This window comes from Streptomyces sp. NPDC093598 (assembly GCF_044764825.1).
Taxonomy (GTDB): domain Bacteria; phylum Actinomycetota; class Actinomycetes; order Streptomycetales; family Streptomycetaceae; genus Streptomyces.
In genome coordinates this window covers 57672-106616 of sequence record NZ_JBIWIV010000022.1, presented here as the reverse complement: position 1 = coordinate 106616, position 48945 = coordinate 57672, and the positions used below count along the sequence as shown (strand labels likewise).

The window sequence follows — 48945 nt, the reverse complement described above, 5'->3', positions numbered from 1 at the left end:
AAGCCCACCCCGAAGTCGTCCAGGTGCCGTGCGATGGCCAGCTTGTCGGCGACGGTGAGGTTGATGCCCTCCCGCTGGGCGCCGTCGCGCAGGGTGGTGTCGAAGACGTGGAACGAATCGTCGAGCTCGCTGCTAGCGGTCATGGTTTCAAGGCTCCTGAGGATGGGATCTCGGTCGTACCGGAATGACCGGCTCCACCGCCCTCACATACTCCCTCGCGCTCTCGCCTCCGGCTGTGGGTGGGCCAGAAATGCGAAAAACCTCTCGCGGGTGCGAGAGGTCTGCGCGCGGGTCGAGGACGACGGTGTCCGCCCGTACCTGGTCGTACGTGGCGGTCACTGCGGACCGGCGCGCCTGCTGCCAATAATCATGGCGAACGAGAGCACGGGGGCAGTCTGGCACAACCCCCGCGCTTCGCTCACCGCCGTCTCAGGATGCGGGCGTTCACCTCAGGTGGCGGACGTAGACATGCGAGGTGTCGTACGTGTCGCCGGGCACGAGGTCGGGTGAGGAGCTGCTGAAGGCGACCGTGCGGCCGTTGCGGTCGATCACCGGCGCGGACACGCTCTGGTCGTTCGGGCCGCCCTGGGCGTCCGGGCCGGCGAGGGTCGTACGGCCGGTGCGCAGGTCGCGGACGTACGCGCGCGTCGTGTGGTTCGGGTCGCCCGGGTCGGCCGAGGTGAAGGCCAGGTGGCGGTTGTCGGCGCTGAGCCTCGGACGGGCGGTGAAGGCGGCCGGGTCGGCGGCGTCGATCCGGCGCACCTGGCCCGTCCTCAGGTCGCGGAGGAAGACGTTGTGCCCCTGGTTGGTGTCGCCCGGGCTGAGCTGCGAGTCGAGCGAGTTGAAGACGGCGTACCGGCCGTCGGCGCTGACCTGCGGGAACTCGCTCTGACCGTCGGACTTCCGGCCGTCCGGGGCCCGGTCGGCCTGGATCAGTTCGCCGCTCGGGACGTCACGGACGTAGGCGTCGCTCCAGTCGCCGGAGGCGGGGTGCGGGACGAAGAACTGGAAGCCGACCCGTGTGCCGTCGGCGCTGATGGTCGGGTTGGTTGCGGCGGTCCTGCGGTCGCCCGCGGCGGGCACCTGGCTGATGCGGACGGCCTTGCCGCTGGTGCGTTCGACGCGGTAGACGCGGCCCCAGCGGTCCTCGCCCTCCCCGAGGCCGGACCGCTGGGCGACGAAGGCCACGTAGCGGCCGTCAGCGCTGATGGCGGGCTGCCGGCCGGTGTCGTAGCCCGTGTCGACGGTGTCCTCGATGCGCTGCACGGCGCCGGTCTTGAGGTCCTCGACCCAGATGTGGCTCAGGCCGTCGCCCGGATCGGTGGCGCTGAGAGCCAGGTACCGGCCGTTGCCGCTCAGTGCGACGCCGTCGACGGAGCCGACCACCGAGCCTCCGGCCATCCTGGTCGTGCCGGTCCTCAGGTCGCGGACGAAGGCGTCGGCGGTGCCGTCGGTGTCGCCGGCGACGAGGTTGTCGGCGCTGGAGACGAAGGCCAGACGGCGGCCGTCGGCGCTCAGGCTCGGCCCGCCGGAGGGGCCGTTGCCGTCGGTGCCGTCCGGGGCGATGCTCGCCTTCTCGGTCCGCGGTGCCGTGGGCGCGGCGGTCGCGGGCAGCGCGGCGGCGGCGCCGAGCGTGACGGCCAGGGCCACGCCGAGCGCGACGGACGTGGCCCTCCTGGTGCTGGTCATGTGCTGTTCCCCCTGTGTTCCCGTGTCCCCGTGTCCCCGTGTCCCCGTGTCCCCGTGTCCCCGTGGACGCTTCTCCCCCGGCCCCGCGCCGAAGGGCTCACCCGAGCCAACATCACCCGGGCCAGAGGGTCAATCCGTCGTATTGAGTACAACCCGGGCGTGCGTTCACGCGTCCGCGAGGAGGCTGTCGGCGAGGAAGTCGTGCACGTGTCCGAGCACTTGGGCCCGGTCGGTGCCGCGCAGGCCGATGGCGACGTGGATGGAGAACCCGTCCAGCAGTGCCCGCAGGCGGGCGGCGAAGCGGTCCGGGTCGACGCGGCGGAACTCGCCGCGCGAGATGCCCTCGGCGAGCAGGGCGACCAGGTCGCGGTGCCAGGCGCCCTCGATGGCGGCCTGCCGGTCGCGGGCGACCGCGTCGACGGCAGCGCTCTGCGAGCGGTTCCAGACCTCCAGCCACAGCGTCCAGTGCGGGTCGCGGTGGCCTTCGGGGACGTACAGGTCGACGTAGGCGTCGAGGCGCTCGCGGGCGGGCGCGGTCCGGGTCAGCAGGCGACCCCGCTCGCTGCCGAGCCGGCCCTCGCTCCACTCCAGGGTGCGCAGCAGCAACTCGTCCTTGGAGCCGAAGTAGTAGAGCAGATGGCCGCTGCTCATGCCGACCTCGCGGCCGAGCGCCGCCATGGTGAGCTTCTCCAGACCGCGCTCGGCGATCATCTCCATGGCGGCGGCTAGGACGTCCTCACGGGGCGGGGCCTGCCTTCGCCCACCGGCCATGTGCGCTCCTGGATCCTCGGTTGCTGCTGCGTGATGCAGTGGATGCCTCCACCACCCGCGAAGATCGTACGGGCGTCCACCAGCGTCACGGTCCGCTCGGGGAAGAGCCGGCGGAAGATGCCGGCCGCGATCTCGTCGCGCGGGTCGTCGAAGCCGCACAGCACGACGCCGCCGTTGCAGAGGTAGTGGTTGATGTAGGAGTAGTCGGCCCAGTGGCCGTCGGCCTCCAGGACGGTCGGGGCGGGGACCTCCACCACCTCCAGGCGCCGTCCGCGCGCGTCGGTCCGGGACCTCAGCAGGCCGATGACCTCCTGGGTGATCTCGTGGTCGGGATGCGCCGGGTCGGGTTGCGCGTGCGCCACGACGACGCCCGGGCGGGCGAAGGCCGCGACGATGTCGACGTGGCCGAGGGTGCCGAAGCCGTGGGGAGGGTAGTCGCCGGTCAGGCCGCGCGGCAGCCAGATGGCCTTGCGGGTGCCGAGCTGGGCGTGGATCTCGGCCTCGACCTGCTCGCGGGACCAGCCCGGGTTGCGCTCCGGGCCGAGCTGGACGGTCTCGGTCAGCAGGACCGTACCCTCGCCGTCGACATGGATCGCCCCGCCCTCGTTGACGAGCTTCGAGGCGTACGTCCGTGCCCCGGCGAGGTCGGCGACATGCGCGGCGATCTTCGCGTCATGCTCCCAGCGGGCCCACTCCTGGGCGCCCCAGCCGTTGAACGTCCAGTCTACGGCGGCCAGTTCACCGCGCGCACCGGTCAGAAAGGTCGGGCCGATGTCGCGCATCCAGGCGTCGTCGAGGTCCCGCTCGACGGTCTCGATGCCCTCGCCCAGCAGCGCACGGGCCTCGCCCGACTGTCCCCGCCCGCACACCACCGTCACCGGTTCGAAGCGGCGCACGGCCCGGGCGACTGCGGCCCAGGCGACCCGCGCGGCGGCCAACTGCCCGGGGTCGTCGAAGGTCTGGTTCGGGCCCGGCCAGGCCATCCAGGTGCGCTCGTGCGGAACCCATTCGGCGGGCATGCGGAAGCCGTCGGCGGCTGCGGACATCGGTGATCCTCAGAGGAAGTAGAGACGGTTGAGGGAGACGGACTCGGCGGGTTCGGAGCGCAGCGGCTCGCCGTCGAGGGTGACGAGGCCGGTGCGCTGGTCGACGTCGACGGCTCCGGTACGGGAGTTGAGGTGCAGGTCGGCCGGACCGATACCGCGGGTGCCGCGCACGGCGACCCTGCGGCGCCGGGTCGGCATGGTGTCGTGCCCCTGGTCGAGCGCGGCCCGCGCGACGAACGCCACCGAGATCTCGGCCGGTGTCGCCCCGTGCGCGCCGAACTGCGGCCCGAGCACGAGGGGTTCGCAGGTGTCGGTCGCCGCGTTCGGGTCGCCGACCACCCCGTACGCCGGGAAGCCGGCCTTCAGCACCAGTTGCGGCTTGGCGCCGAAGTACTCGGGCCGCCACAGCACGATGTCGGCGAGCTTGCCGGTCTCGATCGACCCGACCTCGTGCGCGAGGCCGTGGGCGAGGGCCGGGTTGATGGTCAGCTTGGCCATGTAGCGCAGGACGCGCTCGTTGTCGTGCTCGTCCGGGGCACCGAACTCGGCCTTCATCTTCCCGGCCATGGCGAATGTACGGCGGACCGTCTCGCCCGCGCGTCCCATGCCCTGCGCGTCCGAGGAGGTGATGCCGATCGCGCCCAGGTCGTGCAGGACGTCCTCGGCGCCCATGGTTCCGGCCCGGATGCGGTCCCGGGCCATGGCGGAGTCGCCGGGCAGGTCGGTCTTGAGGTCGTGGACCGAGACGATCATGCCGTAGTGCTCGGCGACGGCGTCCCGGCCGAAGGGCAGGGTCGGGTTGGTCGAGGAGCCGATGACGTTCGGCACGCCCGCCATCTTCAGGACGTTGGGGACGTGCCCGCCGCCGCAGCCCTCGATGTGGAAGGCGTGGATGGTCCGGCCCTCCAGCACGCGCAGGGTGTCCTCCACCGACAGACACTCGTTCAACCCGTCGCTGTGCAGGGCGACTTGGACGTCGTGCTCCTCGGCCACCCGCAGGGCGGTGTCCAGGGCGCGGGTGTGGGCGCCCATGTCCTCGTGCACCTTGAAGCCACTCGCGCCGCCCTCGGCCAGGGCCTCGACGAGGGGTGCCGCGTGGGAGGACGAACCCCGGCCCAGGAAGCCGATGTTGACCGGCCAGGCGTCGAACGCGTCGAAGGCGTGCCGCAGCGCCCAGGGCGAGTTGACGCCGACGCCCCACACCGGGCCGAACTCCTGCCCGATGATCGTGGTCACGCCGGAGGCGAGCGAGGCCTCCATGATGCGCGGTGACAGCAGGTGGACGTGGGTGTCCACGGCTCCGGCGGTGGCGATGAGGCCCTCGCCGGAGACAATCGAGGTGCCCGTGCCGACGACGACGTCGACGCCGTCGAGGGTGTCGGGGTTGCCGGCCCGCCCGATGGAGCAGATCCGGCCCTCGCGGATGCCGATGGACACCTTCCTGATGCCCTGCACGGCGTCGATCACCACGACGTTGCTGACCACGACGTCACAGGTCTCGCGGACCGCGGCGGCCTTGAGGTGCAGTCCGTCGCGGGCGGTCTTGCCGAACCCGGCGAGGAACTCGTCGCCGTACCGCTGGGAGTCGGACTCGACGCGGACGGTCAGCCCCGAGTCACCGAGGCGGACGCGGTCGCCGGCGCGGGGGCCGTGGGTGGCGGCGTACTCGTGGGGGGTGAGGCGGCGGGCCTCGGCGGGGTGGCCCCCTGGGCGGCTCATCGCTCGGCCTCCTGCTCGGGTGTGTCCGGTACGCCGAGGTAGCCGCAGGCGGCGGCCCGCCGCAGCGCCTCCTCCTTCGCACCCGGCGCGTCCAGCGGCCCGTCGACGAGCCCGGCGAACCCGATCGCGATCCGCTCGCCCCCGATCGGCACCAGCCCGACCTCGGCGCTCTCGCCCGGCCCGAACCGCACGGACGATCCCGCCGGCACGGCGAGCCGCATGCCGTAGGCCCGTCCGCGGTCAAAGTCGAGTCGCGGGTTGGCTTCGCAGAAGTGGAAGTGGGAGGTCACGGAGACCGGCACGGCCGCGGTGTTCGTGACCGTCAGCCGCTCCGCGGGCTCGGGCTCGGCATGCTCCGGCCCGGGCAGCAGCGCGCCCGGGGCGTCCGGCCCCGAACCGCCGGCGATGGGGTCGGAGACGACCGCGAGCCGCGACCCGTCGTCGAAGACGGCCTCGACATGCACCTCGGTGACGACGTCGGCGACACCGGGCAGCACGTCGTCCGGCCCGAGCACCGCGCGCGCCCGCTCGATCGCCTCGACGAGCCGGGCGCCGTCCCGGGCGGCCTCGCACACGGTGTCCGCGACCAGGGCGGTGGCCTCGGGCACGTTCAGCCGCACACCGCGCGCCTTGCGGGCCCGGGCCAGCTCGGCGGCCGAGAAGAGCAGCAGCCGGTCACGTTCCGTGGGAGTCAGTCTCACGTCTCGGCACCTCCTTGCCATCCACGAGTTAGAGCATCACTCTAAACCTGGGTTTTCTGCAACCCACCCGTTGACGCCACACGGTCGCCCAGGTCACATTGAGCGTCGCTCTAAAAGTACGGCAGCGTCGAAGGAGACCAGCCCATGCCGATCGAACAGCGCGGAGTCGACACCATCCCCGAGGAGGAGCGCACCAGCGGGCCGCGCGACCTCGTGTCGATCCTGCTCGGCTCCAACCTCTGCCTGGGCGTGATCGTCTTCGGGTGGCTACCGCCGTCCTTCGGCCTGGACTGGTGGTCGTCGGTCGGCGCGGTGCTCGCGGGCACGGCGGTGGGGGTGCTGTTCACTGCCCCGCTGGCGCTGGTCTCGCTGCGCACCGGCACCAACCTGTCGACCTCCTCCGGCGCCCAGTTCGGCGTCCGCGGGCGGCTGGTCGGCTCGGTGGTGGGGCTGCTGCTGGCCCTCGGCTACACGGCGCTGACGGTGTGGATCGGCGGGGACGTCATGGTGAGCGTGCTGGGCCGGCTCGCCGGGCTGCCGCAGGGCGGGGTGTCGTACGGCATCGTCTACGGACTGCTCGCCGCGGCCACCGTCGCCGGCGCGGTGTACGGCTACCGGGTGCTGCTCGCGATGTCGCGGGTGCTGGCGTTCGGCATGACGGCCCTGCTGGCGCTGGGCGTGATCGCCTACGCCCCCGGCTTCTCCACCGCCGCGCTGCCGGAGGCCGGCGGCTATCTGCTGGGCGGATTCTGGCCGACCTGGCTGCTCGCGGCCGTCGCCGCCGGGCTGTCCGGCCCCGTCGCCTTCATCACGCTCCTCGGCGACTACACCCGCTACATCTCCCCGGCCCGCCACTCCTCCCGCCGGGTGCTGCACGCGACCTGGCTGGGGCTGACGCTGGGCCTGCTGGTGCCGCAGCTGTTCGGCACGTTCACGGCCTACGCGGCCGGGGCGGCCCTCGACTACGCGGGTCCGCTGGTCGACGCGGCCCCGTCCTGGTACCTCGTCCCGCTGCTCCTCGCGGCCTCGGCCGGCTCGGTCGGCAACGCGGGGCTGATGCTGTACTCGATGGGCCTCGACCTGGACGCCATCCTGCCGCGCGCCTCCCGGGCCCGGGCGACCTACGTGGTCGCGGCCGTCGCCACCGCCTGTGTCTTCGCCCGGGCACTACTACTCGACCGCACAGGACGTGATGACGTCCTTCGTGCTGCTCCTGACCGCCATCGGCACGCCCTGGGCGGTCATCACCCTGATCGGCTTCGCCCGCTGCGGCGGGGTCTACGACGCGGACGCCCTCCAGGTCTTCAACCGCCGTGCCCGGGGCGGCGTCTACTGGTACCGCGCCGGCTGGAACGTCCCGGCGACCCTCTCCTGGGCGGCCGGTGCGACCGTCGGAGTCCTGGCGGTGTCCCTGCCGTCGTACGAGGGCCCGCTGCTGTCCCTGACGGGCGGGGTGGACTGCAGCTTCCTGCTGTCGGGGGTGGTGGGCGGTGGGGCTTATGCGCTGTCGGCCCCGGGCGCGGTTTCAGTGGAGCCCGGGGCCGATGAGGCGACCAGCACTTCCAGCCCGACTGCTTCGGGCGGTGGGTGGGCATAGGTCCGGGGGCCCGGGGACGGAGCCCCGGGTGCCGGAGCGGGCTCAGCCCAGCCGGTGCATCCAACCGTGGGCGTCCGAGGCCGTACCCCGCTGAATGTCCAGCAGTGCCTGGCGCAGCCGCAGCGTGACCTCGCCCGGCTCTCCCCCGCTCTGCTTCCACTCCGCCCCGGCCCGCTTCACCGTACCGACCGGAGTGATCACCGCGGCCGTACCGCAGGCGAAGACCTCGGTCAGCGACCCGTTCTCCGAGTCCCGCTGCCACTGGTCGGCCGAGACCCGGCCCTCCTCCGCCTCGTACCCGAGGTCACGGGCGACGGCGAGCAGGGAGTCCCGGGTGACGCCCTCCAGGATCGACCCGGTGAGCGACGGCGTGATGATCTTGTCGCCGTACACGAAGTACAGGTTCATGCCGCCCAGCTCCTCGACCCACGTGTGCTCCACGGCGTCGAGGTAGCAGACCTGGTCGCAGCCCTTCGTGGCGGCCTCGGCCTGGGCGAGCAGGGACGCCGCGTAGTTGCCGCCCGTCTTCGCGTCCCCCATGCCGCCGGGGACGGCACGCACGCGGTCCTCGGAGACCCAGATGGACACCGGCTTCACACCACCGGGGAAATACGCCCCGGCCGGGGAGGCGATCACCAGGAACAGGTATTCGTTGGCCGGCTTCACACCCAGCCCGACCTCGGTGGCGATCATGAACGGGCGCAGGTAGAGGGACTCCTCGCCGCCGTGCGCCGGCACCCATGCCTTGTCCTGCTGCACCAGGGCGTCGCACGCCTCGATGAACGTCTCGACGGGCAGCTCGGGCATCGCGAGCCGGCGGGCGGAGCGCTGGAAGCGCTCGGCGTTCTTCTCGGGGCGGAAGGTGGCGACGGACCCGTCGGGCTGGCGGTAGGCCTTCAGCCCCTCGAAGATCTCCTGCGCGTAGTGCAGGACCGTGGTGGCGGGGTCCAGGGAGATCGGCGCGTACGGCACGAGCTGACCGTCGTGCCAGCCGCGGCCCTCCGTCCACTTGATCGTCACCATGTGATCGGTGAAGTGGCGGCCGAACCCGGGGTCGGCCAGGATCGCCTCGCGTTCTGCGGCGGAGAGCGGGTGGGCGGAGGGCTTGAGCTCGATCGTGGGCGTCGTCATGGGTTGATGTCCTTCACCGGTTGTAGTGACGGGCCGCGCTCGGTACTGCTCTGATGGTGACCAGTGCTAGGACGTCCGAGCATTCCCTCGTTCCGCGGCCTCGCGTTCGATTATCGCCCGGGGGCGTCGGCGGAAGGAACGGGGTGAATGCGGCCCGGTGGTCGATGGTGGCACCCGGCGGGAACATGCGAAAGCCGCCGGGCGCGGTGGCGACCCGGCGGCCTGCGGTGTGCAGCGGCGGGTCAGCCGGCTACGCGTACGGCGAGGGCGTCGCCGATCTCCGAGGTGGAGCGGGCGGGCTTGCCGGTGCGCTCGGCGAGGTCGGCGGCGACCGCCTCGTCGATGCGGGCGGCCTCGGCCTCGTAGCCGAGGTGGCGCAGGAGCAGGGCGACGGACAGCACGGTGGCGGTCGGGTCGGCCTTGCCCTGGCCGGCGATGTCCGGGGCCGAGCCGTGCACGGGCTCGAACATCGAGGGGAACTCACCGGACGGGTTGATGTTGCCGGAGGCCGCGACGCCGATGCCGCCGGAGACGGCCGCGGCGAGGTCGGTGACGATGTCGCCGAAGAGGTTGTCGGTGACGATCACGTCGAAGCGCTCGGGCTGCGTGACGAGGTAGATCGTCGCCGCGTCCACGTGCATGTACTCGGTGGTGACCTCGGGGAACTCCGCGGCCACCTTGTTGAAGACGTTCGTCCACAGGTGACCCGCGAAGGTCAGCACATTGTTCTTGTGGATCAGCGCCAGCTTCTTGCGGGGGCGGGCCTGGGCACGCGCGAAGGCGTCACGAACCACGCGCTCGACACCGAAGGCCGTGTTCACGGAGACCTCGGTGGCGACCTCGTGCTCGGTGCCCTTGCGGATCGTGCCGCCGTTGCCGGTGTACGGGCCCTCGGTGCCCTCGCGGACCACGACGAAGTCGATCTGCGGCTCGCCCGCGAGCGGGGTGGCGACACCCGGCAGGAGCTTCGACGGGCGCAGGTTGACGTGGTGGTCGAAGGCGAAGCGGAGCTTGAGCAGGAAGCCGCGCTCCAGGACGCCGGACGGCACGGACGGGTCGCCGATCGCGCCGAGCAGGATGGCGTCGTGCCGCTTCAGGGCGTCGAGGTCGGCGTCGGTGAGGGTCTCACCGGTGGCGTGGTAGCGCCGGGCGCCGAAGTCGTACTCCTCGGTCTCCAGCTTCACATCCTGCGGAAGGACGGCGGAGAGGACCTTCAGGCCTTCGGCCACGACCTCCTGGCCGATGCCGTCACCGGGGATCACTGCGAGATTGATGCTGCGAGACATGCGGGCACCCTACTCCTCGTCCCATGGGATGACACTCGGTGTCCGTGATGCGGACAGGCGGGAGGCGCCCGACCGGGGGACGGCACGCGTCCGTCGGATGCCGTTCACCCGCAGGTGGTGCGGCCGTTGGCCGCTGCTGGGAAGTTCACTGGCCATGGAGATCCCCCACTTCGGCATCCCGCCCGAGCTCGCCGGCCGGATGAGCATGGCGGAGCAGCACGAGTACCTGCGGACGCGACTGTCGCGGCGGCGCACTCTGGTGACCGCGGGCGCGGTGGCGAGCGGGCTGCTGACCGGCTGCTCCGGCGCCGGCTCCCCTTCCGGGCAGGGCGGCGCCACGGCGGCCGGAAGCCCGTCGCCCGGCACGTCGCAGGCGCCCGGCTCCTTCATCACGCCCTTCGGCCGCCATCTCGCCTTCGGCGCCGACCCGAAGACGCAGATGCGGATCTCCTGGCAGGTGCCGCTCGCGGTGCGGAAGCCGTACGTCCGGGTGGGCCTGCGCCCCGACGACCTCGGCCGCAGGATCGAGGCGGAGCTGCGCGACCTGCACACCCCGGAACTGAAGGGGGTACGGGCGGCCGTCGACCAGTACTACCTGCACGCCGCGCTGGACGGTCTGCGCCCGGGCACGACCTACTACTACGGCGTCGGCCACGAGGGCTTCGACCCCGCCTCCCCGCGGCACCGCTCGACCGTCACGTCCTTCCGCACGGCACCCGCGAGCCCGCCGGAGCGGTTCGTGTTCACCGCGTTCGGCGACCAGGGCGTGGGCGAGGAGGCGGCCCTCAACGACCGTACGCTGCTGCGCCGGAAGCCCGCGTTCCATCTGCACGCCGGCGACATCTGCTACGCCGACCCGACCGGCAAGGGCAAGGAGTCGGACGTGTTCGACGCCGGGCAGTGGGACCGGTTCCTGAAGCAGACGGAGCCGGTGGCCAGGTCGGTGCCCTGGATGGTGACGACCGGCAATCACGACATGGAGGCCTGGTACTCGCCGGACGGCTACGGCGGCCAACTCGCCCGGTTCTCCCTGCCGGACAACGGTTTCGACGCCCGCACGGCACCGGGCGTGTACGCCTTCACGTACGGCAACGTCGGCGTGGTCGCGCTGGACGCGAACGACGTGTCGTACGAGATCCCCGCCAACTTCGGTTACACGGAGGGCAGGCAGACCAGGTGGCTGGAGAAGAAGCTCGGCGAACTGAGGTCCTCCGCGGACGTCGACTTCATCGTCGTCTTCTTCCACCACTGCGCGTACTCGACGTCCACGCACGCCTCCGACGGCGGGGTACGCGCCGAGTGGCTGCCGCTGTTCGCCCGGCACGAGGTGGACCTGGTGATCAACGGGCACAACCACGTCTACGAGCGGACCGACGCCATCCGGGGCGGCGAGGTGGGCAGGCCGGTGCCGGTCGGCGGGACGACGGATCCGCGGCGGGACGGGACCGTGTACGTCACCGCGGGCGGCGGCGGCAAGGAGCTGTACGGATTCCCCGACGGCGTGAAGGAGAGCTACGAGGGCAACCTCGCCGATACCGAGTCGGTCGCCACGTTCCGGTGGACCAAGTCCCGGGACACCAAGGCGGAGTCGGTGCAGTGGTCGCGGGTGCGCTACCGCGGCTTCTCGTTCCTCTCGGTGGAGGCGGAGAGCGGCGCCAGGCCGGCGTTGAGGGTGTCGGCGCTGGCGTCGAGCGGTGAGCGGATCGACCACTTCGAGGTGCGGCGCGGGGCGTGAGGCCCCGCACCGCGCCTCGTCGGGCGGCTCCCGGTCCTGCTGCGGCTCAGTGGCCGCTGGATCCGCCGTTGTCCCTGCGGTCGAGGGCGCGCTGGAGCGCTGCGGCGGCGTTCTTGCGGTCGGACTCGGTCGAACGGGAGACGTGACGGACTCGGCGGCGGACGGTCGTCTCGGCCATGGGAAATCGACTCCTTCGGACAGCACGGAGTGCGGAGTAAGGGGTTACGAGACGCCGGAAGAGGCGGGGAGCACCGGCCGCAGGGGTTGCCTGCACAGGGCCCGGCTCACGACCGCCATTCGCTTGGTCGAGCGAGACGTTCGGCTCCTACAAAGCTAAGGGAGGCCGGAGCGTCTGTCTCCACAATTACTCGGACTTCCTACTATCTGAGACGGTGGATTGAGTCACACCGTGCTGACCTGCGGTGATCTCTAGAGCACGTCGCCGTCGCGCCAGTCGAAGAGCAGCGCGTGCGCGGGGTCGAGGGGACCGGCCAGGGCGGTGCGTACGTAGGTGCTCCCCTCCTCGTCCGGCAGGCGGACGTCGCCGTCCCGGGGGCTGAGGGCGTGCACCTCCCCGGTCCACGGCTGCCAGCCGCGGGAGGTGTAGAGCCGGGCCCCGTCGTCGCTGGCGGAGAGGGCGCCGAGGTCGTAGGCGCGCTCGACGACGCGTTCCAGTTCCGCCATGACCTGCCCGCCGAGGCCGGTGCGGCGGACGTCGGCGCGGACGGCGACGTTCTCGACGTACCCGGCGCGCAGCCACCGGCCGCGGTGCCGCACCCGGCGCATCACGACCGCTCCGTGCGCGGCGAGCCCCGAGTCGTCGTGGACGAGGGCGTGCACGCCGCCGAGGCCGTGGTCCCAGTCCTCGTCGCCGAAGTCGCCCTCGAAGGCGGCTTCCAGGAGGCCGCGCACGGCGTCCAGTTCGGCGGGGGTGAGGTCGGCGGTGTGGGCGGTGCGCGCTCGGGTGGTCATCGGACCAGTATGCGAACGGGCCGGGTGGCTCTCGACCCGTTGTCCGCGCACGATGGAAGGGTCCGGCTCCGGGAGGGAGACCCGATGACCACGGCAGCGCCCCGCACCCAGGTGGTCACCCAGCACCGCTTCGGCGGCCCGGACGTCCTGGAGATCGAAGAGCGCCCGCGGCCCGACCCCGGCCCCGGCGAGCTCCTGCTCCGGGTGCACGCGGCCGCGGTCGACCCGGCGGACCGGACGGCCCGGTCCGGGACCGTGCCGCTGTACGGGGATCCGCCGTTCACGCTCGGGCACGACGTGTCCGGGGAGGTCGAGGAGGTGGGGGCCGGGGTCACCCGGTTCCGGCCCGGCGACGAGGTGTTCGGCCGGATCGACGGCGGCGGCCACGCCACGCACGTCACCGCGCCGGCCGGCCACTTCGCGGCGCGACCCGCCGGGCTGGACCACGCCCACGCGGCCGCCGCCCCGACGGCGGTGCTCACCGCCTGGCACGCCCTGATCGACATCGCCCGGATCGGCCCGGGCAGCCGCGTCCTGGTCCGCGCTGCGGCGGGCGGAGCCGGGCACGTGGCGGTGCAACTGGCCAAGGCGGAGGGCGCGTACGTCATCGGCGTCGCCGCCGCCGAGGACCACGGCTTCCTGCGCGACCTGGGCGCCGACGAACTCGTCGACGACACCGCCGGCGACTTGGCGGAGTCCGTCCACGACATCGACGCAGCCCTCGACCTGGTCGGCGGCGACGACGCCCTGCGCACCCTCGACACCCTGCACCCGAACGGCATCCTGCTCTGCACCGTCCCGGCCGACCTGGGCCTGGCCCCCGAGGACGCGGAGGCCCGGGGCCTGCGCTTCGCCCTCGTCCGCGCCGATCCGTCGGGCGCTCTGCTGTCCCGGATCGCCCCGCTCCTGGCCGATCGCCGCATCCGCGTCCACGTGGCGACGACCCTGCCCCTCACGAAGGCCGCCCAGGCCCACGAACGGGCCGAGGAGGGCCGCAGCAGGGGCGGGATCGTCCTGGTCCCGCATCCGTGAGCTGACGGGCCGCATCGCCCGTCGCGTCCGACGACCGGCACGCCGACGGGCCGGGTCGCACGACCCGGCCCGTCGGTTCCTTCAGGGGCTCAGCCCATGTGCGGGTACGTGTAGTCCGTCGGCGGGACCAGCGTCTCCTTGATGGCGCGGGTCAGCGTCCAGCGCATCAGGTTCTGCGGGGCGCCCGCCTTGTCGTTGGTGCCGGAGGCGCGGCCGCCGCCGAAGGGCTGCTGGCCGACGACGGCGCCGGTGGACTTGTCGTTGATGTAGAAGTTGCCGGCCGCGTAGCGGAGCCTGTCCGCCGTGTGGGCGGCGGCCGCGCGGTCGCCCGCGATGACCGAGCCGGTGAGGGCGTAGTCGGAGACCGACTCCATCTGAGTCAGCATCTCCTCGTACTTGTCGTCCTCGTAGACGTGCACGGCGAGGATCGGGCCGAAGTACTCGGTGCGGAAGACCTCGTTCTCCGGGTCGTCGCACTCGATGACGGTCGGGCGGACGAAGTACCCCTCGGAGTCGTCGTAGGTGCCGCCCGCGACGATCGTGCAGGAGGCGTCGTCCTTGGCGCGGTCGATGGCGGCCTTGTTCTTGGCGAAGGCACGCTCGTCGATGACGGCGCCGATGAAGTTCGACAGGTCGGTGACGTCACCCATCTTGATGCCGTCGACCTCGGCGGCGAACTCCTCCTTGAAGCCGGAGTTCCAGATCGAGGCGGGGACGTACGCCCGGGACGTGGCGCTGCACTTCTGGCCCTGGTACTCGAAGGCACCGCGGGTGAGCGCCGTCTTCAGGATCGCCGGGTCGGCCGACGGGTGGGCGACGAGGAAGTCCTTGCCGCCGGTCTCGCCGACGAGGCGCGGGTAGGTGCGGTACTTCTCGATGTTGTTGCCGACCGTCTTCCACAGGTACTGGAAGGTCTTGGTCGAGCCGGTGAAGTGGATGCCGGCGAGGTCCCGGTGCTCCAGGGCGACCTTCGAGACCTCGATGCCGTCGCCGGTGACGAGGTTGATGACGCCCTTGGGCAGACCGGCCTCCTCCAGCAGCTGCATGAGCAGCACGGCGGCGTGGGTCTGGGTCGGGGACGGCTTCCAGACGACGACGTTGCCCATCAGGGCGGGGGCCGTCGGCAGGTTGCCCGCGATGGCGGTGAAGTTGAAGGGCGTGATCGCGTAGACGAAGCCCTCCAGCGGGCGGTGGTCCAGCCGGTTCCACACGCCCGGGGCGTTGGCCGGCGGCTGCTCGGCCAGCAGGTTGCGGGCGTAGGAGACGTTGAAGCGCCAGAAGTCGATCAGCTCGCAGGGCGTGTCGATCTCGGCCTGCTGGGCGGTCTTCGACTGGCCGAGCATGGTCGAGGCGGCGAGCGTCTCGCGCCAGGGGCCCGACAGCAGTTCGGCGGCGCGCAGGATGATCGCCGCTCGGTCGTCGAAGGACAGGGCGCGCCAGGCGGGCGCGGCGGCCAGGGCCGCGTCGATGGCGTCCTGGGCGTCCGCCTGCGTGGCGTTGCGGTACGTGCCGAGCACGGCCTGGTGGTTGTGCGGCTGGACGACCTGGAAGGCCTCGCCGCCGCCCATCCGCTTCTCGCCGCCGATGGTGCAGGGCAGGTCGACGGGGTTGTCGGCCAGCTCCTTCAGCCGGGCCTCCAGCCGGGCCCGCTCGGGGGAGCCGGGGGCGTAGCCGTGCACCGGCTCGTTGACGGGGGTGGGGACCTGGGTCACAGCGTCCATGTTTTCCGTAACTCCTTAGTGAGCGGTGTTTCGGTCTCAGCCCTTGAAGAGCGTCAGCCCTTGGTGAGCATCGAACGGGCGAAGAAGCGCAGGTTGGCCGGCTTCTCCGCGAGGCGGCGCATGAAGTAGCCGTACCAGTCGGTGCCGTAGGCGGTGTACACGCGCATCCGGTGGCCCTCGGCGGCCAGCCGCAGGTGCTCCTCGCCGCGGATGCCGTAGAGCATCTGGAACTCGTACTCGTCGAGCTTGCGCCCGGCCTGGTGGGCGAGTTCCTGGCCGATCGCGATCAGGCGCGGGTCGTGGGACCCGATCATCGGGTACCCCTCCCCCTCCATCAACGTCCTCAGAATCCGAACGTATGCCCGGTCGATCTCGTGTTTGTCCTGGTACGCGACCGAGGCCGGCTCCTTGTACGCGCCCTTGACCAGGCGGACCCGGCTGCCGTTCGCGGCGAGGCGGCGGGCGTCGGCCTCGGTGCGGAAGAGGTAGGCCTGGATGACGCAGCCGGTCTGCGGAAAGTCCTTCCGCAGTTCCTCGTGGATGGCGAACATCGAGTCGAGGGTGGTGTGGTCCTCGGCGTCGAGCGTGACCGTGGTGCCGATCTCGGCGGCGGCCTCGACGACCGGGCGGACGTTCTTCAGGGCCAGCTCGTGGCCGCCCTGGAGCGCCTGCCCGAACATCGACAGCTTCACCGACATCTCGGCGCGGGTACCGAGCTCCAGCGGCTTGAGGCGGTCGACGAGCTCCAGGTAGGCGTCCCGGGCCGCGGCGGCCTGCGCGGGGTTGGTGATGTCCTCGCCGACGACGTCCATCGTCAGCTCCAGGCCCTGACCGGCCAGCTCCCGGACGACGGGGACGATGCCGTCGACGTCCTCGCCCGGGATGAAGCGGTCGACGACCTGCTTGGTCACCGGGGCCGCCGAGATCAGGCGTCGCATCCGGTCGCTGCGTGACGCGGCGAGAATCACGGGACCCAGCACGGGGCACCTCCAGAGCACAAGCAACGTGAAGGCCGGACCCCTCGCGGATGACGCGTCGGGTGCGGCACGGAGAACCACCGTGAAACCTAAGGATCCCTCCGATCGTCTGCCATCGACAGCTGTCACGCATCCGTGCCGCAGATCTCAGACAGATGTATGAAGGGGTCCGCGGAGTGCGGGACAATGCCCGGGTGACGTCGGAACACAGGGGCGACTACGAGGAGCTGGTCGACGAGATCTCGGAGCTGCTCGGCGCGCCCGCGACCTTGGAGAACCGGGACTTCGAGCTGCTCGCCTTCGGGGCGTACGACAGTGAGGGCGACCTCGATCCGTCGGCCCTGGACCCGGTGCGCACCCGCTCGATCCTCACCCGCCGCTCGACGGCCGCGGTCCGGGCGTGGTTCGAGGGCTTCGGCATCACGCGCGCGACGGGCCCGGTCCGCATCCCCCCGACGCCGGAGGCCGGGGTCTACCGGGGCCGGATCTGCCTCCCCGTGCGCCACAGGGGCGTGGTCCACGGCTACGTCTGGCTCCTGGACGACGATCCCGGCCCGAGCGAACCCCAGCTCGCCGCCGCCATGCGGGTCACAGCCCGGATCGGCGCCCTGCTCGCGGACGAGGCCCAGCACGGCGCCGACCTCAGCCGCGAGCTGAGGGCCGTCCTCACCGCCGAGCGCGGCTGGCAGAGCGACATGGCCATCGCCGAGCTCCGCACGGCCCTCGGCCCCCGAGCCGACGGCCTCCACGCCTTGATGTGCATCGCCCCCTGGCCCTCGGAGGACCCGGACGACGCCCCGTCGGTCCGCGCGGTCCCGGGCGCGACGGCCCTGTGCGCCCTGCCGTGGGGGGTGACGGCCCAGTGCCTGGCCGTCTTGATCCGCCTGCGCGCCCCCGACGTCCTGACACCGGCGACGACGGCGGCGGGGCGGTTGCTGGACCGGGCGCGCGGGGGGACCGGCCCGTCGAGCGCCACAGTGCAGGGGTCGGGCGCCAGGGGCTCGGGCGGATCCACCACCGGCGCCACGGACGGCGCCCCCGCGGGCCCGACGAGCAGAGGGGCCTCACGCTCAGCCGAAGCCCACCCGACAGGCTCCCGCGGAGCGGCCGGCGCCACCCCGCTCGACCGTCCCGGAGGCGCCTCCCGCGGAGCCGACAACGCTGCCGCCGGTGTCGCCACCCCCCGCTCCGGCCTCGCCGACCTGGCGGCCGCCTGGTGGGAGGCGTCGTCGGCCGCCCGGGCGGCGCTGGCGGAGGCGCGGCTGGGGCCGGTCGCGCGGTGGGCGTCGATCGGGCCGTTCCGGCTGCTCACCGCCCTGCCCCCGGAGATCGCCCACGACCCCGTCGCCCGCACCCTGCTCGCCCCGGTCCACCACGAACTGGCCCGGACCGCCGAGGTCTACCTCGACTGCGCCGGCCAGGCCGCCCGGGCCGCCGCCGAGCTGGGCATCCACCGCCAGACCCTCTACTACCGCCTGTCCCGGATCGAGAAGCTCACCGGACTCGACCTGGACGACGGAGAGGACCGTCTGCTGCTGCACATGGCCCTGAAGGCACACCGACTGTGAGGAGCGCCCCGACGGTGCCCCTGCTGCTGCTCGACCTGGACAACACCCTGGTCGACCGGGACGCCGCGTTCCGGGCGGCCGTCGCGGACTTCCTGGCCGAGCACGCCCTGCCCGCGCACGACGCCGAGTGGCTGATGACCGTCGACGCCGGCGGCTACACGCCCCGCGCCGAGGTGGCCCGGGCCGTGCACGCGCGGTACGGCGAGAGGGCACCCGGCCCGGCCGTCCGCTCCCTGCTCGACCGGGGCGCGGCCGACCGCGTGGTCCTGTCCGGCCCCGTCCGCACCGCCCTCGCCCGAGCGGCCACCGCCGGCTGGACCCTGGTCATCGTCACCAACGGCCGTACCGCACAGCAGGAGGCGAAGATCCGCACCGCCGGCCTCGACACGCTGACCCACGGCTGGGTCGTCTCCGAGGCCGTCGGCCACAAGAAGCCCGCGCCGGAGATCTTCCACGCCGCTGCCGCCACCGTCGGCGCCGGCCTCGACGGCGCCTGGGTGATCGGCGACTCCCCGCACGCCGACATCGCCGGCGCGGCCGCCGCCGGTGCCCGCAGCGTGTGGGTGTCGGCCGGGCGCCCCTGGACCGAGACGGCCCACACCCCCACCCGGACCGCCCCCGACACCGCGTCCGCCATCGACTCGGTCGTCCGCGCCCCCGGGTGATCGGGACGCGTCACTTTCCTTCGGCGGCCTCGATCACCCGGCGGAGCCCCGCGGCGAGCTGTGCGGCCTCCGGAGCGCTCTTCGGGTCGAAGGTCCACTGCGCCATGAGGCCCATCATCAGGGTCAGGTAGAAGTACCCGAGGGTGTCCACCTGCTCGTCCGTCACGTCGTCCTCGAGCCCGCCGTGGAAGAGCGTCACGATGCCGCGCGCCCCCTCCCGCTGGGCCCGCGCGAGATGCTCCCGCACCTCCGGCAGCTGGTCCCCCATGGCCACGATCTCCATGCTGAGCCGCCACATGGACCCGGGGTCGCGCATGGTCCCGATGATGTTCGCCCACACCCCGGTGAACCGCTCCAACGACCCCGGCTCGCCCCGCAGTTCGCCGCCCCCCTCGAAGGCGTCGGACATGCCCTCCACCATCTCGACGTACGCCTGCGCCAGCAGCGCGTCCTTCGAGCCGTAGTGGTAGCCGATCGACGCCAGGTTGGTCCCCGACTCCTTGACGATGTCGCGCGCTGTCGTGCGCAGGAAGCCCTTCGCCAGCAGGCAGCGCTTGGCGCCCTCGAGCAGATCCTCACGGTGTCCCATGGCTCGCCACCCTACTCCCCGATCCAGACGCTCGTATTACACAGTCGTACTAGACAAGCGTTTAATACGCTCGTACAGTCCAGTCCATGACGACGAACCCGCCGCCTCCCGCCCTCGCCGGCCGCCGCGAATGGACGGCCCTGGGCGTGCTGATGCTCCCGCTGCTGCTGGTCTCCATGGACGTCTCCGTCCTGTACTTCGCGGTCCCCGCGATCAGCGCCGACCTGGAACCGAGCGCCACCCAGCAGCTGTGGATCTTCGACATCTACGGCTTCGTGCTGGCCGGCCTGCTGATGACGATGGGCGCGCTGGGCGACCGCATCGGCCGCCGCAGGCTCCTGCTGATCGGCGCCGCCGCCTTCGGCACCGCCTCCCTGGTCGCGGCCTACGCCACCAGCGCCGAGACCCTCATCGCGGCCCGCGCCGTCCTCGGCATCGGCGGCGCGACGCTGATGCCGTCGACCATGGCGCTCGTGCGCACGATGTTCACCGACCCCGCGCAGCGCACCAAGGCGATCGGCGTGTGGTCGGGTGTGATGACGGCCGGCATCGCGCTCGGCTCGGTGATGAGCGGGGTGCTCGTCGAGCACTTCTGGTGGGGCTCGGTCTTCCTGGTCAACCTGCCCGCGATGCTGCTGCTCCTGGTCCTGGGACCCGTCCTGCTGCCCGAGTCGCGCACCCCGAACCCCGGCCGCTTCGACCTGCTGAGCGTCCCCCTGTCGATGGCGGCGGTCCTCCCCGTGATCTACGGCCTGAAGGAACTCGCGTCACAGGGCTGGCATGTGCGCTACGTGATGTCGGTGACCGTCGGCCTGCTGTTCGCCGCGCTGTTCGTCCACCGTCAGCGCACGGCCGTCTCCCCGCTGATCTCGCCGGAGCTGTTCCGGGGCCGCGGCTTCAGCCCGGCCGTCGTCCTCAACCTCGTCGCCGCCTTCGGCATGATGGGCTCGGCGTACTTCACGACCCAGTACATCCAGTCGGTCCTGGGCAACAGCCCCCTCGGGGCGGCGCTGTGGAGCCTGCTGCCGTCGGTGCCCATCGGTTTCGCGGCCCCGGTCGGCGCCCACCTCGTCCAGCGGGGCGTTCCCCGTGCGTACGTCGTCGGCGGCGGCTTCGCGGTCGCCGCGTGCGGCTACGTGATGCTGGCTCTGGCAGGCACGGACTCCCTCTGGCTGCTGCTGGCCGCGTGCGCCGTCCTGGCCTGCGGCATCGTCGCCGTCATGTCCCAGGTGGCCGACCTGGCCCTGAGCTCCGCCCCGGTGGAGAAGGCGGGCGCGGCCTCGTCCCTGCTGGAGACCGGCACGGAGTTCGGCGGCGCGCTGAGCATGGCGTTCCTCGGTTCCATCGGCACGGCCGTCTACCGCCACGAGATCCCGTCCTCGGCACCCGCCGCGGCCCGCGAGACGCTGGGCGGCGCCCTGGCCGTGGCCGACCGGCTCCCTGGGCGCGCGGGGGACGCCCTGGCGACGGCGGCACGCGAGGCCTTCACCAGCGGCATGCACGCGGCGGCGGTCACGGGCGCGGTTCTGCTGGCCGCGGCGGCGGTTGCGGGGGCGGTGACCCTGCGGCGGGTCCGGGTACGGACAAACGCCGGACAGGCTGATCAACTCAGCCCGTCCGGCGTTTGAGGACGAGTCCGTTCGAGGCGAACGGGGTCCTGGGGGTGGGAGCCCCCCGGGAGGGTCAGGCCAGGTTCACGGAACGGGCGGACGTGGCCCCGATCTCGGCCGCCACTTCGGCCAGCACAGCGGCGGTCACCGTGTCGTCCACGGTCAGCACCGCCAGCGCCTCGCCACCGGCCGCCGCCCGCGACACCTGCATGCCGGCGATGTTGAGACCGGCCTCGCCGAGGATGCGGCCCACCGTGCCGACGACGCCCGGCCGGTCCTCGTACTTCAGCACGATCATGTGGTCGGCGAGCGCAAGGTCGACGTCGAACTCCCCGACGGCGACGAGCTTCTGCAGGTGCTTGGGGCCGGCCAGCGTGCCGGACACCGACACCTCCTCGCCGTCGGCGAGGGTGCCGCGCACCGTGACGACGTTGCGGTGCTCGGTCGCCTCGGAGCTGGTGGTGAGGCGCACCTCGACGCCGCGCTCCTGCGCGAACAGCGGGGCGTTGACGTAGGACACCGTCTCGTCGACGACGTCCTCGAAGACACCCTTGAGCGCGGACAGCTCCAGCACCTTCACGTCGTGCTGGGTGATCTCGCCGTACACCTCGACGTCGAGGCGGACCGCGACCTCACCGGCGAGCGCGGTGAAGATCCGGCCCAGACGCTCGGCGAGCGGCAGACCCGGCTTGACGTCCTCGGCGATGACACCGCCCTGCACGTTCACCGCGTCCGGCACGAGCTCACCGGCGAGGGCGAGGCGCACCGAGCGGGCGACGGCGATACCGGCCTTCTCCTGCGCCTCGTCGGTGGAGGCACCGAGGTGCGGGGTGCACACGACCTGGTCGAACTCGAACAGCGGGGAGTCCGTGCAGGGCTCCTTCGCGTACACGTCGAGACCGGCACCGGCGACCCGGCCCTCCTTGAGGGCGGAGTACAGCGCCTCCTCGTCGACGATCCCGCCGCGCGCGGCGTTGACGATGCGCACGCTCGGCTTGACCTTGCGCAGCGCCTCGTCGCCGATCAGGCCGAGGGTCTCGGGGGTCTTGGGGAGGTGGACGGTGATGAAGTCGGAGACCTCGAGCAGCTCGTCCAGCGACAGCACCTTGACGCCCATCTGCGCGGCGCGGGCGGGCTGCACGTAGGGGTCGTAGGCGACGACCTTCATGCCGAAGGCCGACATGCGCTGCGCGACGAGCGCGCCGATACGGCCGAGGCCCACGACACCGAGGGTCTTCTCGGCCAGCTCGACGCCGGTGTACTTGCTGCGCTTCCACTCGCCGTTCTTCAGCGCGGCGTTGGCCTGCGGGATGTTGCGGGCCGTGGCGACCAGCAGACCGCAGGCCAGTTCGGCGGCGGTCACGATGTTCGAGGTGGGGGCGTTGACGACCATCACGCCGGCCTTGGTGGCGGCGGAGACGTCCACGTTGTCCAGGCCGACGCCGGCTCGTGCGACGACCTTCAGCTTGTTCGCGGCGGCGATCGCCTCGGCGTCGACCTTGGTGGCCGAGCGGACCAGGATCGCGTCCACATCGGCGATGGCCGGGAGCAGTTCGGCTCGGTCCGCGCCGTTGCAGTGCCGGATCTCGAAGTCCGGGCCCAGCGCGTCGACGGTGGCGGGCGACAGCTCTTCAGCGATGAGTACGACGGGTTTCGAGCTCACGTGAGTCCTCACAAGTCCAGTGCTGCGGACGGCCGTCCCGACGGCCGCAGGCGGTGGAGGGATGCTTGCCGCGTGGAAGACGCACGACGCTGTGGGCCTGACGCGTATGTATGTGTGCAGCAGTCTAGTGGCGCACCTGGCGTCGTCTTGTGCCGCTGCGGAAGGATCACTCGTCCGTGGCCGGACGGGTTGGACAACGCCGCACCTCCGACGTTACCCCGGGTTGCCCGAAGGGGCCGGAGCAGCTCGCTCCGGCCCCTCGGCCGTGAGGCTTACGCCTCCTCGTCGACCCAGCTCATGAGCTTGCGCAGCTCCTTGCCGGTGGTCTCCAGCAGGTGCTCGGAGTCCTGCTTCTTGTACTCGTTGTACTTCTTCAGGCCGCCGTGGTACTCGTCCATCCACTGCTGGGCGAAGGTACCGTCCTGGATCTCGGCGAGGACCTTCTTCATCTCGGCCTTGGTGGCGTCCGTGATGATGCGCGGGCCGGTGACGTAGTCGCCCCACTCGGCGGTCTCGGAGATCGACCAGCGCATCTTCTCCAGGCCGCCCTCGTACATGAGGTCCACGATCAGCTTCAGCTCGTGCAGGCACTCGAAGTAGGCGATCTCCGGCTGGTAGCCGGCCTCGGTCAGCGTCTCGAAGCCCGCCTTGACCAGCGCCGCGGTGCCACCGCAGAGGACGGCCTGCTCACCGAACAGGTCGGTCTCGGTCTCCTCGGTGAAGGTCGTCTTGATGACGCCGGCGCGGGTGCCGCCGATGCCCTTCGCGTACGACAGGGCCAGCGCGAAGGCGTTGCCCGTGGCGTCCTGCTCGACGGCGGCGATACACGGAACGCCGCGGCCCTCCTCGTACTGGCGGCGGACCAGGTGGCCCGGGCCCTTCGGGGCGACCATGCAGACGTCCACGCCGGCCGGGGGCTTGATGAAGCCGTAGCGGATGTTCAGGCCGTGGCCGAAGAACAGGGCGTCGCCGTCGTTCAGGTTCGGGGCGATGTGCTCCTCGTAGACCTGGGCCTGGATCGGGTCCGGGACGAGGATCATGATGACGTCGGCCTCGGCGGCGGCCTCCGACGGGCTCACCACCCGCAGGCCCTGCTCCTCGGCCTTGGCCTTGGACTTGGATCCCTCGTGCAGACCGACGCGCACGTCGACACCCGAGTCACGGAGCGACAGCGCGTGGGCGTGGCCCTGGCTGCCGTAACCGATGACCGCGACCTTGCGGCCCTGGATGATGGACAGGTCGGCGTCGGCGTCGTAGAACAGCTCGGCCACTTTGGGTTCTCTCCTCGGGAGTGCAGGTGTTGCGTCCCACCGTATGACGGGGGGCGGAAGGGAAGTCTCGGGGTCTCGGAATACGGGCGGCCGACGGCGCGCCGACCGCCCGTTTCTGGTCTTACGCCGACCGGTCCAGGGCGCGCAGCGACCGGTCCGTGATGGAACGGGCACCGCGGCCGATCGCGATCGTGCCGGACTGGACGAGCTCCTTGATGCCGTACGGCTCCAGCATCTTGAGCATCGCGGTCAGCTTCTCGCCGGATCCGGTGGCCTCGATGGTGACGGCCTCCGGTGAGACGTCGACGGTCTTGGCGCGGAACAGCTGGACGATCTCGACGATCTGGGAGCGCGTCTCGTTGTCGGCGCGCACCTTCACCAGGACGAGTTCGCGCTGCACCGCCTGCGACGGCTCCAGCTCGACGATCTTCAGCACGTTGACGAGCTTGTTGAGCTGCTTGGTGACCTGCTCCAGCGGCAGGTCCTCCACGCCGACGACGATGGTGATGCGGGAGATGTCGGGGTGCTCGGTGACGCCGACCGCGAGCGAGTCGATGTTGAACCCGCGGCGGGAGAACAGGGCGGCGATCCGGGCGAGGATGCCGGGGGTGTTCTCCACGAGGACGGAGAGCGTGTGCTTGGACATGATCTGCTTCCTTTACGGCTCTCAGTCGTCTTCGTTGTCGCCGAAGTCGGGGCGGACGTCCCGGGCGGCCATGATCTCGTCGTTGGAGGTGCCGGCGGCGACCATCGGCCAGACCATCGCGTCCTCGTGGACGATGAAGTCGACGACGACCGGGCGGTCGTTGATGGAGTTCGCCTCTTCGATGACCTTGTCGAGGTCGTCCGGGGACTCGCAGCGGATCGCGTAGCAGCCCATGGCCTCCGACAGCTTCACGAAGTCGGGGACGCGGGTGCCGCGGGCCTCGGGGTTGACGTCGTCCGGGCCGGAGTGCAGGACGGTGTTGGAGTACCGCTGGTTGTAGAAGAGGGTCTGCCACTGGCGGACCATCCCGAGGGCGCCGTTGTTGATGACGGCGACCTTGATCGGGATGTTGTTCAGGGCGCAGGTGGTGAGCTCCTGATTGGTCATCTGGAAGCAGCCGTCTCCGTCGATCGCCCAGACGGCCTTGTCGGGTGCTCCGGCCTTGGCGCCCATGGCGGCCGGGACGGCGTAGCCCATGGTTCCGGCGCCGCCGGAGTTCAGCCAGGTGCCGGGCTTGTCGTACTCGATGAAGTGGGCGGCCCACATCTGGTGCTGGCCGACGCCCGCCGCGAAGATCGTGCCCTCGGGGGCGAGCTGTCCGATGCGCTCGATGACCTGCTGCGGGGAGAGCGAGCCGTCGTCGGGCTGGTCGTAGCCGAGCGGGTAGGTGTCGCGCCAGCGGCTCAGATCCTTCCACCATGCGCTGTAGTCGCCCTGGTGGCCCTCGCTGTGCTCCTTCTGCACGGCCTGGATCAGGTCGGCGATGACCTCGCGGGCGTCACCCACGATCGGCACGTCCGCGGCGCGGTTCTTGCCGATCTCGGCCGGGTCGATGTCCGCGTGGACGATCTTGGCGAAGGGGGCGAAGCTGTCCAGCTTGCCGGTGACGCGGTCGTCGAAGCGGGCACCGAGGGCGACGATCAGGTCGGCCTTCTGCAGTCCGGTGACGGCGGCCACCGAGCCGTGCATGCCGGGCATGCCCAGGTGCTGCGGGTGGTTGTCGGGGAACGCGCCGAGCGCCATCAGCGTGGTGGTGACGGGCGCGCCGGTGAGCTCGGCGAGGACCTTCAGCTCGGCCGTGGCCTTGGCCTTGAGCACGCCGCCACCGACATACAGCACGGGCCGCTTGGCCTGCGTGATCAGCTTGGCGGCCTCGCGGATCTGCTTGGCGTGCGGCTTGGTCACCGGGCGGTAGCCGGGCAGATCCATGGCGGGCGGCCAGGAGAAGGTGGTCTTCGCCTGGAGGGCGTCCTTGGCGATGTCGACCAGGACCGGGCCGGGGCGGCCGGTGGAGGCGATGTGGAACGCCTGGGCGATGATCCGCGGGATGTCCTCGGCCTTGGTGACGAGGAAGTTGTGCTTGGTGATCGGCATGGTGATGCCGACGATGTCCGCCTCCTGGAAGGCGTCCGTGCCGATCGCCTTGGACGCCACCTGGCCGGTGATCGCGACCAGCGGCACGGAGTCCATGTGCGCGTCGGCGATCGGGGTGACCAGGTTGGTGGCGCCGGGGCCCGAGGTGGCCATGCAGACGCCGACCCTGCCGGTGGCCTGCGCGTAGCCGGTGGCGGCGTGACCGGCGCCCTGCTCGTGCCGGACCAGGACGTGGCGCACCCTGGTGGAGTCCATCAGCGGGTCGTAGGCCGGGAGGATCGCGCCGCCGGGAATGCCGAATACCGTGTCGGCGCCGACCTCCTCGAGAGAGCGGATGAGGGACTGCGCGCCCGTCACCTGCTCGGGGGCGGAGTGTCCTCCGGATCGGGGCCGGGGCTGCGGGTGGTGGGCCCCGGTGGCCTGCTCGGTCATCGGCATTCTCTTCTCAGATGCTGAGGGTTTTTGCGAGGTTCGTGCGGTCTTCGGCTGTTGCACGAAGGGTGCCTGTGCAACAAAAAACCCCTCGTGCCATAAGGCAAGCGAGGGGAGCGCGCCGGGTGGGGTCGCTGAGCGGTCGAGGCTCAGCGTCAGCCGACGCGCTTTCCAAGTACGAGAATTCGGGTGCGCATGGCACTGACCCTCTCCCCGGCACGCACTCACTGTCAAGTGGGTGGGACGGGAGTCTCATTATGTGAGCGGAGGACCGTGCCGCCTCCGATGACGGCGGACACCCCCGAGCTGTACACCCGCGTGGCGCCGCCCGCGAACGCCGGTTCGCCCGGTCCGTTCGGCACCGGATAGCGACCGTAGGCGAGGGCCCGGCGCAGCCGGTACTCGTCGAGCGGCCCGGAGAACGCCATGCCCTGCCCGTGCGTGCAGCCCATCGCGCGCAGGGCGGTGACCTGCTCGGGCAGATCCACCCCTTCGGCCACGGACTTCAGCCCGAGGTCACCGGCGATGCGCAGCAGCCCGCCGGTGATCTTGTGCAGCCGGGCGGACTCGACGACGCCCTCGACCAGACCGCGGTCGAGCTTCAGGACGTCGACGGGGAGCCGCCTGAGGGCCGTGATCGCCGCATAGCCGCTGCCGAACCCGTCGAGCGCGATCCGTACTCCGACCCGCCGCAGGGCACCCAGGCGCCGCTCCAGCTCGTCCAGCGAGACCTTCGGGTCGGCGTCCGACAGCTCGATGATCAGCGACCCGGACGGCAGGCCGTGCCGCGTGAGCAGCGCCTCGATCGAGCCGAGCGGCATCGACCGGTCCAGCAGCCGGCGGGCGCTCATGCGGACCACGACCGGCACGGACAGCCCGGTCGTGTGCCGCTCGGCGGCCTGCTCGACGGCCTCCTCGATCATCCACCGGCCCAGCTCGGCGGTCTTGTCACTGTCCTCGGCCACGCGCAGGAACTCAGCCGGGGTGAAGAGCACCCCTTGCGAGGAGCGCCAGCGCGCCTGCGCGGACACCGACGTGATCCGGCCGTCCTCCAGGGACACCACCGGCTGGTGCAGCAGGGCGAACTCCCCGTCGTGCAGCGCGGCCCGCAGGCGGGTGGCGAGCTCGGCCTTGCGGACAACGTCCTGCTGCATCTGCGGCTTGTACAGCTCGACGCGGCCCTTGCCGCCGGCCTTGGCGCGGTACATGGCCAGGTCGGCGTTGCGCAGCAGTTCGCCCGCGCCGAGGCCCGCCTCCGCGAAGGCCACGCCGATGGAGGCGTTGACCCGGACATCGTTGCCGTCGATGAGGTAGGGCTGGGACAGGGTCGTCCTGAGGCGGTCGGCGAGCTCCAGGATGTGCCGCTCGCGGGCGTCCCGGTCGCGGGTGTCGTCCCCGGCGATCAGGGCCGCGAACTCGTCTCCGCCGAGCCGGGACGCGGTGTCGCCGTGCCGGACGGAGTCCTGGAGTCTGCGGGCGGCCTGGACGAGCAGCTCGTCCCCGGCCTGGTGCCCGATCGTGTCGTTGACGGCCTTGAAGCCGTCGAGGTCGATGAACAGCACGGCCGTGTTCCGCAGGGCCAGGCCCCGGTCCGAGGCGCGGCGGCCCGAGAGGGCGTGCTGCACGCGCTTGGTGAACAGGGCCCGGTTGGGCAGGTCCGTGAGCGGGTCGTGCTCGGCGTTGTGCTGCAACTGGGCCTGGAGCCGCACCCGTTCGGTCACGTCGCGGCTGTTGAAGATGAGGCCGCCGTGATGGCGGTTGACGGTCGACTCGACATTCAGCCAGCCTCCGTCGCCCGAGCGGAAGCGGCACTCGATGCGCGTGGTGGGTTCCTCGACCGGGTCGGCGGCGAGGAATCTGCGCACCTCGTGCACGACGCAGCCCAGGTCCTCGGGGTGGATGAGGTTGGCCAGTTCCGTACCCACCAGCTCCTCCGCCGAGCGGCCGTAGACCCCGGCGGCGGCCGGGGAGACGTACCTGAGGACGCCGCTGGGGGCGGCGATCATGATGACGTCGCTGGAGCCCTGCACCAGGGAGCGGAAGTGGTTCTCCTTCTGCGCCAGTTCCTGGGTGAGGGTGATGTTGTCGAGCAGCATGATGCCCTGGCGCACCACGAGCGCGAGCACCACGGTGCCCCCCGTCAGCAGGACCACGCGGTCGACGCTGCGGCCGTTGAGGACGTTGTAGAGGATGCCCAGGGTGCACACGGCGGCCGCGAGATACGGCGTGAGGGCGGCGAGGGAGCCGGCGATGGGCCGGGCGACCGGGTACCGGCTGCTGTGCTCGGCTCCGGGCATCGGCGCCACGTGAGGGGGGCCGCTGCGCTGCCCGGGCACGTGCTCGTGCACCACGCGGGTGTGCCCGGTCGTGCCGTGCCGGTCCGGGCCGTGCCGGTCGGCGTCCGAGCGGGGCGCGGCCCACGGGGCGTACGCCAGGAGCAGCGAGCCCGCGAACCAGCCCGCGTCGAGCAGCTGACCGGAGCGGTAGTCGTGGTGCATGAGCGGCGAGGTGAACAGGGCGTCGCACATGACGGTCAGCGCGAGGGCCCCGATGGCGGTGTTGACCGCTGAGCGGTTCACCGCGGACCGCCTGAAGTGCAGGGCGAGCACCATGCTGACCAGCGCGATGTCGAGCAGCGGGTACGCCAGGGACAGCGCGATGTGCGCCACTCCGGGGCCTTCCGACTTCGCGGCCTGGGCGAGGGCGAGGCTCCACGCCAGCGTCAGCAGCGAGCCGCCGATCAGCCAGGCGTCGAGACCCAGGCAGACCCAGCCGGCCTTGGTCACCGGCCGCTTGGCGAGCACGAGCAGCCCGACGATCGCGGGCGGCGCGAAGCAGAGGAAGAACAGGTCGGCGTAGCTGGGACTGGGCACGGGCAGCCCCAGGACCACCTCGTACCACCCCCAGACCAGGTTGCCCAGGGAGGCCATGGCCGAGGAGAGGCCGAACAGCAGCCAGGCGGGTCGAAAGCGGGTGCGGCGGCTGCGGGCGTAGACGAAGCACGAGACGGCGGCGGCGCCGGCTGCGGCGCTCAGCCCGAAGTCACCCATGATCAGGGCCAGTTCGTACGAACCCCAGCCGAACGCGGAACCGGCGGCGTATCCCGCGCAGATCAGGGCCAGGACGAGCTGGAGGGCCAGGCCCGGCCGGTGGCCGGAGGCCGGCGTACGAGGCAGCAGCGCGCCCGGTGACGGAGGCTGTGCCCGCAGCGCTCCGTCCAGCGTGGGGGTGGGGGGCGCGCTCACCGGGCCCTCCCGGTTGATGCCGCTGCGCTGTCGCGTTCGCTGTGGTGGGTGTGGTGGCCGCCGTGATCGGCGTGCCGGCCGCGCCTGCTCGCGGCCGTCCGCCCGGGTCGCCGCCGGCAGCCCCGTCCCGTCGGATCGCTCGTCCAAAGGCCGTGCATCGCCTGTCGCCCCCCTCACAGTCCGAACTGTCCGTCCCCGGCGCCGAACGGTCCCCGGCGCAGCCCCTGTCGGGACGATACACCAGTCTCGTCACTCAGGGACATAGGTTCTCTACGCTCCGTGACGATCAACACGTACATGAGTACCCACCGCGCCCGAAGGATTGCGGACGGTACTCGAAGGTCTCTCAGCCGGTTGGTGCACCCGTCGTAAGGATCACGTTGCGGAGCGGCTCCCGGTTCACATAACGGTTCAACTGGTCCACCAGGAGCCGCTTGGCGCGCGGAAGGAACGCGGAGGTGGGTCCGCCGACGTGCGGGCTGATGAGTACCCCCGGCGCACGCCACAAGGGGTGTTCGCGCGCCAGCGGCTCCGGATCGGTGACGTCGAGGGCGGCGGTGATGCGGCCGCTCTCCAGCTCGGCGAGCAGGGCCTTGGTGTCGACGACGGGGCCGCGGGCGACGTTGACGAGGAGCGCGCCGTCCTTCATCCGGGACAGGAAGTCGGCCCCGGCCAGGCCACGGGTGGTTTCGGTGAGCGGCGTGGACAGGATGACGACGTCCGCCTCCGGCAGCAGCGCGGGCAGTTCGGTGAGCGGATGCACCGGCCCGCGCGCCGTGGTGCGCTCGGAGCGCGCGACGCGCGCCACCCGCGCCACCTCGAACGGAACGAGCCGGTCCTCGATGGCCTCGCCGATCGAGCCGTATCCCACGATGAGGACGTTCTTGTCGGCGAGCGCCGGCCGGAATCCGCCGAGCCACTCCCCCCGGTCCTGCGCCCGGACGAAGTCGGGGATTCCGCGCAGCGAGGCGAGGATCAGCGCGAGGGTGAGCTCGCCGGTGCTGGCCTCGTGCACCCCGCGCGCGTTGCACAACCGCACGCCGTCGGGCAGGTGCCCGAGCCCCGGCTCCACGTGGTCGATCCCGGCGGAGAGGGTCTGCACGACCCGGACGTTGCTCATCCGTCCCAGGGGCCGCACGCACAGCGGGCTGGGCTTCATGTAGGGGACGACGTAGAAGGCGCACTCGGCCGGGTCCGCGGGGAAGTCCTGCGCACCGTTCCAGAAGCGGTAGTCCGGCCCCTCGGGGAGTCCCTCGATCTCGTCCGGCGGGATGGGCAGCCACACGTCAGCAGTCATGCTCTGGAGGCTATGTCAGGAGCGTGCGACGGCAGAGGTTAGGTTGGGGTGGCTCGAACAGGGAGGGTCACGACCAGGTGGAGCGCAGGACGATCGGCGCGGCGGCGCTCGCGGTGGGGGCCGTCGGACTCGGGTGCATGCCGATGAGCTGGGCCTACAGCGCGTCGAGGCGGCGCGGCGACGAGTCGCTCAGGGCGGTGCACCGGGCGCTCGACCTGGGCGCGTCCCTGCTGGACACGGCCGACATGTACGGCCCCTTCACCAACGAGCTGCTGGTGGGGCGGGCGTTGAAGGAGCGCCGGTCCGACGCGTTCGTGTCGACGAAGGTCGGTCTGCTCGTGGGCGACCAGCACATCGTCGCCAACGGCCGCCCCGGGTACGTGAAGCGGGCCTGCGACGCGTCGCTGAGGCGGCTCCAGACGGACGTCATAGACCTCTACCAGCTGCACCGGGCCGACCCGGAGGTGCCGGTCGAGGAGACCTGGGGCGCGATGGCGGAGCTCGTCCAGGCCGGGAAGGTACGGGCGTTGGGCCTGTGCGCGGTGGGCGCGCGGGCCGGCCGCCGTGCCGGGGCCCGGCTGCACGACGGGACGATCCGGCAGCTGGAGCGGGTGCAGCAGGTCTTCCCGGTGAGCGCGGTGCAGGCGGAGCTGTCGGTGTGGTCGCCGGAGGCGCTGGAGACGCTGCTGCCGTGGTGCCAGACGCGGGGCGTCGGTTTCCTCGCCGCGATGCCGCTGGGCAACGGCTTCCTGACCGGCAGGCTGCGGCCCGGGGCGGGCTTCGAGGCGGACGACCCGCGCGCCCGGCACCCCCGCTTCACGGCCGAGATGATGGCCGCGAACCAGCCGGTCGTCGCGGGCCTGCGCCGCGTGGCCCGCCGGCACGGCGTGGACGTCACGCCCGCCCAGGTCGCCCTGGCATGGGTGCTGGCCCAGGGCCCGCACGTGGTCCCGGTCCCGGGCACGAAACAGGAGCGCTGGGTCACCGAGAACACGGCCGCGACGGCGCTGCGCCTGACCCTCGACGATCTCGAGGAGATAGCCCGGCTGCCCCCGGCCCAGGGGTCGTGGGACTGAGCCGGTCGCGCCGGGTGCGTTTCGGGCAAACCCCGCTTTCAAGGTTCGGCCTTCCGTGATCGGGAACCTCAGAGCCGCGAGCGGTGTATGACAGGGAGAGGACCCGCCCCGTCGAAGGGACCATGATCGTGCATCGTCGAGCCGTCCCGGCCGTGCTGGCCGCCGCCGCGCTCCTGCTGACGGCCGGTTGCTCCTCCGACGGCGGAGGATCGTCCGGTACCGACGACAGCTCCTCCCCGAGCCGTACGGCACCGGGGTCGTCCGCACCGCCGCGGCAGGCCGCCGAGGAGACACCTCCCGCCAAGGGCTCCGTGGAGGTCGTGCGCACCGTCGCCGAGGGTCTTGAGTCCCCGTGGGGTCTCGCCCCGCTGCCGGGCGGCGGACTGCTCGTCGCCTCCCGGGACGACGGGACGATCGTCCGGGTCGACGAGAAGACCGGCAGGAAGACCGAACTGGGCGAGGTGCCGGGGGTCTCGGCGGCCGGCGAGGGCGGCCTCCTCGGCATCGCCCTCTCCCCCGACTACGCGTCGGACCACATGGTCTACGCGTACTTCACGTCCGCCTCGGACAACCGCATCGTCCGCATGATCCACGACGAGCAGAAGCCCGCCGGCGAGCAGCTCGGCGCACCCGACACGGTCTTCAGGGGCATCCCCAAGGGCTTCATCCACAACGGCGGTCGCATCGCGTTCGGCCCGGACAAGATGCTGTACGTGGGCACGGGCGAGAGCGGCGACACCGGCCTGTCCCAGGACAAGGACTCCATGGGCGGCAAGATCCTGCGCCTGACCCCGGAGGGCGAGCCGGCGCCGGGCAACCCGTTCCCGGACTCGCCGGTGTACTCGTACGGCCACCGCAATGTGCAGGGCCTCGCCTGGGACGGCAAGCAGCGGCTGTTCGCCGCGGAGTTCGGGCAGGACACCTGGGACGAGCTGAACGCGATCAAGCCGGGCGACAACTACGGCTGGCCGGAGGCCGAGGGCCGCTCCGACGACAAGCGGTTCCACAACCCGATCGACCAGTGGACCACGGCCGAGGCCTCCCCCAGCGGCATCGCCTACGCCGAGGGGTCGGTCTGGATGGCGGGCCTGCGCGGCAAGCGGCTGTGGCGCATCCCGCTGAACGGCACCGAGGCCTCGGCCGAGCCGCAGGCCTTCCTGGAGGGCGAGTACGGCCGGCTGCGCACGGTGGTGCCGGCGGGCGGCGACCGGCTGTGGCTGGTGACCAGCAACACGGACGGCCGGGGCAGCCCGGAGGACGGGGACGACCGGATCCTGGAACTGAAGGTGGGCTAGACCCCCTGGTTCTCCGGATTCTCCGGGTGCTCCGGCTCCTCCCCGGGCGGGCGTACAACGACCTTCCCGGACGCGAGATCTATCGGTCCGCGTCCGGGGTCACCGTCCCCGACGTCCTCGCGGGTCAGTTCCAGGCGGTTCTGCTCGTCGCGGGTGTGCTTGCGCCCGGGTGAGAACAGTTCCTCGAACACGTTGAACAACGGAGCCTCCCTGGGCCCGGGGAGGTACGACCTCCGCGACGTCCCTCGCAGCGTATGCCTCAGCTCGCCGGACCGGGCATGAGCATCTCCGCCGGGAAGAGCCCCAGCCGGTGGGCCACCGCCGCGGCCTCGCCCCGCCCGGAGACGCCGAGCTTGCCGAGGATGTTGGAGACGTGCACGCTCGCCGTCTTCGGCGAGATGAACAGCTCCTGCGCTATCCGGCGGTTGGTGTGACCGGCGGCGACCAGGCGCAGCACGTCCCGTTCCCGGCTGGTCAGGCCGAGGGCCTCGACGGGGTCGGCCGGCGCGGGGCCCGGTTCCCCGGCGGGCGTGAGCGGGAGGCGGGCGCGCCGCCCGAGCGCGGTGGCGGCGTCGGCGAGCGGCCGCGCCCCGAGGTGGCGGGCGACGGTGTGGGCGAGGCGGAGCAGTTCCGTGGCGCGGTCGCGCTCGTCCTCGCCGCCGCACGCCAGCAGGGCATCGGCCAGGCGGTACCGGACGCGGGCGAGGTCATAGGGCCGGTCCAGGGGCTCGAAGGCGGTGACCACCTCCGACCAGGCGTCGGGGGTGGTCCGGCCCTCGGCGCGGTGGAGCTCGGCGCGGACCCACTGCTCGTGGGCGAGCCAGACGGGGGCGTGGGTGGTGAGGCGCTTGACGGCGCCGAAGATGCCCTCCAGAGCCTCCTCGCGGCCGTCGCGGGCGGCGGGCAGCGCCCGGGTGTCGGCCTCGGCGGTGGCCGCTTCGAGCAGCAGCGGCCAGGCGTAGCGCCGGGTGCCGAGCGGGAAGCCGGACTCCAGGGTGCGGGCCAGTTCGGCGCGGGCGTCGGCCAGGCGTCCCTCGGCGGCGGCGACGGCGATGGTGAGGCGGGAGATCGGCAGGTCGTGCTGGGGCATGGGGTCGTGCGGGCCGTAGGAGGCGCGGGCCTCGGCGAGGTGGCGGGCGGCCTCGGGCACCTGGCCGCGGGCGAGTGCGAGGAACGCCAGGCTGGTGGCGCCGGACCCGTACGGCGCGGCCGTCTGCCCTTGCCGCTGGGCGCTGACGGCCGCCTCCGCGGCCTCGTCCCAGCGGCCCAGGGAGATGAGCGACTCGGCGAGGTTGCCCCGGACCCAGCCCTCGGACTCGGTCAGTCCCATCGTGCGGGTGTGCCGAAGGCCCTCGCGCAGGATGCTCACGGCTTCCTGCGAGCGCCCGATGGCCTCCAGGGTGGAGGGCAGGTTCACATGGCTGCGGCCCACGACGGCCGCGAGGCCACGGACCACCACCTCGTCCCTGACCTCGTACATGTGGGCGAGCCCGGCTTCGATCTGCCCGGCCTCGACCATGAGCCCGCCGAGGGTGAGCCGGGCGTTGGACTCGATCTCGTCGGCGCCCACCATGCGCGCGTACTCGACGGCCCGCTCGGCGGCCGTGAGGGCCTCCGGGCCGGGCTCACGGAGCATCGACCAGTGCGCGGCCGTGGCCAGCACCTCGGCGTGCACCTCGGACGGCGGCAGGCCGCGGACCAGCTCCTGGGCGGTGGCGATCTCCTTCCAGCCGTCGCCCCGGGCGAGCCGCTGCACGAGCCGGGAGCGCTGGATCCAGAACCAGGCGGTGCGCAGGGGGTCGGCCTCGTCCTCGAGCAGGCGCAGCGCCCGCTTGGTGATCTTCAGGGCCCGTTCGCGTTCCCCGCAGAGCCGTCCGGCGACGGCCGCCTCGGCCAGCAGGTCCAGGTAGCGCAGGGCGGTGGTGGCCGGGTCGCAGCCGCTGGGGGTCCCCCCACGCCGTTCAGGCAGAGGGGGAGGGTAGACCTCGGCGTAGTCAACGGGGCGCAGGGTACGGCGTACGGCCTCGGGGGCGCTGTCCCACAGTTCCATCGCCCTTTCCAGCAGCCGGAGTTGCTCGGCGTAGGCGTGCCGGCGGCGGGCTGCCACGGAGGCTTCGAGGACGGCGGGCAGGGCCTTGGCGGCGTCGTGGGCGTGGTACCAGTAGCTGGCCAGGCGGGTGGCCCGCTGGTCTGCGGGGACGAGGGCCGGGTCGCTCTCCAGGGCTTCGGCGTAGCGGCGGTTGAGGCGGGAGCGTTCGCCGGGGAGCAGGTCGTCGCTGACGGCCTCGCGGACCAGGGAGTGCCGGAAGCGGTAGCCGTCGCCGCCGGGCGCGGGGGCGAGGATGCTGGCGTTCACGGCAGCCCGCAACGCCTCGATGAGGTCGTCCTCGGCGAGCCGGGCGACGGCGGCCAGCAGCCGGTACTCGACGGTGGAGCCGCCCTCGGCGACGATCCGGGCGACGTGCTGGGCGGACTCCGGCAGCCCTTCGACGCGGACCAGCAGCAGATCGCGCAGGGAGTCGGTCAGGCCGGTCCGGCAGCCCTCGTGGGCGGCGACGGCGAGTTCCTCGACGAAGAAGGCGTTGCCGTCGGAGCGTTCGAAGATCGCGTCGACCTGGTCCGGCTCGGGTTCGTGGGCGAGGATCCCGGCGACCTGGCGGCACACCTCGTCGCGGTTGAAGCGGGCGAGTTCGAGGCGGCGGATCGTGCGGAGCCGGTCGAGTTCGGCGAGCAGGGGCCGCAGCGGGTGGCGGCGGTGGATGTCGTCGGAACGGTAGGTGGCGAGGACGACGAGGCGGCCGGTGCGAAGGGTGCGGAAGAGGTAGGAGAGCAGATGCCGGGTGGAGGCGTCGGCCCAGTGCAGGTCCTCCAGGGCGAGGACGACGGTGTGTTCGGCGGCGACGCGCTCCAGCAGACGCGCGGTGAGCTCGAAGAGGCGGGCCATGCCGTCCTCGTCGTGCCGTCCGGCCCTCGACTCGCCCAGCTCGGGCAGCAGGCGGGCCAGTTCCTCCTCCTGGCCGGCGGCCGCGGCGGCCAGCTCGCCGGGGAGTTCGCGGCGCAGTGCGCGCAGCGCGGTGGAGAAGGGGGCGAAGGGCAGCCCGTCGGCGCCGATCTCCACGCAGCCGCCGAGCGCGACCACCGCCCCGCGGCGGCGGGCTGCGGCGGCGAACTCCTCGACCAGGCGGGTCTTGCCGACTCCGGCCTCCCCGCCGAGGAGCAGCGCTTGGGGCTCGCCCTCGCAGGCGCGTACGAGTGCGTCGTGCAGCGTGCCCAGTTCCTCGGCACGGCCGACGAACACGGGGCTGACGGACCTGGTCTCCACGGCCCCGAGCATCGCATGCGGGTCTGACGGCGCGGCACCGGTTTTCCGGTGAACGGCCGGAGCAGCGGCCGCCGTTCCGGTGCGAACGACGGCCGCTGCTCCGCGGGCGGCCACGGCGGTGGCCGGTCCCGCCCCGGTGTTCACGTCGTCCGGGCGGACCGGAGCCGGCGGAAACGGCGGCTATGGCTTTCGTGCTCGGCGGAGTGTGCGTCCGCCGAGTGGTGGGTCGCGCGGCGGGCCCGGGCGGCCTCGCGGACCAGGCGTTCGTGGTCGGCGCGGCGGATGAGGTCGGCGGTGCGGGCCTGCTGGAGCTCGTACTCGTACATGGTGTGTCCTTGGTGAGAGGGCCGGTCACGGAGGGTTTCTCCGTGCTGGTCTCACTCTCGTCCCCCAGGTGGGGCGGCCACATCGGGAGAGTTCCGCATCTTCGGCGGCGGGAGGGACCTTAGGACACGGCTGAGGGGCCCCAGGGGTTCCGTAAGGTGCTTACGGAACCCCTGAGACCCCTCAGGAGGTGCGCCGGCTCAGCTCGCGGACGGCAGTCCGAGGAGGATGCCGGTGTACTTGAGGACGGCCAGGAACAGGCCGATGACACCGAGGGCGACTCCCGCCCAGGCGACGGACTTGATCCAGGGGGCCTGGATCCTGCCGGGCGTGCCGAACGCGGGCCGGGCGAGCGTCACGACGCCGACCACCAGCGCGATCAGCGCGAACAGGCCGCCCCACAGGGCGGTGGTCTGCCAGGCGTCGCCGTAGACCGCCTGGATCTGCTGGGCCACGCCCGCGTTCTGCGCGGTCTCCAGCTGACCGATGAGGTTCTGGCGCGCGGAGGCCACGGTGCCGATCCAGCTGCCGGTGAGCGAGACGACGCCCAGCGCGGCGGAGACCACGGCGGCGGCGCCCTGGCCGACGCCGGAGGGGCTCTCCACCTTGGTCTGTGTGTCCTCGGCCGCGGCCGGGACCTCGGTCCGGGGCACCTCGTGGGACTCGGTGGTGTCCACCGCCTTCTCGTCGGTCGTGGCCTTCGTGGCCTCGGTCTCGTCCACTGCGTTCGTTGCCATGTTTCGCACCGTAGGTTCGCTGTCTGAGAAGTCTCTTAATGATCGTTGTGAGCGGCACGCGCGCGTGCGGCGCGCCACTCGGGCGCCAGCACCGACCAGACTTCGAGATCGTGCCGTACGCCACCATAGGGGTGTGCCTGGCGTCGCACACCGTCACGCGTCATACCGAGCCGCCGCGCCACGTTCAGACTCGCCTGATTGCCGGAGGCGGCGACCCACTCGACGCGGTGGATGCCGCGCTGTTCGACGGCCCAGTCGAGGAGGACCCGCATCGCGCGCGTGACCAGGCCCCGGCCCGTTCCCGCGGGCTCCAGCCAGCAGCCGACCTCGCAGTTGCCGGCCGCCGCGTCGAAGTTCAGGAAGAGCACCCCGCCCACCAGCGTCCCCTCCAGCCACAGGCCGTGCAGGGAGCCCGTGTCGGCGGCGCGCATGTCGGCGTAGAGCTGGAGCTTCGCGCGGGCCGAGACCAGGTCCGTCTCGGTCGTCCCGAACGGGATGTACTGCCCGATGAACTCCCGCCCCCGCTCCAGGTGCGCCAGGAACTCTCCGGCGTGCCAGGGCTCCAGGGGCCTCAGCTCGGCGTCGTCACCCAGGGATATCGCGTACATCCCGCTGCCGCTCCTCTTCCGCCAGGACGTCCGCCACCTCGGCGTCCGTCGCGGCGGCCAGCCTCTCATGGGCGGCTCGGCTCTCCGGCGGTTCGATGCTGATGCGCGGCATGCGCTTGTCCAGCCAGCGGGGCAGCCACCAGTTGGCGCCGCCGAGCAGGTGCATCAGGGCCGGGACGAGCAGCGTGCGCAGGACGAAGGCGTCCAGGGCGACGGCGGCGGCCAGGGCGATGCCGAACATGGCGATCACGCGGTCGCCGCTGAGCACGAAGGCCAGGAAGACCGAGATCATGATGACCGCCGCCGAGTTGATCACCCGGCCGGTCTCGGCGAGGCCGACGCGCACGGCCCTGCGGTTGTCCCCGGTCTCCAGCCACTCCTCGTACATCCGGCTGACCAGGAAGACCTGGTAGTCCATGGAAAGACCGAAGAGCACCGACACCATGATCACGGGCAGGAAGGGCTCGATGGGCCCCGCGCTGCCGAGACCGAGCAGTTCGCTGCCCCAGCCCCACTGGAAGATCGCCACCACCACGCCGAAGGCGGAGGCCACGGCGGCGACGTTCATCGCGGCGGCCTTCAGCGGGATGCCGACGGACCGGAAGGCGAGCAGGAGCAGCAGACAGCCCAGTCCGATCACCACCCCGACGAAGACGGGCAGCTTGGAGACGATGACGTCGGCGAAGTCGTCGTAGCCGGCCGTCATCCCGCCCACCTGGACGTCCAGGGAGGTCCCCGACTCGGCGCGGGGCAGCACCTGCTCGCGCAGCCGCTCGACGAGATCACTGGTCTGCTTCGACTGCGGCGAGGACTCGGGGACGACGGTGAGGTACGCGGTGTGGCCGCCGGAGTCGAACGTCACCGGCGTCACCGAGGCCACGCCGTCGGTGGCGCGGAGCGTGCCGTCGAGGTTGTCCAGGGCGAGCTTGTCGTCGGCGCCGTCGACCTTGGTGACGAGGGTGAGCGGGCCGTTCACACCGGGGCCGAAGCCCTCGGCGAGCAGGTCGTAGGCCTGGCGGGTGGTGGCCGTCTTCGGGTCGTTGCCCTGGTCGGAGGTGCCCAGGTGCAGGGAGAACGTGGGCAGCGCGAGGACCGCCATGACGACCAGGGCGACGGCGCCGAGCACCTTGGGGTGGCGCTCGACGAACGCCGACCAGCGGGCGGCGAAGCCGGTGGGCACCTCCGGTTCCGGCCCGTGCTCCGCGAGGCGGCGGCGTTCACGGCGGCTGAGCGCGCGCATGCCGATGAAGGACAGCAGGGCGGGCAGCAGCGTCACGGAGGCGGCGACGGTGAGGACCACGGTGAGGCCGGCCGCCACGGCGACGCCGTTGAGGAAGCTCAGCCGGAGGATCAGCATGCCCAGCAGGGCGATGCAAACGGTGGCACCCGCGAAGACGACCGCCCGTCCCGTGGTAGCGACGGCGTTGGTGGCCGCCTCGGTGACGGACAGCCCGCGTTTCAGTCCGCGCCGGTGTCTGGTGACGATGAACAGCGCGTAGTCGATGCCGACGCCGAGCCCGATCAGCATGCCCAGCATGGGCGCGAAGTCGGCGACGGTCATGGCGTGCCCGAGCAGCACGATCCCGGCGTAGGCGGTGCCGACGCCGACCAGGGCGGTGGCGATGGGCAGCAGGGACGCGGCGAGCGAGCCGAAGGCGAGGAACAGCACGACCGCGGCGACGACCACGCCGACGATCTCGGCGACGTGCCCGCCGGAGGACTCGGTGAGCGCGACGGCGCTGCCGCCCAGCTCCACCTGGAGCCCGTCGGTCTCCGCGCTCTTCGCGGTGTCGACGACGGCCTGCGCCTCGCCCTTGCCGATGTGCTCGGCCTGGTCGTGGAAGGTGACCGAGGCGTACGCGGTGCGGCCGTCCTCGCTGATGCGGCCCGTGCCCGGCCCGTCGTAGGGGCCGGCGACCGAGGCCACACCGGGGAGGTTCTCGATCCGGTCCAGGGTGCGGGTCATCGCCTGCTCGACGTCGGCGGCGCGGACGCTGCCGGACGTGGTGTGCCAGACGACGGTGTCGCTGTCACCGCCGAGCTGCGGGAAGCCCTCGTGCAGCAGCTCGGTGGCGCGGCCCGACTCGGTACCGGGGACCTGGTAGTCGTTCGAGTACGTGGTACCGGCGACGGCGGCGCCCGCGGCGATTCCCGCGAACGCGAGGAGCCACAGCAGGACGCTGAGCAGACGTCGCTGGACGCACCAGCGTGCGAGGGCTGCCACGAAACGTGCTCCCGGAGTTGCCTTGTGTGGATCTTTGACCGGGAACAGTCGTACGTGAACTGAACAGCCAGCAAAGAACGCATGAGCAATGCGCTGCCACTCTTACAAACTCACGAGATCAATTGTCGGATTCGTGGGCTTATTCACAACGGCCGGCCTCAGTCGAACTGGTCCCCCAGCGCCATCACCATCACGCCCGCGACCAGCAGCCACAGCGCGCGCCGGGTGCGGCCGCGGGAGCCCAGCACGGCGGCGGCAGCGCATACGGCGGCCCCGCCTGCGTACGCGGCCGGGACGAGTGCCGGTGCGGAGCGGGTGAGGCGGAGCAGCGCCGCGGCGAGACCGGCCAGGGTCAGTGCGGCGCCGGTGCCCGCCGCCGTCCAGCGGGCCCGGCGCGCGTCTTCCTCGTCCTCCGCCGGGTCCTCGGCCTCGTCCTGCTCGTCGGCCGCCTCCGCATCCGCTGTCTCCGGATCGGTGTCGGAATCAGGACGTCCACTCATGGCCGAGACGGTAGCGCGCCGGGCGGGGAAAACCGGGTGCGGGGCCGCCGGGCCGGCTGTTAGCGTCCGTCGGTCCGAGGAACCGCCCGCGGCTTCCCGCCGCCCGGCCGAAGCAGGTGCATTGTTTGACGGTCCGACCGAGCTCCTACGCATCCCCGTTCTTCCTCAAGGACTCAAGGAGCCCGTTCACCGATGTCGGACATCACTTCCCGGACCTCGAACGACCCCCTCACTGACCGTGTGAGGCACCCCGGCCACCCGCGCAGCAACGGCTACGACGCCCGCTGGACCATCGACAACCAGATGGGCCCGCACGCGCTGTGGCTGCTGGAGTGGCTGGCCCCGGCCCTGGGGCTCGACACCCTGCCCCCCGGCTCCCGCGTGCTCGACCTGGGCTGCGGACGTGCCATGACGTCGATCTTCCTCGCCAGGGAATACGACGCTCAGGTCACCGCCGCCGACCTGTGGGTCAAGCCCGACGAGAACGCCGGGCGCATCGCCGAGGCGGGCGTCGCCGACCGCGTCCTACCCGTGTTCGCCGAGGCGCACGACCTGCCGTTCGGCGAGAGCAGCTTCGACGCGATCGTCTCGATCGACGCCTACCAGTACTTCGGCACCGACGACCTGTACCTGCCCCGGCTGACGCGGCTGCTGAAGCCCGGCGGGCGGATCGGCGTCGTCGTACCGGCGCTGCGCGAGGAGATCGACGGCGTCGAGCCGCCGGAGCACCTCAAGCCGTACTGGGAGCCTGATTTCTGGTGCTTCCACACCGCCGCGTGGTGGCGGCGCCACTGGACCCGCAGCGGGGCGGTGGCGGTGGAGACGGCCGACTGGCTGGAGGACGGCTGGCGCGACTGGCTGCGCTGGTGCGAGGTCGTGGCCGAGGAGCACACGGACGAGTGGCACGTCCGGATGGCCGGCCAGTGCGCGGAGATGCTGCGCCTCGACCGGGGCGAGACGCTGGGCTTCGTCCGGGTCGTGGGGCGTCGCCCGTAGGCACAGCAGACGCTCGCACGTAGGCACATGAGACAGGGGGGACGCACCGGCTCGGTGCATCCCCCCTGTCGGGTCCGCTGCGGTCAGCCCTCGCTGACGCCCAGCTTCTCCAGGATCAGCTCCTTGACGCGGGCCGCGTCGGCCTGACCGCGCGTGGCCTTCATGACCGCGCCGACCAGGGCGCCGGCCGCGGCCACCTTGCCGCCGCGGATCTTGTCCGCGATGGCCGGGTTGCCTGCGATGGCCTCCTCGACGGCCGTGGTGAGCGCGCCCTCGTCCGAGACGACCTTCAGGCCGCGCTTGTCGACGACCTCATCGGGTGTGCCCTCGCCCGCGAGGACGCCCTCGATGACCTGCCGGGCCAGCTTGTCGTTCAGGTCGCCCTTCGCGACGAGCTCGGTGACCCGGGCGACCTGCTCCGGCGTGATCGCCAGCTCGTCGAGGGCCTTGCCCGACTCGTTGGCGCTGCGGGCCAGCTCGCCCATCCACCACTTGCGGGCGGAGGCGGCGTCGGCCCCGGCCTCGATCGTGGCGACGATGGGCTCCAGTGCACCGGCGTTGAGGATGGCCTGCATGTCGGTGGCCGTGACGCCCCACTCCTCGCGGAGCCGGTTGCGGCGGACCAGCGGCAGCTCGGGCAGTCCGGCCCGGATCTCCTCGACCCACTCGCGGGACGGGGCGACCGGGACGAGGTCGGGCTCCGGGAAGTACCGGTAGTCCTCGGCCTCCTCCTTCACGCGGCCCGAGGTCGTCGACCCGGTGTCCTCGTGGAAGTGCCGGGTCTCCTGGATGATCGTGCCGCCGGACGACAGCACGGCCGCGTGCCGCTGGATCTCGAAGCGGGCCGCGCGCTCCACGGACCTGAGCGAGTTGACGTTCTTCGTCTCGGAACGCGTGCCGAACTTCTCGGTGCCGTTCGGGCGCAGCGACAGGTTCACGTCGCAGCGCATCTGGCCCATCTCCATCCGGGCCTCGGAGACGCCGAGCGCCTTGATGAGCTCGCGCAGCTCACGGACGTAGGCCCGCGCGACCTCGGGGGCCCGCTCGCCCGCGCCCTCGATCGGCTTGGTGACGATCTCGATGAGCGGGATGCCGGCGCGGTTGTAGTCCAGCAGGGAGTGGGACGCGCCGTGGATGCGGCCGGTGGCGCCACCGACGTGGGTCGACTTGCCGGTGTCCTCCTCCATGTGGGCGCGCTCGATCTCCACGCGGAAGGTCTCGCCGTCCTCCAGCTGCACGTCGAGGTAGCCGTTGAAGGCGATCGGCTCGTCGTACTGGGAGGTCTGGAAGTTCTTCGGCATGTCCGGATAGAAGTAGTTCTTCCGGGCGAAGCGGCACCACTCGGCGATCTCGCAGTTCAGCGCGAGGCCGATCTTGATGGCGGACTCGACGCCGGTGGCGTTGACGACCGGGAGCGCACCGGGCAGGCCGAGGCAGACCGGGCAGGTCTGCGTGTTGGCTTCCTGGCCGAGGGCGGTCGAGCAGCCGCAGAACATCTTCGTCTTGGTGCCGAGTTCGACATGGACCTCGAGGCCCATGACGGGGTCGTACGACGCGAGTGCGTCCTCGTACGACACCAGGTCGGTCGTGATGGTCACGGTGTAACTTCCCTCTCAGCCCAGCAGGACGTCGTCGTCGCCCAGTTGCTTCAGCTCGCGATAGAGAATGGCGAGGTTGGTGACGACCGCGGCTCCGGTCACGACGGCGTCGAGCAGCCGCAGCGTGTCGTTGTCTCCGCGGGCCTTCTTGATCTGCTTGTAGACACCGACGGCGCCGAACGCCGACGTGGCCATCGAGATGTACAGACCGGACCTGGACTTCTTGAAGCCCTTGGCCTTGGACAGTGCGCTCACAGCGACGGAGCCTCCTCGATCAGCGGGTGGCCCCACTTTTCCACGAAGGCGGCCTCGACGGCTGCACCCACCTTGTACAGGCGGTCGTCCTTCATGACGGGGGCGATGATCTGCAGGCCGACCGGGAGGTTGTCCTCCGGGGCGAGACCGCACGGCAGGGACATGGCCGCGTTGCCCGCCAGGTTGGTCGGGATGGTGCACAGGTCGGCGAGGTACATCGCCATCGGGTCGTCGGCACGCTCGCCGATCGCGAAGGCGGTGGTCGGGGTCGTCGGGGAGACGATCACGTCGACCTGCTCGAACGCCTTGTCGAAGTCCTGCTTGATGAGCGTGCGGACCTTCTGGGCGCTGCCGTAGTAGGCGTCGTAGTAGCCGCTCGAGAGGGCGTACGTGCCGAGCATGATGCGGCGCTTGACCTCGGGGCCGAAGCCGGCCTCGCGGGTGAGGGAGGTGACCTCCTCGGCGGAGCGCGTGCCGTCGTCGCCGGTCCGCAGGCCGTAGCGCAGGCCGTCGAAGCGGGCGAGGTTGGAGGAGCACTCGGAGGGCGCGATCAGGTAGTACGCCGACAGCGCCAGGTCGAAGGAGGGGCAGTCGAGCTCGACGATCTCGGCGCCCAGCTCCTTCAGCAGCACGACGGACTCGTCGAACCGCTGGATGACGCCGGCCTGGTAGCCCTCGCCGCGGAACTGCTTGACCACGCCGACGCGCATGCCCTCGACGCTGCCGCTGCGGGCGGCCTCGACGACCTGCGGGACGGGCTCGTCGATGGAGGTCGAGTCGAGCGGGTCGTGCCCGGCGATGACCTCGTGCAGCAGGGCGGCGTCCAGGACCGTGCGGGCGCAGGGACCGCCCTGGTCGAGGGAGCTGGAGAAGGCGACCATGCCGTACCGGGAGACCGCGCCGTACGTCGGCTTGACACCGACCGTGCCGGTGACGGAAGCGGGCTGACGGATGGAGCCGCCGGTGTCCGTGCCGATGGCGAGCGGGGCCTGGAAGGAGGCCAGCGCGGCGGACGAACCGCCACCGGAGCCGCCGGGGATCTTGGTGAGGTCCCAGGGGTTGCCGGTCGGGCCGTAGGCGCTGTTCTCGGTGGAGGACCCCATGGCGAACTCGTCCATGTTGGTCTTGCCGAGGATGACGACGTCGGCGGCCTTCAGACGCTGGGTGACGGTCGCGTCGTACGGCGGGATCCAGCCCTCGAGGATCTTCGAACCGACGGTCGTGGGCACACCCTCGGTGGTGAAGATGTCCTTCAGCGCCAGGGGCACGCCGGCGAGGGGGCCGAGCTTCTCGCCCCTCTCGCGCTTCTCGTCGACGGCACGCGCCTGGGCGAGGGCGCCCTCGCGGTCGACGTGCAGGAACGCGTGCACCTTCTCGTCGACGGCCTCGATGCGGGCGAGGTGGGCCTCGGTGACCTGGACCGCGGTGAGCTCGCCGGAGGCGATCTTCGCGGCGGTCTCGGCGGCGGTGAGCTTGATGATGTTGACGTTGTCCGTCATGGCGGTTAGTCCTCCCCCAGGATCTGCGGCACCTTGAAACGCTGCTGCTCCTGGGCCGGGGCGCCGGAGAGCGCCTGCTCGGGGGTGAGCGACGGACGGACCTCGTCCGCGCGCATGACGTTCGTCAGCGGGAGCGGGTGCGAGGTCGGCGGTACGTCTTGGTCGGCGACCTCGCTGACGCGGGCGACCGCGCCGATGATGTCGTCCAGCTGTCCCGCGAAGTGGTCGAGCTCTTCGGGCTTCAGCTCCAGACGCGCCAGCCGGGCGAGGTGGGCGACCTCCTCGCGCGTGATGCCAGGCATGCAGCGATCCTCTGGGGTGAGTGAATTGGTTTGGCCTAATCCTATGGGGCGAGGGGCGGTGCCCGTGAAACGGTTCGGCGTGCCCGTCGGTGACGGCGGTTTCCGCTTCCCCGCTCAGACCGCGAAGAGCAGTCCGGCACTGATCAGGACGACGACCGCGGTGGCGAGGTGGATCCCGAAGGCCACCGCCTTCGAACCGCCGTGGCGCAGCACGATCAGTGTGTCGCCGAGCGGCACGAGTGCCACTGCGAGCATGAACCAGGCCTCGGCCCGGGCCCCCGCGAAGGCGAGCAGCGCCAGACCGACCAGCCCGAAGGTGCCGTCGCGCAGGCCCTTGATCGTCAGGTAGGCCCCGGCATCGCCGCCGGGGTCGGCCGGGACACCGTAACCGGCGGCGGAGGGGGCGGGCTGGAACAGGAACCGGTAGCCGAGGAACAGGCAGAACAGATTGAGCACGACGGCCAGGGTGTACGCGGCGACAGTCACGTCTCTTCTCCTCGCTGCTAGCAACGCTAGGGATGAGAGCGAAGCTAGCAGAGCATCGACAGGAACGCTAGCGGTGCTAGGATTTCCTCCATGACGATCCAGACGCGCCGGGAGCGCGAACGAGCCGAACGCGAGCGGCTGATCGTGACGGCCGCACGGGAACTGGCGGAGGCGGAGGGCTGGGACGCGGTGACCACGCGTCGGCTCGCCGATGAGATCGAGTACAGCCAGCCGGTCCTCTACAGCCACTTCAAGGGCAAGGGCGCGATCATGGCGGCGGTGGCGGTGCAGGGCTGCGCGGACCTGGCGGACGAACTGCGGTCGGCGCGCACGGCGGCCCGGAGCGCCCGCGAGGCACTGGCGGCGGTGGGCGGGGCGTACACCGCCTTCGCCCGGCGGCGGCCCGCGCTCTACGACGCGATGTTCACGCACGCGGTGGACCTGCCGTTCGCCACACCCGAGGCGCCGGCGGCCCTCCAGGACGCCTTCGGTGAGCTGCTGCAGGCCGTTGAGCCGATCGCGGCCGAGGGCGAGGACACCGGGTTGCTGACGGAGACGTACTGGGCGGGGCTGCACGGGCTGGTGACCCTGATGCGCAGCGGCCGGCTGCCCGAGGAGGCGCACGAGCGCCGGCTGGCGCTCCTGATCAACCACTTCGTGCCTCAGGGCACGGGCTGAGCGCCCGTCCGGATCACCTCTCCGAAGGAGAGCCGAGCCTGGCGAGCGGATCGGCGGAGGGGAGGGTCACTCGTCGGCCGTCGCCGCGGGCAGCGCGGCGCGCGGCCGCTGCCACCCCCGGGGCCCCCGCGCCCGCAGCCACGCCGTGGTCTCCTCCGGGGGCATCGCCGCCGCGACCAGCCAGCCCTGGACGGCGTCGCAGCCGAGGTCGCGCAGGCGTTCCCAGGTCTCGTCGTCCTCGACGCCCTCGGCGACGACGAGAAGGCCGAGGGAGTGGGCGAGGTCGACCGTGCAGCGCACGATCTCCGCGTCCTCGGTGTCGACCGCGAGCCGGGCCACGAACGAGCGGTCGATCTTCAGCTCGCTGACCGGGAGCCGGCGCAGGTGCACGAGCGAGGAGTAGCCCGTGCCGAAGTCGTCGAGGGACATCTTCACGCCGTGCGCGGTCAGTTGGTTGAGGGTGTCGGCGGCGCGCTGCGGGTCCTCCAGGAGGACGTGCTCCGTGATCTCCAGTTGGAGCGCTCCCGCCGGGACGCCGTGCCGGGCCAGCCGGGCGGCGACGGAGCCGGCGAAGCCGGGGGTGTGCACGTCGCGCGGGGAGACGTTCACCGCGACCGGCACGAACAGGCCCTGTTCGCGCCAGCGGGCGACCTGGCCGAGGGCCGTCTCCAGCACGTACTCGGTGAGGTGGGGCATCAGGCCCGAGGACTCGGCGATCGCTATGAACTCGTCCGGCGGCACCTTGCCCCGCTCGGGGTGCACCCAGCGGACCAGGGCCTCCAGGCCCGCGACCTGACCGTCGAAGCGGACCTTGGGCTGGTAGTGCAGATGCACCTCGTGGGCGTCGAGGGCGCGGCGCAGATCGCCCAGCAGGCCCAGCCGGTCGGGGGTGTTGGAGTCGCGCTTGGACTCGTAGACCTCGACGCCGGTGCGGTCCCGCTTGGCCTGGTACATCGCCACGTCCGCCCGGCGCAGCAGCCCTTCGGCGTCGAGGGCGTGGTCCGGGAAGACGGCGACCCCGGCACTGGCCTCCAGGACGAGGGTGAGGCCGTCGAGGTCGAGCGGGGAGCTGAGGGCGGCGACGAGGTTGCGGGCGACCCGGGTCGCGGAGGTCGTGGAGTCGGCGACGGGCAGTAAGACGGCGAACTCGTCCCCGCCGAGCCGGGCGGCCTCCGCCCCGCGCGGCAGCGCCACCCGCAGCCGGTCGGCGATCTGCAGCAGCAGCCGGTCACCGGCGAGATGACCGAGCGTGTCGTTGACCGACCGGAACCGGTCGAGGTCGATCAGCATCAGGGCGGCGCGGGCGTCGATCCGCTCCGCGTCGTCCAGCGCGGTCCAGATGCGCTCCAGCAGCCACTGGCGGTTGGGCAGCCCGGTCAGGGGGTCGCGCAGCTGTTCCTCCGCCCGGGCGCGGGCTATCCACAGGGTGGAGTCCAGGGCGATGAGCGGGATGGCGAACAGCGGCAGCAGGATGGGCTTGGCCACGGCGACCACGCACACCAGCGGCGCGATCCCCAGCAGCGCGACCGCGACCAGGCCCTGTCTGACCAGGGCGGTGCGGGCGACGGTGGGCAGACCGGGGCGCGGGGCGTGCAGATACCAGAGCAGGACGCGGGTGACCATCAGGTAGGCGACGGCGACCAGGGCCACCTGGGGTGCCGTGGCGAGCGTCCAGGCGGCGGGCTCCGCCGGGGACTCGACGGACGGCACGGTTCCGAAGACGCCCAGCACGAGCGCGCCGGCGCCGATGCCGAGGAGGTCGACCGCGCCGTGCAGCACGCCCTGACGCCAGCGGTTGCGGCGGGCTGCCCCGACGAGCACGACGACCGTGAGGCTGACCATGCCGGCCGGGACCCAGCCGTAGAGCAGCAGTACGGCGAGGGTGAGGGCGGCGCCCGAGCCGGTGCCGCCCCACCAGCGGGAGCGGCCCAGCATGACGAGGTGGCCGACGATGACGCCGGTCAGCACGGCCAGCGCCCAGCCGGCCGTGCCGGACGGGAAGAGCGCGTGGCCGCCGGTGAAGGCGCGATAGAAGCCCGCGCCCAGGACGAACCCGGCCGCCGCGACGACGGCCGCGGGCAGTGCGGGCCAGGACTGGCGCTGTTCACCGTCCGCGTCCGGGTCCGCGCCGGTCAGTCCGGGAGTGTGTTCGGTGATCGGCTGTGCTCCGGGGCCTTCGGCGGCGCGCCCCGCGCCGGCACGCCCGTCCGGGGTGTACTGTCCGACGGCGCGCACCTCCGCACCCGGA

Annotated in this window: 41 protein-coding genes and 1 pseudogene (1 of these 42 cut by a window edge); 10 read left to right on the top strand and 32 right to left on the bottom strand. The window is 71.9% G+C overall.

The genetic code is table 11. The features are described 5' to 3' along the window. The 6 genes from ACIRDU_RS36500 to ureA all read right to left on the bottom strand — a co-directional run. Positions 1–143, bottom strand: a 143-nt coding sequence (locus ACIRDU_RS36500; RefSeq protein ID WP_403588151.1) for a hypothetical protein, incomplete at its 3' end; no start/stop codon positions are given. Between the two features lie 301 nt (positions 144–444). Then, positions 445–1689, bottom strand: a complete 1245-nt coding sequence (locus ACIRDU_RS36495; RefSeq protein ID WP_403588137.1) for a hypothetical protein — start codon at positions 1687–1689, stop codon at positions 445–447. Positions 1690–1854: 165 nt separating this feature from the next. Further along, positions 1855–2460 carry a TetR/AcrR family transcriptional regulator gene (locus ACIRDU_RS36490; RefSeq protein WP_403588135.1) on the bottom strand — a complete coding sequence of 202 codons (606 nt, stop codon included), beginning with the start codon at positions 2458–2460 and terminating at the stop codon, positions 1855–1857. Next, positions 2415–3506 carry an agmatine/peptidylarginine deiminase gene (locus ACIRDU_RS36485; protein WP_403588133.1) on the bottom strand — a complete coding sequence of 364 codons (1092 nt, stop codon included), beginning with the start codon at positions 3504–3506 and terminating at the stop codon, positions 2415–2417. The genes ACIRDU_RS36490 and ACIRDU_RS36485 overlap by 46 nt, the downstream gene beginning before the upstream one ends. Before the next feature lie 9 nt (positions 3507–3515). After that, positions 3516–5225 carry an urease subunit alpha gene (locus tag ACIRDU_RS36480; protein WP_403588131.1) on the bottom strand — a complete coding sequence of 570 codons (1710 nt, stop codon included), beginning with the start codon at positions 5223–5225 and terminating at the stop codon, positions 3516–3518. Continuing rightward, the gene (ureA, locus tag ACIRDU_RS36475; protein WP_403588129.1) at positions 5222–5926 is read right to left on the bottom strand and encodes an urease subunit gamma; all 705 of its coding nucleotides are present in this window, start codon (positions 5924–5926) and stop codon (positions 5222–5224) included. Before ureA ends, ACIRDU_RS36480 begins: the two co-directional genes overlap by 4 nt. A 144-nt stretch (positions 5927–6070) precedes the next feature. Between ureA and ACIRDU_RS36470 the strand changes: the two are divergent. Further along, a pseudogene (locus ACIRDU_RS36470) lies at positions 6071–7523 on the top strand (cytosine permease). A gap of 42 nt (positions 7524–7565) precedes the next feature. Here the strand turns inward: ACIRDU_RS36470 and ACIRDU_RS36465 are convergent. Together ACIRDU_RS36465 and ACIRDU_RS36460 are read right to left on the bottom strand one after the other, a co-directional pair. Continuing rightward, positions 7566–8654, bottom strand: coding sequence for a branched-chain amino acid aminotransferase (locus tag ACIRDU_RS36465; protein WP_403588126.1), 1089 nt, complete (start codon positions 8652–8654; stop codon positions 7566–7568). Positions 8655–8896: 242 nt separating this feature from the next. Next, complete coding sequence (locus tag ACIRDU_RS36460; RefSeq protein WP_283970184.1) at positions 8897–9940, bottom strand: 3-isopropylmalate dehydrogenase; 1044 nt, start codon at positions 9938–9940, stop codon at positions 8897–8899. A gap of 154 nt (positions 9941–10094) precedes the next feature. On the opposite strand from ACIRDU_RS36460, the gene ACIRDU_RS36455 reads away from it, so the two are divergent. Next, the gene (locus ACIRDU_RS36455; protein WP_403588122.1) at positions 10095–11675 is read left to right on the top strand and encodes a purple acid phosphatase family protein; all 1581 of its coding nucleotides are present in this window, start codon (positions 10095–10097) and stop codon (positions 11673–11675) included. 46 nt (positions 11676–11721) lie between these two features. Here the strand turns inward: ACIRDU_RS36455 and ACIRDU_RS36450 are convergent, their stop codons facing one another. Both ACIRDU_RS36450 and ACIRDU_RS36445 read right to left on the bottom strand, forming a co-directional pair. After that, positions 11722–11853, bottom strand: a complete 132-nt coding sequence (locus tag ACIRDU_RS36450; RefSeq protein ID WP_403588120.1) for a hypothetical protein — start codon at positions 11851–11853, stop codon at positions 11722–11724. Positions 11854–12104: 251 nt separating this feature from the next. Beyond that, positions 12105–12647 (bottom strand): GNAT family N-acetyltransferase, encoded by a 543-nt coding sequence (locus ACIRDU_RS36445; protein WP_403588118.1) that lies wholly within the window; start codon positions 12645–12647, stop codon positions 12105–12107. Between the two features lie 84 nt (positions 12648–12731). Here ACIRDU_RS36445 and ACIRDU_RS36440 point away from each other — a divergent pair, with 84 nt between their 5' ends. Further along, positions 12732–13679 carry an NADP-dependent oxidoreductase gene (locus ACIRDU_RS36440; RefSeq protein ID WP_403588116.1) on the top strand — a complete coding sequence of 316 codons (948 nt, stop codon included), beginning with the start codon at positions 12732–12734 and terminating at the stop codon, positions 13677–13679. Between the two features lie 89 nt (positions 13680–13768). On the opposite strand, the gene pruA is transcribed toward ACIRDU_RS36440, so the two are convergent. Both pruA and ACIRDU_RS36430 read right to left on the bottom strand, forming a co-directional pair. Continuing rightward, complete coding sequence (pruA, locus tag ACIRDU_RS36435) at positions 13769–15400, bottom strand: L-glutamate gamma-semialdehyde dehydrogenase (protein ID WP_403588114.1); 1632 nt, start codon at positions 15398–15400, stop codon at positions 13769–13771. A gap of 53 nt (positions 15401–15453) precedes the next feature. Next, a complete protein-coding gene (locus ACIRDU_RS36430) occupies positions 15454–16380 on the bottom strand; it encodes a proline dehydrogenase family protein (RefSeq protein WP_403588111.1) in 927 nt (308 codons plus the stop codon). 152 nt (positions 16381–16532) lie between these two features. Between ACIRDU_RS36430 and ACIRDU_RS36425 the strand changes: the two genes are divergently transcribed. Further along, positions 16533–17945 (top strand): PucR family transcriptional regulator, encoded by a 1413-nt coding sequence (locus ACIRDU_RS36425; protein WP_403588109.1) that lies wholly within the window; start codon positions 16533–16535, stop codon positions 17943–17945. Positions 17946–17959: 14 nt separating this feature from the next. Beyond that, on the top strand, positions 17960–18610 hold the full coding sequence (locus ACIRDU_RS36420; RefSeq protein WP_403588106.1) for an HAD family hydrolase: 651 nt from the start codon (positions 17960–17962) through the stop codon (positions 18608–18610). A gap of 10 nt (positions 18611–18620) precedes the next feature. Here ACIRDU_RS36420 and ACIRDU_RS36415 read toward each other — a convergent pair whose 3' ends face one another. Further along, positions 18621–19199, bottom strand: coding sequence for a TetR/AcrR family transcriptional regulator (locus ACIRDU_RS36415; RefSeq protein ID WP_403588104.1), 579 nt, complete (start codon positions 19197–19199; stop codon positions 18621–18623). Positions 19200–19285: 86 nt separating this feature from the next. On the opposite strand from ACIRDU_RS36415, the gene ACIRDU_RS36410 reads away from it, so the two are divergent. After that, positions 19286–20827: an MFS transporter gene (locus tag ACIRDU_RS36410; RefSeq protein WP_403588101.1), complete on the top strand. Its 1542-nt coding sequence runs from the start codon at positions 19286–19288 to the stop codon at positions 20825–20827. A 55-nt stretch (positions 20828–20882) separates the two neighbouring features. Here ACIRDU_RS36410 and serA read toward each other — a convergent pair whose 3' ends face one another. The 6 genes from serA to ACIRDU_RS36380 form a co-directional block, all read right to left on the bottom strand. Further along, positions 20883–22472, bottom strand: coding sequence for a phosphoglycerate dehydrogenase (gene serA / locus ACIRDU_RS36405; RefSeq protein WP_403588099.1), 1590 nt, complete (start codon positions 22470–22472; stop codon positions 20883–20885). 272 nt (positions 22473–22744) lie between these two features. Further along, complete coding sequence (gene ilvC / locus ACIRDU_RS36400) at positions 22745–23743, bottom strand: ketol-acid reductoisomerase (RefSeq protein WP_031137995.1); 999 nt, start codon at positions 23741–23743, stop codon at positions 22745–22747. Positions 23744–23864: 121 nt separating this feature from the next. Next, complete coding sequence (gene ilvN / locus ACIRDU_RS36395) at positions 23865–24389, bottom strand: acetolactate synthase small subunit (RefSeq protein ID WP_003993148.1); 525 nt, start codon at positions 24387–24389, stop codon at positions 23865–23867. A 21-nt stretch (positions 24390–24410) separates the two neighbouring features. Next, positions 24411–26261, bottom strand: coding sequence for an acetolactate synthase large subunit (locus ACIRDU_RS36390; RefSeq protein WP_403588095.1), 1851 nt, complete (start codon positions 26259–26261; stop codon positions 24411–24413). Between the two features lie 224 nt (positions 26262–26485). Continuing rightward, a complete protein-coding gene (locus ACIRDU_RS36385) occupies positions 26486–29500 on the bottom strand; it encodes a putative bifunctional diguanylate cyclase/phosphodiesterase (RefSeq protein WP_403588092.1) in 3015 nt (1004 codons plus the stop codon). A 346-nt stretch (positions 29501–29846) separates the two neighbouring features. Continuing rightward, positions 29847–30797 (bottom strand): 2-hydroxyacid dehydrogenase, encoded by a 951-nt coding sequence (locus ACIRDU_RS36380; protein ID WP_403588089.1) that lies wholly within the window; start codon positions 30795–30797, stop codon positions 29847–29849. 77 nt (positions 30798–30874) lie between these two features. On the opposite strand from ACIRDU_RS36380, the gene ACIRDU_RS36375 reads away from it, so the two are divergent. Both ACIRDU_RS36375 and ACIRDU_RS36370 read left to right on the top strand, forming a co-directional pair. After that, positions 30875–31873, top strand: coding sequence for an aldo/keto reductase (locus ACIRDU_RS36375; RefSeq protein WP_403588086.1), 999 nt, complete (start codon positions 30875–30877; stop codon positions 31871–31873). Positions 31874–31995: 122 nt separating this feature from the next. After that, complete coding sequence (locus tag ACIRDU_RS36370; RefSeq protein WP_403588083.1) at positions 31996–33168, top strand: PQQ-dependent sugar dehydrogenase; 1173 nt, start codon at positions 31996–31998, stop codon at positions 33166–33168. On the opposite strand, the gene ACIRDU_RS36365 is transcribed toward ACIRDU_RS36370, so the two are convergent. The 7 genes from ACIRDU_RS36365 to ACIRDU_RS36335 all read right to left on the bottom strand — a co-directional run bounded on the left by ACIRDU_RS36365 (position 33165) and on the right by ACIRDU_RS36335 (position 40883). After that, a complete protein-coding gene (locus ACIRDU_RS36365) occupies positions 33165–33359 on the bottom strand; it encodes a DUF6191 domain-containing protein (protein WP_403588148.1) in 195 nt (64 codons plus the stop codon). The two genes, ACIRDU_RS36370 and ACIRDU_RS36365, sit on opposite strands and share 4 nt — an antisense overlap. Before the next feature lie 68 nt (positions 33360–33427). Then, the gene (locus ACIRDU_RS36360) at positions 33428–36502 is read right to left on the bottom strand and encodes an AAA family ATPase (protein WP_403588080.1); all 3075 of its coding nucleotides are present in this window, start codon (positions 36500–36502) and stop codon (positions 33428–33430) included. Between the two features lie 128 nt (positions 36503–36630). Then, entirely contained in the window at positions 36631–36816 is a 186-nt protein-coding gene (locus tag ACIRDU_RS36355) for a hypothetical protein (RefSeq protein WP_403588077.1), read from the bottom strand. A 198-nt stretch (positions 36817–37014) separates the two neighbouring features. After that, a complete protein-coding gene (locus ACIRDU_RS36350; RefSeq protein WP_403588074.1) occupies positions 37015–37551 on the bottom strand; it encodes a hypothetical protein in 537 nt (178 codons plus the stop codon). A gap of 35 nt (positions 37552–37586) precedes the next feature. Further along, positions 37587–38159 carry a GNAT family N-acetyltransferase gene (locus ACIRDU_RS36345; protein ID WP_403588071.1) on the bottom strand — a complete coding sequence of 191 codons (573 nt, stop codon included), beginning with the start codon at positions 38157–38159 and terminating at the stop codon, positions 37587–37589. Then, the gene (locus tag ACIRDU_RS36340) at positions 38137–40383 is read right to left on the bottom strand and encodes an MMPL family transporter (RefSeq protein ID WP_403588068.1); all 2247 of its coding nucleotides are present in this window, start codon (positions 40381–40383) and stop codon (positions 38137–38139) included. Before ACIRDU_RS36340 ends, ACIRDU_RS36345 begins: the two co-directional genes overlap by 23 nt. Positions 40384–40541: 158 nt before the next feature. Continuing rightward, positions 40542–40883, bottom strand: coding sequence for a hypothetical protein (locus ACIRDU_RS36335; protein ID WP_403588066.1), 342 nt, complete (start codon positions 40881–40883; stop codon positions 40542–40544). Between the two features lie 192 nt (positions 40884–41075). Between ACIRDU_RS36335 and ACIRDU_RS36330 the strand changes: the two genes are divergently transcribed. Then, positions 41076–41879 carry an SAM-dependent methyltransferase gene (locus ACIRDU_RS36330; protein WP_403588063.1) on the top strand — a complete coding sequence of 268 codons (804 nt, stop codon included), beginning with the start codon at positions 41076–41078 and terminating at the stop codon, positions 41877–41879. 83 nt (positions 41880–41962) lie between these two features. On the opposite strand, the gene gatB is transcribed toward ACIRDU_RS36330, so the two are convergent. From gatB to ACIRDU_RS36305, 5 genes are all read right to left on the bottom strand, one after another. Further along, positions 41963–43477 carry an Asp-tRNA(Asn)/Glu-tRNA(Gln) amidotransferase subunit GatB gene (gatB, locus tag ACIRDU_RS36325; protein WP_403588060.1) on the bottom strand — a complete coding sequence of 505 codons (1515 nt, stop codon included), beginning with the start codon at positions 43475–43477 and terminating at the stop codon, positions 41963–41965. Positions 43478–43492: 15 nt separating this feature from the next. Then, positions 43493–43732 (bottom strand): hypothetical protein, encoded by a 240-nt coding sequence (locus tag ACIRDU_RS36320; protein WP_403588057.1) that lies wholly within the window; start codon positions 43730–43732, stop codon positions 43493–43495. Next, entirely contained in the window at positions 43729–45231 is a 1503-nt protein-coding gene (gene gatA, locus ACIRDU_RS36315) for an Asp-tRNA(Asn)/Glu-tRNA(Gln) amidotransferase subunit GatA (protein ID WP_403588054.1), read from the bottom strand. The genes ACIRDU_RS36320 and gatA overlap by 4 nt, the downstream gene beginning before the upstream one ends. A 5-nt stretch (positions 45232–45236) precedes the next feature. Then, positions 45237–45533, bottom strand: coding sequence for an Asp-tRNA(Asn)/Glu-tRNA(Gln) amidotransferase subunit GatC (gene gatC, locus ACIRDU_RS36310; RefSeq protein WP_018531282.1), 297 nt, complete (start codon positions 45531–45533; stop codon positions 45237–45239). A 114-nt stretch (positions 45534–45647) separates the two neighbouring features. Further along, positions 45648–46019, bottom strand: coding sequence for a DUF4267 domain-containing protein (locus ACIRDU_RS36305; RefSeq protein ID WP_403588050.1), 372 nt, complete (start codon positions 46017–46019; stop codon positions 45648–45650). 90 nt (positions 46020–46109) lie between these two features. On the opposite strand from ACIRDU_RS36305, the gene ACIRDU_RS36300 reads away from it, so the two are divergent. Then, entirely contained in the window at positions 46110–46697 is a 588-nt protein-coding gene (locus tag ACIRDU_RS36300) for a TetR/AcrR family transcriptional regulator (protein ID WP_403588048.1), read from the top strand. A 66-nt stretch (positions 46698–46763) separates the two neighbouring features. Here ACIRDU_RS36300 and ACIRDU_RS36295 read toward each other — a convergent pair whose 3' ends face one another. Then, positions 46764–48945 carry the 3' portion of a putative bifunctional diguanylate cyclase/phosphodiesterase gene (locus tag ACIRDU_RS36295; protein WP_403588045.1) on the bottom strand. The gene runs 101 nt beyond the window's last position, so 2182 of the gene's 2283 nt are visible here — the last part of the coding sequence; its start codon lies beyond the right edge, outside the window; the stop codon is at positions 46764–46766.

Excerpts from the sequence above, each read along its gene's own strand:
- ACIRDU_RS36355 (WP_403588077.1), bottom strand. The coding sequence starts at position 36,816 with ATGTACGAGTACGAGCTCCAGCAGGCCCGCACCGCCGACCTCATCCGC.
- gatC (WP_018531282.1), bottom strand. The coding sequence starts at position 45,533 with ATGCCTGGCATCACGCGCGAGGAGGTCGCCCACCTCGCCCGGCTGGCG.
- ACIRDU_RS36370 (WP_403588083.1), top strand. The coding sequence starts at position 31,996 with ATGATCGTGCATCGTCGAGCCGTCCCGGCCGTGCTGGCCGCCGCCGCG.
- ACIRDU_RS36380 (WP_403588089.1), bottom strand. The coding sequence starts at position 30,797 with ATGACTGCTGACGTGTGGCTGCCCATCCCGCCGGACGAGATCGAGGGA.
- ACIRDU_RS36345 (WP_403588071.1), bottom strand. The coding sequence starts at position 38,159 with ATGTACGCGATATCCCTGGGTGACGACGCCGAGCTGAGGCCCCTGGAG.
- ACIRDU_RS36465 (WP_403588126.1), bottom strand. The coding sequence starts at position 8,654 with ATGACGACGCCCACGATCGAGCTCAAGCCCTCCGCCCACCCGCTCTCC.
- gatA (WP_403588054.1), bottom strand. The coding sequence starts at position 45,231 with ATGACGGACAACGTCAACATCATCAAGCTCACCGCCGCCGAGACCGCC.
- ACIRDU_RS36495 (WP_403588137.1), bottom strand. The coding sequence starts at position 1,689 with ATGACCAGCACCAGGAGGGCCACGTCCGTCGCGCTCGGCGTGGCCCTG.
- ACIRDU_RS36490 (WP_403588135.1), bottom strand. The coding sequence starts at position 2,460 with ATGGCCGGTGGGCGAAGGCAGGCCCCGCCCCGTGAGGACGTCCTAGCC.
- ACIRDU_RS36445 (WP_403588118.1), bottom strand. The coding sequence starts at position 12,647 with ATGACCACCCGAGCGCGCACCGCCCACACCGCCGACCTCACCCCCGCC.
- ACIRDU_RS36330 (WP_403588063.1), top strand. The coding sequence starts at position 41,076 with ATGTCGGACATCACTTCCCGGACCTCGAACGACCCCCTCACTGACCGT.
- ACIRDU_RS36485 (WP_403588133.1), bottom strand. The coding sequence starts at position 3,506 with ATGTCCGCAGCCGCCGACGGCTTCCGCATGCCCGCCGAATGGGTTCCG.
- ACIRDU_RS36480 (WP_403588131.1), bottom strand. The coding sequence starts at position 5,225 with ATGAGCCGCCCAGGGGGCCACCCCGCCGAGGCCCGCCGCCTCACCCCC.
- ACIRDU_RS36460 (WP_283970184.1), bottom strand. The coding sequence starts at position 9,940 with ATGTCTCGCAGCATCAATCTCGCAGTGATCCCCGGTGACGGCATCGGC.
- ACIRDU_RS36425 (WP_403588109.1), top strand. The coding sequence starts at position 16,533 with ATGTATGAAGGGGTCCGCGGAGTGCGGGACAATGCCCGGGTGACGTCG.
- ACIRDU_RS36350 (WP_403588074.1), bottom strand. The coding sequence starts at position 37,551 with ATGGCAACGAACGCAGTGGACGAGACCGAGGCCACGAAGGCCACGACC.
- ACIRDU_RS36410 (WP_403588101.1), top strand. The coding sequence starts at position 19,286 with ATGACGACGAACCCGCCGCCTCCCGCCCTCGCCGGCCGCCGCGAATGG.
- pruA (WP_403588114.1), bottom strand. The coding sequence starts at position 15,400 with ATGGACGCTGTGACCCAGGTCCCCACCCCCGTCAACGAGCCGGTGCAC.
- ACIRDU_RS36335 (WP_403588066.1), bottom strand. The coding sequence starts at position 40,883 with ATGAGTGGACGTCCTGATTCCGACACCGATCCGGAGACAGCGGATGCG.
- ACIRDU_RS36450 (WP_403588120.1), bottom strand. The coding sequence starts at position 11,853 with ATGGCCGAGACGACCGTCCGCCGCCGAGTCCGTCACGTCTCCCGTTCG.
- ACIRDU_RS36440 (WP_403588116.1), top strand. The coding sequence starts at position 12,732 with ATGACCACGGCAGCGCCCCGCACCCAGGTGGTCACCCAGCACCGCTTC.
- ilvN (WP_003993148.1), bottom strand. The coding sequence starts at position 24,389 with ATGTCCAAGCACACGCTCTCCGTCCTCGTGGAGAACACCCCCGGCATC.
- ACIRDU_RS36455 (WP_403588122.1), top strand. The coding sequence starts at position 10,095 with ATGGAGATCCCCCACTTCGGCATCCCGCCCGAGCTCGCCGGCCGGATG.
- ACIRDU_RS36415 (WP_403588104.1), bottom strand. The coding sequence starts at position 19,199 with ATGGGACACCGTGAGGATCTGCTCGAGGGCGCCAAGCGCTGCCTGCTG.
- ACIRDU_RS36360 (WP_403588080.1), bottom strand. The coding sequence starts at position 36,502 with ATGCTCGGGGCCGTGGAGACCAGGTCCGTCAGCCCCGTGTTCGTCGGC.
- ACIRDU_RS36390 (WP_403588095.1), bottom strand. The coding sequence starts at position 26,261 with ATGCCGATGACCGAGCAGGCCACCGGGGCCCACCACCCGCAGCCCCGG.
- ACIRDU_RS36300 (WP_403588048.1), top strand. The coding sequence starts at position 46,110 with ATGACGATCCAGACGCGCCGGGAGCGCGAACGAGCCGAACGCGAGCGG.